This window comes from Kitasatospora sp. NPDC114501, assembly GCF_055633695.1.
In genome coordinates this window covers 254,778-309,901 of sequence record NZ_JBVKDS010000001.1, presented here as the reverse complement: position 1 = coordinate 309,901, position 55,124 = coordinate 254,778, and the positions used below count along the sequence as shown (strand labels likewise).

Annotated in this window: 58 protein-coding genes and 2 pseudogenes; 16 read left to right on the top strand and 44 right to left on the bottom strand. The window is 69.7% G+C overall.

The annotated features are described in order from the left end of the window. Positions 1-37: 37 nt before the first annotated feature. The 13 genes from ACZ7RU_RS01410 to ACZ7RU_RS01350 form a co-directional block, all read right to left on the bottom strand. Positions 38-2,050, bottom strand: coding sequence for a hypothetical protein (locus ACZ7RU_RS01410; protein ID WP_470338914.1), 2,013 nt, complete (start codon positions 2,048-2,050; stop codon positions 38-40). Positions 2,051-2,052: 2 nt separating this feature from the next. Beyond that, complete coding sequence (locus ACZ7RU_RS01405; protein ID WP_470338913.1) at positions 2,053-3,144, bottom strand: hypothetical protein; 1,092 nt, start codon at positions 3,142-3,144, stop codon at positions 2,053-2,055. Further along, positions 3,144-4,070, bottom strand: coding sequence for a hypothetical protein (locus tag ACZ7RU_RS01400; protein WP_470338912.1), 927 nt, complete (start codon positions 4,068-4,070; stop codon positions 3,144-3,146). The genes ACZ7RU_RS01405 and ACZ7RU_RS01400 overlap by 1 nt, the downstream gene beginning before the upstream one ends. A 28-nt stretch (positions 4,071-4,098) precedes the next feature. Next, positions 4,099-5,007, bottom strand: a complete 909-nt coding sequence (locus tag ACZ7RU_RS01395; RefSeq protein ID WP_470338911.1) for a phage tail family protein — start codon at positions 5,005-5,007, stop codon at positions 4,099-4,101. Then, positions 5,007-9,185: a phage tail tape measure protein gene (locus tag ACZ7RU_RS01390; RefSeq protein ID WP_470338910.1), complete on the bottom strand. Its 4,179-nt coding sequence runs from the start codon at positions 9,183-9,185 to the stop codon at positions 5,007-5,009. Before ACZ7RU_RS01390 ends, ACZ7RU_RS01395 begins: the two co-directional genes overlap by 1 nt. 10 nt (positions 9,186-9,195) lie before the next feature. Continuing rightward, positions 9,196-9,495, bottom strand: coding sequence for a hypothetical protein (locus ACZ7RU_RS01385; protein WP_470338909.1), 300 nt, complete (start codon positions 9,493-9,495; stop codon positions 9,196-9,198). Between the two features lie 26 nt (positions 9,496-9,521). Continuing rightward, the gene (locus tag ACZ7RU_RS01380; RefSeq protein ID WP_470338908.1) at positions 9,522-10,130 is read right to left on the bottom strand and encodes a hypothetical protein; all 609 of its coding nucleotides are present in this window, start codon (positions 10,128-10,130) and stop codon (positions 9,522-9,524) included. A gap of 11 nt (positions 10,131-10,141) precedes the next feature. Beyond that, the gene (locus tag ACZ7RU_RS01375) at positions 10,142-10,633 is read right to left on the bottom strand and encodes a phage tail tube protein (RefSeq protein ID WP_470338907.1); all 492 of its coding nucleotides are present in this window, start codon (positions 10,631-10,633) and stop codon (positions 10,142-10,144) included. A 175-nt stretch (positions 10,634-10,808) separates the two neighbouring features. Continuing rightward, positions 10,809-11,246, bottom strand: a complete 438-nt coding sequence (locus ACZ7RU_RS01370) for a hypothetical protein (RefSeq protein WP_470338906.1) — start codon at positions 11,244-11,246, stop codon at positions 10,809-10,811. Continuing rightward, positions 11,247-11,519: a hypothetical protein gene (locus ACZ7RU_RS01365; protein ID WP_470338905.1), complete on the bottom strand. Its 273-nt coding sequence runs from the start codon at positions 11,517-11,519 to the stop codon at positions 11,247-11,249. Continuing rightward, positions 11,516-11,920, bottom strand: a complete 405-nt coding sequence (locus ACZ7RU_RS01360; RefSeq protein WP_470338904.1) for a hypothetical protein — start codon at positions 11,918-11,920, stop codon at positions 11,516-11,518. Before ACZ7RU_RS01360 ends, ACZ7RU_RS01365 begins: the two co-directional genes overlap by 4 nt. Continuing rightward, positions 11,920-12,327 (bottom strand): hypothetical protein, encoded by a 408-nt coding sequence (locus ACZ7RU_RS01355; protein ID WP_470338903.1) that lies wholly within the window; start codon positions 12,325-12,327, stop codon positions 11,920-11,922. Before ACZ7RU_RS01355 ends, ACZ7RU_RS01360 begins: the two co-directional genes overlap by 1 nt. A gap of 167 nt (positions 12,328-12,494) precedes the next feature. Then, positions 12,495-13,760 (bottom strand): trypsin-like serine protease, encoded by a 1,266-nt coding sequence (locus tag ACZ7RU_RS01350; protein WP_470338902.1) that lies wholly within the window; start codon positions 13,758-13,760, stop codon positions 12,495-12,497. A gap of 421 nt (positions 13,761-14,181) precedes the next feature. On the opposite strand from ACZ7RU_RS01350, the gene ACZ7RU_RS01345 reads away from it, so the two are divergent. After that, on the top strand, positions 14,182-14,952 hold the full coding sequence (locus ACZ7RU_RS01345; RefSeq protein ID WP_470338901.1) for a hypothetical protein: 771 nt from the start codon (positions 14,182-14,184) through the stop codon (positions 14,950-14,952). A gap of 70 nt (positions 14,953-15,022) precedes the next feature. Here the strand turns inward: ACZ7RU_RS01345 and ACZ7RU_RS01340 are convergent, their stop codons facing one another. Continuing rightward, positions 15,023-15,445, bottom strand: a complete 423-nt coding sequence (locus ACZ7RU_RS01340; RefSeq protein ID WP_470338900.1) for a DUF6093 family protein — start codon at positions 15,443-15,445, stop codon at positions 15,023-15,025. Then, on the bottom strand, positions 15,442-15,888 hold the full coding sequence (locus tag ACZ7RU_RS01335; protein ID WP_470338899.1) for a DUF6093 family protein: 447 nt from the start codon (positions 15,886-15,888) through the stop codon (positions 15,442-15,444). Before ACZ7RU_RS01335 ends, ACZ7RU_RS01340 begins: the two co-directional genes overlap by 4 nt. A 185-nt stretch (positions 15,889-16,073) precedes the next feature. Between ACZ7RU_RS01335 and ACZ7RU_RS01330 the strand changes: the two genes are divergently transcribed. From ACZ7RU_RS01330 to ACZ7RU_RS01310, 5 genes are read left to right on the top strand one after another with little or no spacing between them, the layout of a single operon-like run. Continuing rightward, a complete protein-coding gene (locus ACZ7RU_RS01330; protein ID WP_470338898.1) occupies positions 16,074-16,763 on the top strand; it encodes a WXG100-like domain-containing protein in 690 nt (229 codons plus the stop codon). Then, the gene (locus tag ACZ7RU_RS01325; protein WP_470338897.1) at positions 16,744-17,535 is read left to right on the top strand and encodes a hypothetical protein; all 792 of its coding nucleotides are present in this window, start codon (positions 16,744-16,746) and stop codon (positions 17,533-17,535) included. Before ACZ7RU_RS01330 ends, ACZ7RU_RS01325 begins: the two co-directional genes overlap by 20 nt. Beyond that, positions 17,532-18,074 carry a hypothetical protein gene (locus ACZ7RU_RS01320; RefSeq protein WP_470338896.1) on the top strand — a complete coding sequence of 181 codons (543 nt, stop codon included), beginning with the start codon at positions 17,532-17,534 and terminating at the stop codon, positions 18,072-18,074. The genes ACZ7RU_RS01325 and ACZ7RU_RS01320 overlap by 4 nt, the downstream gene beginning before the upstream one ends. A 36-nt stretch (positions 18,075-18,110) precedes the next feature. Continuing rightward, complete coding sequence (locus ACZ7RU_RS01315) at positions 18,111-18,656, top strand: SUKH-4 family immunity protein (protein ID WP_470338895.1); 546 nt, start codon at positions 18,111-18,113, stop codon at positions 18,654-18,656. A gap of 44 nt (positions 18,657-18,700) precedes the next feature. Further along, on the top strand, positions 18,701-18,931 hold the full coding sequence (locus ACZ7RU_RS01310) for a hypothetical protein (RefSeq protein WP_470338894.1): 231 nt from the start codon (positions 18,701-18,703) through the stop codon (positions 18,929-18,931). A 19-nt stretch (positions 18,932-18,950) separates the two neighbouring features. Here the strand turns inward: ACZ7RU_RS01310 and ACZ7RU_RS01305 are convergent, their stop codons facing one another. Further along, positions 18,951-19,421, bottom strand: coding sequence for a hypothetical protein (locus ACZ7RU_RS01305; RefSeq protein WP_470338893.1), 471 nt, complete (start codon positions 19,419-19,421; stop codon positions 18,951-18,953). 651 nt (positions 19,422-20,072) lie between these two features. On the opposite strand from ACZ7RU_RS01305, the gene ACZ7RU_RS01300 reads away from it, so the two are divergent. After that, entirely contained in the window at positions 20,073-21,218 is a 1,146-nt protein-coding gene (locus tag ACZ7RU_RS01300; RefSeq protein ID WP_470339299.1) for a UDP-N-acetylglucosamine--N-acetylmuramyl-(pentapeptide) pyrophosphoryl-undecaprenol N-acetylglucosamine transferase, read from the top strand. On the opposite strand, the gene ACZ7RU_RS01295 is transcribed toward ACZ7RU_RS01300, so the two are convergent. The 5 genes from ACZ7RU_RS01295 to rfbC are packed head-to-tail and all read right to left on the bottom strand — an operon-like array spanning position 21,215 to position 25,435. Continuing rightward, complete coding sequence (locus tag ACZ7RU_RS01295; protein WP_470338892.1) at positions 21,215-21,673, bottom strand: low molecular weight protein-tyrosine-phosphatase; 459 nt, start codon at positions 21,671-21,673, stop codon at positions 21,215-21,217. The two genes, ACZ7RU_RS01300 and ACZ7RU_RS01295, sit on opposite strands and share 4 nt — an antisense overlap. Next, positions 21,670-22,803 carry a DegT/DnrJ/EryC1/StrS family aminotransferase gene (locus ACZ7RU_RS01290; RefSeq protein WP_470338891.1) on the bottom strand — a complete coding sequence of 378 codons (1,134 nt, stop codon included), beginning with the start codon at positions 22,801-22,803 and terminating at the stop codon, positions 21,670-21,672. The genes ACZ7RU_RS01295 and ACZ7RU_RS01290 overlap by 4 nt, the downstream gene beginning before the upstream one ends. Before the next feature lie 16 nt (positions 22,804-22,819). Then, complete coding sequence (locus ACZ7RU_RS01285; protein ID WP_470338890.1) at positions 22,820-23,830, bottom strand: ATP-grasp domain-containing protein; 1,011 nt, start codon at positions 23,828-23,830, stop codon at positions 22,820-22,822. Further along, the gene (gene rfbB, locus ACZ7RU_RS01280; RefSeq protein ID WP_470338889.1) at positions 23,827-24,798 is read right to left on the bottom strand and encodes a dTDP-glucose 4,6-dehydratase; all 972 of its coding nucleotides are present in this window, start codon (positions 24,796-24,798) and stop codon (positions 23,827-23,829) included. Before rfbB ends, ACZ7RU_RS01285 begins: the two co-directional genes overlap by 4 nt. Before the next feature lie 49 nt (positions 24,799-24,847). Further along, the gene (gene rfbC / locus ACZ7RU_RS01275; RefSeq protein WP_470338888.1) at positions 24,848-25,435 is read right to left on the bottom strand and encodes a dTDP-4-dehydrorhamnose 3,5-epimerase; all 588 of its coding nucleotides are present in this window, start codon (positions 25,433-25,435) and stop codon (positions 24,848-24,850) included. A gap of 264 nt (positions 25,436-25,699) precedes the next feature. Between rfbC and ACZ7RU_RS01270 the strand changes: the two genes are divergently transcribed. Next, positions 25,700-26,926, top strand: coding sequence for a hypothetical protein (locus ACZ7RU_RS01270; RefSeq protein WP_470338887.1), 1,227 nt, complete (start codon positions 25,700-25,702; stop codon positions 26,924-26,926). Positions 26,927-26,953: 27 nt separating this feature from the next. Here the strand turns inward: ACZ7RU_RS01270 and ACZ7RU_RS01265 are convergent, their stop codons facing one another. From ACZ7RU_RS01265 to ACZ7RU_RS01235, 7 genes are all read right to left on the bottom strand, one after another. Further along, positions 26,954-27,427 carry a helix-turn-helix transcriptional regulator gene (locus tag ACZ7RU_RS01265; protein ID WP_470338886.1) on the bottom strand — a complete coding sequence of 158 codons (474 nt, stop codon included), beginning with the start codon at positions 27,425-27,427 and terminating at the stop codon, positions 26,954-26,956. A 100-nt stretch (positions 27,428-27,527) separates the two neighbouring features. Continuing rightward, positions 27,528-28,190, bottom strand: coding sequence for a phosphotransferase family protein (locus tag ACZ7RU_RS01260; protein WP_470338885.1), 663 nt, complete (start codon positions 28,188-28,190; stop codon positions 27,528-27,530). Positions 28,191-28,549: 359 nt separating this feature from the next. Continuing rightward, positions 28,550-30,610 (bottom strand): hypothetical protein, encoded by a 2,061-nt coding sequence (locus tag ACZ7RU_RS01255; protein ID WP_470338884.1) that lies wholly within the window; start codon positions 30,608-30,610, stop codon positions 28,550-28,552. Further along, on the bottom strand, positions 30,607-32,052 hold the full coding sequence (locus ACZ7RU_RS01250) for a Scr1 family TA system antitoxin-like transcriptional regulator (RefSeq protein ID WP_470338883.1): 1,446 nt from the start codon (positions 32,050-32,052) through the stop codon (positions 30,607-30,609). Before ACZ7RU_RS01250 ends, ACZ7RU_RS01255 begins: the two co-directional genes overlap by 4 nt. A 139-nt stretch (positions 32,053-32,191) precedes the next feature. Next, on the bottom strand, positions 32,192-32,689 hold the full coding sequence (locus tag ACZ7RU_RS01245; protein WP_470338882.1) for a hypothetical protein: 498 nt from the start codon (positions 32,687-32,689) through the stop codon (positions 32,192-32,194). A 197-nt stretch (positions 32,690-32,886) separates the two neighbouring features. Beyond that, positions 32,887-33,225, bottom strand: a complete 339-nt coding sequence (locus ACZ7RU_RS01240; protein ID WP_470338881.1) for a hypothetical protein — start codon at positions 33,223-33,225, stop codon at positions 32,887-32,889. Between the two features lie 462 nt (positions 33,226-33,687). Beyond that, positions 33,688-34,293: an ATP-binding protein gene (locus ACZ7RU_RS01235; RefSeq protein ID WP_470338880.1), complete on the bottom strand. Its 606-nt coding sequence runs from the start codon at positions 34,291-34,293 to the stop codon at positions 33,688-33,690. A gap of 325 nt (positions 34,294-34,618) precedes the next feature. On the opposite strand from ACZ7RU_RS01235, the gene ACZ7RU_RS01230 reads away from it, so the two are divergent. Further along, positions 34,619-35,941 (top strand): helix-turn-helix domain-containing protein, encoded by a 1,323-nt coding sequence (locus ACZ7RU_RS01230; protein WP_470338879.1) that lies wholly within the window; start codon positions 34,619-34,621, stop codon positions 35,939-35,941. Between the two features lie 33 nt (positions 35,942-35,974). Then, positions 35,975-36,874, top strand: coding sequence for a phosphotransferase family protein (locus ACZ7RU_RS01225; RefSeq protein WP_470338878.1), 900 nt, complete (start codon positions 35,975-35,977; stop codon positions 36,872-36,874). 30 nt (positions 36,875-36,904) lie between these two features. Here the strand turns inward: ACZ7RU_RS01225 and ACZ7RU_RS01220 are convergent, their stop codons facing one another. From ACZ7RU_RS01220 to ACZ7RU_RS01180, 9 genes are all read right to left on the bottom strand, one after another. Continuing rightward, positions 36,905-37,357: an ASCH domain-containing protein gene (locus tag ACZ7RU_RS01220; RefSeq protein ID WP_470338877.1), complete on the bottom strand. Its 453-nt coding sequence runs from the start codon at positions 37,355-37,357 to the stop codon at positions 36,905-36,907. A 31-nt stretch (positions 37,358-37,388) separates the two neighbouring features. Beyond that, on the bottom strand, positions 37,389-38,192 hold the full coding sequence (locus tag ACZ7RU_RS01215; RefSeq protein ID WP_470338876.1) for a hypothetical protein: 804 nt from the start codon (positions 38,190-38,192) through the stop codon (positions 37,389-37,391). Then, positions 38,189-38,515 (bottom strand): hypothetical protein, encoded by a 327-nt coding sequence (locus ACZ7RU_RS01210; RefSeq protein WP_470338875.1) that lies wholly within the window; start codon positions 38,513-38,515, stop codon positions 38,189-38,191. Before ACZ7RU_RS01210 ends, ACZ7RU_RS01215 begins: the two co-directional genes overlap by 4 nt. Before the next feature lie 82 nt (positions 38,516-38,597). Continuing rightward, a complete protein-coding gene (locus tag ACZ7RU_RS01205) occupies positions 38,598-38,831 on the bottom strand; it encodes a hypothetical protein (protein WP_470338874.1) in 234 nt (77 codons plus the stop codon). Beyond that, entirely contained in the window at positions 38,831-39,880 is a 1,050-nt protein-coding gene (locus ACZ7RU_RS01200) for a major capsid protein (RefSeq protein ID WP_470338873.1), read from the bottom strand. The genes ACZ7RU_RS01205 and ACZ7RU_RS01200 overlap by 1 nt, the downstream gene beginning before the upstream one ends. Positions 39,881-39,892: 12 nt before the next feature. Then, positions 39,893-40,312 carry a head decoration protein gene (locus tag ACZ7RU_RS01195; RefSeq protein ID WP_470338872.1) on the bottom strand — a complete coding sequence of 140 codons (420 nt, stop codon included), beginning with the start codon at positions 40,310-40,312 and terminating at the stop codon, positions 39,893-39,895. Positions 40,313-40,447: 135 nt separating this feature from the next. After that, positions 40,448-41,071 carry a hypothetical protein gene (locus ACZ7RU_RS01190; RefSeq protein WP_470338871.1) on the bottom strand — a complete coding sequence of 208 codons (624 nt, stop codon included), beginning with the start codon at positions 41,069-41,071 and terminating at the stop codon, positions 40,448-40,450. Positions 41,072-41,163: 92 nt separating this feature from the next. Further along, the gene (locus ACZ7RU_RS01185; protein ID WP_470338870.1) at positions 41,164-41,484 is read right to left on the bottom strand and encodes a helix-turn-helix domain-containing protein; all 321 of its coding nucleotides are present in this window, start codon (positions 41,482-41,484) and stop codon (positions 41,164-41,166) included. Positions 41,485-41,759: 275 nt separating this feature from the next. After that, a complete protein-coding gene (locus ACZ7RU_RS01180) occupies positions 41,760-43,604 on the bottom strand; it encodes a hypothetical protein (protein WP_470338869.1) in 1,845 nt (614 codons plus the stop codon). A gap of 65 nt (positions 43,605-43,669) precedes the next feature. On the opposite strand from ACZ7RU_RS01180, the pseudogene ACZ7RU_RS01175 reads away from it, so the two are divergent. The 3 genes and pseudogenes from ACZ7RU_RS01175 to ACZ7RU_RS01165 all read left to right on the top strand — a co-directional run. Further along, positions 43,670-43,801: pseudogene (locus tag ACZ7RU_RS01175) on the top strand (IS5 family transposase); the annotation flags it as partial. A gap of 86 nt (positions 43,802-43,887) precedes the next feature. Then, positions 43,888-44,681, top strand: a pseudogene (locus ACZ7RU_RS01170) (IS5 family transposase); the annotation flags it as partial. Positions 44,682-44,784: 103 nt separating this feature from the next. Continuing rightward, a complete protein-coding gene (locus ACZ7RU_RS01165; protein WP_470338868.1) occupies positions 44,785-45,384 on the top strand; it encodes a hypothetical protein in 600 nt (199 codons plus the stop codon). Between the two features lie 805 nt (positions 45,385-46,189). On the opposite strand, the gene ACZ7RU_RS01160 is transcribed toward ACZ7RU_RS01165, so the two are convergent. From ACZ7RU_RS01160 to ACZ7RU_RS01150, 3 genes are all read right to left on the bottom strand, one after another. Continuing rightward, on the bottom strand, positions 46,190-46,444 hold the full coding sequence (locus ACZ7RU_RS01160; protein WP_470339298.1) for a DUF6193 family natural product biosynthesis protein: 255 nt from the start codon (positions 46,442-46,444) through the stop codon (positions 46,190-46,192). Positions 46,445-46,535: 91 nt separating this feature from the next. Then, entirely contained in the window at positions 46,536-48,071 is a 1,536-nt protein-coding gene (locus ACZ7RU_RS01155; RefSeq protein WP_470338867.1) for a terminase large subunit domain-containing protein, read from the bottom strand. Further along, on the bottom strand, positions 48,068-48,619 hold the full coding sequence (locus ACZ7RU_RS01150; protein WP_470338866.1) for a hypothetical protein: 552 nt from the start codon (positions 48,617-48,619) through the stop codon (positions 48,068-48,070). Before ACZ7RU_RS01150 ends, ACZ7RU_RS01155 begins: the two co-directional genes overlap by 4 nt. A 748-nt stretch (positions 48,620-49,367) precedes the next feature. On the opposite strand from ACZ7RU_RS01150, the gene ACZ7RU_RS01145 reads away from it, so the two are divergent. Both ACZ7RU_RS01145 and ACZ7RU_RS01140 read left to right on the top strand, forming a co-directional pair. Beyond that, on the top strand, positions 49,368-49,610 hold the full coding sequence (locus ACZ7RU_RS01145; RefSeq protein WP_470338865.1) for a DUF397 domain-containing protein: 243 nt from the start codon (positions 49,368-49,370) through the stop codon (positions 49,608-49,610). Positions 49,611-49,705: 95 nt separating this feature from the next. Continuing rightward, a complete protein-coding gene (locus ACZ7RU_RS01140) occupies positions 49,706-50,653 on the top strand; it encodes a helix-turn-helix domain-containing protein (protein ID WP_470338864.1) in 948 nt (315 codons plus the stop codon). A gap of 15 nt (positions 50,654-50,668) precedes the next feature. Here the strand turns inward: ACZ7RU_RS01140 and ACZ7RU_RS01135 are convergent, their stop codons facing one another. From ACZ7RU_RS01135 to ACZ7RU_RS01125, 3 genes are all read right to left on the bottom strand, one after another. Beyond that, the gene (locus ACZ7RU_RS01135) at positions 50,669-51,481 is read right to left on the bottom strand and encodes an SAM-dependent methyltransferase (protein WP_470338863.1); all 813 of its coding nucleotides are present in this window, start codon (positions 51,479-51,481) and stop codon (positions 50,669-50,671) included. 216 nt (positions 51,482-51,697) lie between these two features. Then, on the bottom strand, positions 51,698-52,123 hold the full coding sequence (locus ACZ7RU_RS01130) for a sigma factor-like helix-turn-helix DNA-binding protein (RefSeq protein ID WP_470338862.1): 426 nt from the start codon (positions 52,121-52,123) through the stop codon (positions 51,698-51,700). An 805-nt stretch (positions 52,124-52,928) separates the two neighbouring features. Then, positions 52,929-53,348 (bottom strand): hypothetical protein, encoded by a 420-nt coding sequence (locus ACZ7RU_RS01125; protein WP_470338861.1) that lies wholly within the window; start codon positions 53,346-53,348, stop codon positions 52,929-52,931. 412 nt (positions 53,349-53,760) lie between these two features. Between ACZ7RU_RS01125 and ACZ7RU_RS01120 the strand changes: the two genes are divergently transcribed. Further along, positions 53,761-54,396 carry a transglycosylase family protein gene (locus ACZ7RU_RS01120; RefSeq protein ID WP_470338860.1) on the top strand — a complete coding sequence of 212 codons (636 nt, stop codon included), beginning with the start codon at positions 53,761-53,763 and terminating at the stop codon, positions 54,394-54,396. Between the two features lie 375 nt (positions 54,397-54,771). On the opposite strand, the gene ACZ7RU_RS01115 is transcribed toward ACZ7RU_RS01120, so the two are convergent. Next, a partial coding sequence (locus tag ACZ7RU_RS01115) for a tetratricopeptide repeat protein (RefSeq protein ID WP_470338859.1) occupies positions 54,772-55,124 on the bottom strand: 353 nt, incomplete at its 5' end.

The following is a 55,124-nucleotide window of genomic DNA, read 5'->3' as shown; positions in this document are numbered from 1 at the left end:
AGGTCGGTCGGGCCCGCCAGTCTCAGCGTGCCACGGTCTAGTCGACGGTTGACCACTCGATGCCGCTGAACGAGATCCAGCCGCCGAAGCTGCCGGTCGGGTTCCAGACCTCCAGGGTGCCGCCTGGCTGGAGGAAGAGCGTCGCGACTGCCGGGTTGGCGGCGGAGACGGTGAAGACTTCGCCCGTCCGGGGGCGCATTGCGGGGTCGTCGATGACGGCGACGACCCCTCCGCTGAACGATGCCGGTACGGCCGCGATTCCGCGCAGCATCACTGTACCGTCGGGCCGCCGCTTGATCCCGACCGAGCGCCAGCCAGTCAGCGAGGTGCAGCCGTTCTGGAAGGACGGGGTCGTCCACGCCGCCGACTCCGCCCTGACGGTGCCGTTGGTGACGACGACGTCTCCGCCCTGTACGCGAAGGCCGGTGTTGCTCTGCAGCAGCATCCCGCCGGCCAGCGCCTTGATGGTGAGGCCGGTCTTGTCGAGGTAGGTGGCGGCGGCCTGGTCGACGAGCTGCACGATGTGCTGGGAGCAGCTGAGCAGCTGGATCGCGGACTTGGCGTTGTCCTGGCGCCGGGCGGTGGCGACGACCGTGGCCTCGGCGGAGCCCGACGTCGTTCCGGCGGTGGTAGTGACGGACGCTCCGCCGGACTGCCAGCCCCCGACAGCTTCCAGCGTGGCGCGGCCCTGGGGCGCGTATCCGGCGTCCGGGCCGCCCGCAGACAGCACGAGACGGCTGGTGTGCGCTCCGTCGGGTGTCACCTGCGGGCTGGACAGGGTGCTGCTCGGCGCACTCCCGTCAGGCGTGTCCTGAACGTTGGCGGTCAGCCGGGCCGGCGCCCGCTCGGCGGAGGCGCCCGAGTAGAGAAGGGTGGACGGGGCGGACGTGCCGTTCACCGGGTCGGTGGGTACCAGCACGACCCTTCGGCCAGTCGTACCGGTCTGAAGGATGCCGCCAGTGACGGTGCCGCCGGTGATGGTGACGCCCTTGATGGTACGCCCGTCGATGGCGTCGGCACTGAGCAGCGACGCCGTGATCGAGCCCGCGGCGATCTTGTCGGCGGTCACGGCGTTGGCGGCGATCTTGTCGGCCGTGACGGCAAGGGCCTTCAGCTCTCGGGCGGTGACGGCGTTGGCGGCGATCTTCCCCGCCGCCACGGCGTCGGCGGCGAGCTGCTCCGCGGTGACCGAGTTGGCGGCGATCTTCGATGCGGTGACGGCGTTGGCGGCAAGCTGCCCGGCCGTGACGGCGCTAGCGGCGAGGTTCGCCGTGGTGACCGCTCCTGCGGCGAGTTCTCCGGTGCTGATGCTTCCGGCGGCGATCTCCCGTGCGGTGATGGCATCGGCGGCGACCGTGCCCGGGGTGACGGAGTCGGCGGCGAGCTTCCCGGCCACGACGGCGGCTTCGCCGAGCTTCCTGGCGGTCACGGCGGCTTCGGTAAGGGCCTTCTCGCCGATCGCCCCGGCGGCGACCTTCGCGGCGGTCACGGCGTCGTCGGCGAGTTGGAGATCGCCGACGATGCCGTCCAGTACCTCCTGGGCGACGACGGGGGCGGGCCTAGCGGTCGCGGTGCCCGACGGCGCCGACGCCTTGCCGGAGGTGCTGCGCGCCACCAAGGAGACCCATACCGGGGCGGTGGTGGGGGCGATGACGGTGCCGCCTTGCGGGGTGTTCATGGTGGTGACGAGCGTGGCGGGCGACGGCTCGAAGACAGCGGTGGGTGAGGCGTGGACTTCGACATGGGCCAGGTCCAGGGGGCTGACCGCCCCGTCGGTGAACGTGCCGTCCCAGGTGACGCGGATGCCGCCGAGGGCCGGTGCCGCGGTCGGCGGGGACGGAGTGGGCGGGACAGGCCCGTTGACGAGGGTGACGGCGGTGGTGCCGTCGGGTTGCTGGCCGATGATGGCGCGCAGTCGGCCGCCGGAGGTCACGGTGAGGGCCCCGTCGTCGATGCTGCTGTGGGAGAGCCTGGAGGACCGGGACAGTTCGAGGAGGGCTGCTTCCAGTGTCGCGATGCGTGTGGCGAGGGCATCCAGGGCGGTGGGCACTATCAGGCTCCGGTCGTGTAGGCGCGGTCGAGGCGCAGTGTGGCGGTTTCGGGTTGGTCGCGTTCGGCTGGGCGCAGGGTCCAGCCGGTGATGCGGCACCAGCCGGCGAAGTCGGCCCACTCGTCGTGCAGGGACACCTGCACGTCGTCGCCGACCCGCCAGGAGCCGATCGGCGCGGCGGGGTGGTCGACGACGGTGATCTCGTCGACGGTGGCGAGCTGTTGGCGGCGGGCGCGTTCGGTGCGGGCGATCTGGGCGAGGGCGGTGGGGTCGGTGACCGAGGGCCGGTCGAGGACGTGCTCCAGGCGCAGCCGCCCGTCGCGGACCGCGTCCACCGCCCGGACTTTCACGCTGCCGTCGCCGGCGCCGAGTGCGACGACGACCTGGGCGTAGTCGTCGGCGCTGCTGGTGATCGGCTCGGGCTTGGTGATGTTGACGCCGCTCGCGAAGTGCAGGTCGGTGCGGCGCGTGCCCAGACGCGGCCAGGCGATGAGGATGCGCCGTCCCGGCCGCTCGCCTTCCCAGGCGACGGTCTCCGTCCACTCCGGGCCGCCGTCGAGGGCGGTGGCGTCCCTGATCACACCCGAGAGCTGCGGCGCTTCCCACTCCTTGGTGGTGTAAGGGTGTTCGGCATCGCCGAGACGGGCGGGGCAGCCGCCGGGCGGCAGGTCGACGTGCACGCCGAGGTCGCCGTCCGGCTGCTCTTGGAGGTAGGCCCAGGTGTCGGCGATGACCTGGCACGGGTCGGCTCCGGTGTAGGGGCCGCGGCCGCCGAGGTTGCCGTGCAGGTCGTGGCGGCGGCTCGGGTAGGCGCCGAACCCGGCGGCCTCCAACGTCAGGGAGGAGCCCTCGGGCCGCGCCGACCAGATCTGGCCGCCCCAGGCGAGCTGCTGGTCGCGTGCCGCCCACAGCAGCACGGTGCCGGCCTCCGCCTGGCTGGGGGCGAGGTGGGCGAGCCGCGGGTCGAGGGTGCCTCGCATCTGGCCGGGCCCGTTGCGTTCGAAGCCGAAGGAGACGCCGCCCAGCGGCAGTTCGTACGCCAGGACCTCGCCGGTGAGGGCATGGGTCGTGAAGTACCGGTACACGGGGGGCATCAGTAGGTGCCTTCGACGAAGTCGACGTCGACGTGCATGGTCGTCGTGTTGTTGAGGTCGACGTTGCCGCTCGTGTCCAGGCGCAGGGCCTGCACGGCAAGGGGCAGGGTGGTGCCGCGCTGGTCCAGGCGGAACGTGTAGTTGTCGACGATGGTGACGGACTCCCGCGACACGACGGTCAGGGCGTCGGTGTCGAGGTAGCTGTCGGAGCCCGGGCCGCCGCCGAGGACCTGTCGCCACGCGATGTTCACCGAGCCGGCGACCCGTAGGCCGTGGAGGCTGGTGACGACGATCGCGCCCGTCGCCCAGTACGGAACGTCGACGGTGACCTTCGCGCCGATGCCTGCCGGCCAGTCCTGCCACGTCGCCGCCGGGGGGATCGACGAGTCGGCGAACCCGCCGATGGTGCGGACGCGGCGCTCCCGCCGGGGGTTGGCTACCTGCCGCAGATCTGTGATCATCGCGTCGGTGATCGTCTGGCAGTTCGGTGGCTGGGTAATCCGGGCCAGGGGTATCGCGGTCATGCCGGGCGGCGGCGTCGAGGTCGTCGCCGAGACGCCCGGGATGACGTGCAGGTAGCCGATGTCGTCGGTCGCGGGGTCGCGCGAGCCCTCGTACTCGGGGTCTTCAACTCGAAGCACCAGCAGGTCGGTTCGGCCGGCGGCGCCGGTCGGGGCGATCGGCACCAGGTGGTCGCCCGAGTTGTACTGGGTGTAGGAGCCTTGGCCCCAGGTGGCGCCGCGGACGATCGCGGAGCCGGTGCCGACTCGCACCCCGGGCCCGGGGGTTGGGGTGGAGCGGACCCGAAGGTCTCCGCCTTCGGTGACTCCCTGGGAGCCGCGGGACAGGTCCCGGATCATCATGCGCAGTGCGCGGGCGGGGTGGATTCCGCCGGTGACCATGAGGGGCGGCTGGATGAGCGTCATTGTGGTGCTGCTTCCGTGCGGTGGGGGGTCAGAGCGAGGAGGAGGCGTCGCGCCAGGTGAGGGCGAGGCGGGAAGTGCCGGTGGCGTCCTGAGCCGTCCAGCGGACTTCGGAGCGGCCCGGGCCGATGACGAAGGCGTCGAAGCGGCTCGCACGGGAAAGGGCCCCGGCGGCGGACCCGAGTCCGCTGCGGATCACGGTGCGGGTGCCGGGCCTGGTCTCGATGTCGAGCGTCTCGCCGTCGCCCAGTGCGACGGCGAGTTCCAGGACCGCGTCCGTGCCCTCGATCCACACCTTCGGGTTGACCACGGGCCCGGTGATGCGGACCGTCGGCCAGGTGGGCCTGTTGCCGGTGTTGAGGGCCCAGCCGGGCCGAGCCTTCGGGTCGGCGGTGCCGGTGGTCATCGGGGCACGCAGCGGCGCACCGAAGCCCTGGCCGCGCTGGGCGGACACGTCGAGCCCCAGGTTCAGGCCGGACGGGGTGTCGGCGTACCAGGCCGGGTCGAGCGCCACGAAGACAACGTGGATGGGGATCCAGCCGTGCGCGGCGTCGGCGAGGCTGACGGCTTCGACGCCGGCCAGGCGCCCGTACTGACGGCGCACCGGCTGGCCGGGCCTGCGGATGCGCAGCACGTCGGTGGCGCCGGGAGTGAGACGCACCCTGGTGTCGGCTGCTCGCTCCAGCTCGGCGAGGCGGTTGAGCGCCGCGCCGGGGTCGCCGGGGGTGCGGATGCCGGCGGTGATGCGCAGGGTGCGCGGCGCGTAGGTGTCCTTCCCCGGGTAGTTGCCGTCTTCGCCGGGGATTGGCCGATCCCCGGCGCGCCTCTCCGGGGTGCCTATGCCGTCGATGTCCTCGATGAGCACGTCGGTGCCGTGGCCAATGAGGACTCCGCCGACGTCGAGCTGCCAGTCGGCCAGCTGGGTGGTGTCGGTGGCCATCAGGCGCGACCTCCCCGCTGGAGGTGGCGCACTCGGCGCATCACGGCGTCGGCGACCTGCTCGCCGCTGACGCTGGCACCGGTGACGCTGATCGTCATGGACCCGACCAGCGGTGCCGGGGCGCTGTCGCGCACCACGACGGCCGTGCCAAAGTTGCGGGCGGGGACGAGCTTCGCCGCGGCGAGCCGGGACGTAGCCGTGGTGCGGGCGGTAGCGATGCCGCCGTCGGCGAAGTGCCGCTGCTCGCCGTACAGCACGGTGCCGCCGAAGCGGCGCGCGGTCTCCTCCAGGATCATCTTGGAGCGGGCGCGCTTGGCCGGTGCCAGGGGTATGTAGCTTTCCCCCAAGGTCTCCGGCTCGCCGAAGACGCGCCAGGTGCCGGCGGGGACGATCTCCGCGATGTGGTTCTCCGCGCCGCGCGGTGCCCGCAGCTTGCCGTCGTGGATGCCGCCGTTGGCGTAGAACTCGACGATGCCGCCGTCGGCCTTGACCGCGGCGAACGGCGAGTCCCAGGCGCCGCCGTTGAAGTTCGCCGCGCCCTTGGGCGAGAGGATCACCGGGATGTCGATTCTCGACGGGGCGCTGACGTTCACCGAGATGGTCTTCGATCCGGGGATCGACTTCACCGACGCGCCGATGCCGTTCAGCTGCGCCTGCACGGCGGCCATGTCGCCGGACAGCAGCGCCGAGGTGAGGGCCTGTGCGGCCGCGGCGCCCTTCTGCTGGCTCACCTGCGCGATCAGGGACAGCATCGACGACCACTCGGCGTTGGCCGCGCCCCCGGCGGACTTGAACGCCCCGATCACGGCGGACAGGTCAGGGGCATCGATCGGCTGCTTCGCGCCCCAGATCGTTTTGATCATGTCCATCGCGGCGTTGATGTCGCCTGCGAGCAGCGCCTGCGCGAACGCCTTCGCGCTGTCGAGGCCCTTGAGCCCGGCGATCTGGGTGACCAGGTCGAGGCCGGTGGACAGTTCGTTGCGGGAGGCCTCCGCGCCGGCCCGCGCGGCGTTCGTCATGTCGGTGACGGCCATCTGCTGCATCAGGCGGCCGAACGCGGCGACGTCGTCGGTCTCCGCCGCGCTGGCCCAGGCCCGTGCCGTGTCCTTGCCGTACTTCTCGGCGATCATCGGGACCTGCTCCAGGCCTGCCCGGTAGGCGTTGGTGGAGCGGGCGGTGCCTTCGGTGACGATCGACTCCAGCTCGTCGGCGACCTGCGTCTGTCCGTTCTTCAGCTGGCCGACGAGTTCGGCGAGCATGCCGGAGCTGGAGACGCCGAGCTTGCTGAAGTGGTCGGCGAGGTCGAGGCGGCCTTGGACGGCGAGCTCGGACAGGTTCTTCTGGAAGTCGCGCTGCGCCTGGAGCTGGCGACGCATCTCCCCCATGTAGTCGTCCAGGCCCGCGCGGGCGACCTGGGTCAGCTCGGTGAGCTGCTGTGCGGCTCCGGTCTTCCCGGCCTTGAGGTTGGCGACGAGTTCGTGCGCCATGCCGGCGCTGGCGTCGCCCAGCTTCGCGAAGTGGTCGGCGAGCGGCCCGAAACCCGCGGAGGTCAGCTCTTCCAGGTCGCGCTGGAAGCCCTTCTGGGCTCCGGCCTGCTCGGAGAGCGCCTTGATGTAGCCGGACACCGACGTCTTGGCGAGGTCGAGCTGCATGGCCCCGGCGCGGCTGGACGAGGCGACGCGGTCCTGCGCGGCCTTGAAGGCGTCCGCCGGTTCGACGATGGAGGCCATGACCTTGGCCATGCTCTTCATCTCGTCTGTCCATTTGGGCGTGCCGTTCTTGTCGGTCGGCAGCGCCATGGACGGCGACCACACGTCGACGTTGGCCTGCACCGACGCCTTGACCTTGGCGTTGACGAGGTCCATCGCGGTGGCCTGCTCGGCATCGGCCTTGATCGCGTCGGACCAGGACTGGCGCCGGTCGCTGAGGATCTTCTTCGCCTTGTCGAAGCTGGCGTCGTACCCGCCGAGGTCGGGGTTCCACGACTTGGCCTTCGCCAGGTCGAGCTTGTCGTTGAGCTGGGCGAGCTTGTCGCCGCCGCTCATGAGGCCGTCGATGACCTCGGTCATCTCAAGCCCGGCGGCCTTCAGCTTCTTCATGTCGTCGCTGTTGGCGAGTGACTGGGCGAGGGCGCGCATGCCCGCGCCGACATCGTGCTGCTCCCGCTCGGCGCGCAGCGCCTGGGTGAGGTCGTCGGTGACGGCCTTGGCCTTCTGCTTGGAGCTGCTGTACGCCGCGTAGCCGAGGACGCCGAGGGCGAGGACGCCGGTGAGACCGGTGACGGCGAGGCTGGTGCCGCGCAGGATCGCGGGCAGCATGGAGCCGCCGGCTTGGGCTTCGGTGACGGCGGCGCGGAACGCCGTGAGGTGGGCGGCGAGTTGGGCGATACCTGCCCGGGTGACCAGGGCGACGGCGCCGAGCGCCACGAGGACACCGATCGTGGACTTCACGCCGGGCGGCAGGGAGTTGAAGGCGTTGGCAACGATCGACGCGTCCTGGGCGAGTTCCTGGAGAACGGGCAGCAGGACTCGGGCGATGTCCATGCCCAGCGCGGCGGCCCGATTCTTGAACAGGTCCCACTGGCCGGCGGTGGTGTTCATCTGGACCGCGTAGGCGCGCTGGGTGGCGTCCGCGCGGTTCACCGCGATGGCAATGCCCTCGTAGGTGTCGGCGTAGTTCTTGCCATCGGCAGCGGCCAAGGACAGCACAGCCCGGACAGCGCGAATGTCCTTGAACAGATTGACCGTTGCCTCGGCTTGTCCTCCGGTCGCGGCGTTGACCTTGTTCATGACGACGTACAGGCCGTCCTGCTCGATGGCGCTGGCCGCGGACTCGTAGCCGAGATCGTGGAAGAGCCCGCCCAGTTCCTTCGTCGGCTTCATGAGCCTGGTCATCAGCATGTTCAGGCTGGTGGCGGACTCGGCCGCCGGGATGCCCGCCAGGGTGATCGCCGCGAGGGCGGCGGACACGTCCTCGAAGGAGACGCCGGCGGCGGCGGCCATCGGGACGACGTCGCCGAGCTGCATGCTCAACTCTTCGAACGAAATGACGCCCTTATTGACAGTCTGGAACATGATGTCCATCACGTCGGCGGCCTTCGACGCGGGCATGCCGTAGGCCTTGAGTACGCCCAGCAGGCCCGTCGCGGCGGTCTCCGTACTGGTCAGACCAGCGGAGGCGCCCATCGCGGAGACCCGCAGGATCCCCATGGCCTCCGCGCCGTCGAAACCCGTGCTGACGATCTGGTAGAGGCCTTGCGCCAACTGACCTGCGGTCTGCGGCAGTTCTGTCGACATGCGGACGATCTCGTCGGTGAACGCCCGTACGTTCCGGCCGTCGATCTGCTCACTGATCGTGAGGACGTTCGCCATCTCCCGCTCAAGGCGGATCGCGCCGACCGCGCCGGCGGCCAGCACCGCGCCGAGGGCGAACCCGCCGGTGACCCAACCGGAGATCCGGGACGCTGTGGCGGCCTGCGCGGCTGCGGCGGCCTCGGTCTGCGCGCGGCTGACCTCGGCGGCGGCCGTCGCGGCGCGCCGTGCGGCCTGTTCCTCGGCGGAGGCGAGCGAGGTACGGGCCTGCGCCGCGGCGGCACCGGCCTGCGCTGCGGTGGTGCTGGTGCGGTCGGCCAGCCCGGCGGCGCGGGCGGCGGCTTCCTGTGCGGCGGCGGCCCGGGCGGCCTGCACCGCCTGCGCTTCGGCGGCGCGGGTCGCCGACGCGGCAGCGGCTTCGGAGGTGCGCTGCGCCGCGAGGATGCCCGCGCCGGTGGTGGCCTGGGCGCGGGCAGCCATCGTCTGCGCGACTTCCTGCGCGCGAGTCGCCCGGGTCGTCGCCTCGATCGCCGCAGCGTGTTCGGCCTCGGCGCGAGCGGCGGCCTGGGAAGCCACCACCTGGGCGCGGCCGGCACGCTCGGCGGCGGCGGTCGCCGCCTGCTGCGCGGCGGCCGAGCGTTCCGCCGCTTCCCGGACGACAGTCTGGGAGACGGCGGCCTGCTGCGCAGCAGCGACCTGGGCGCGGCCGAGCCGGGCCGCAGCCGCCTCGACCCGCTCCAACTCGGATCTCGTGGTCGCGAGTTGGCCGTCGAACTGCCTGAGCTGCTGCGCGCCGCCGCGCAGCCCGGCGGTCAACTGCGGGAATGAGGCCTGCAGTTGGACGTACAGGGTGTAGGCGCCGGACACCCGGCTGCTCCTAACTGGGCTTGATCAGCCCGATGCGCACCCCGCGCCCCTCGGCCCCTTCCGGGACCTGCTCCGACTCCATCTCGATCAGCTCGCAGCCCGGGCAGCGGCTGGCCTGCGCCACGTAGGCGTGCCGGTCACCGCCCTGCTGCTCGTCCCACTCGGCGCTCCGCGTGCCGCACCCACCGCACACGTCGCGCTGCCACGCGGCCCACGCCAGCGCCTTCGCCCGGTCCAGCGCGCTCCACCGGCCGTCACTCGCTCCCAGCAGCTGCGAGTGCGGGATCCGGTAGGCCTCGCACAGCTCCATCTCCGCGCGAAGCTGCGGGTCGGCCTCTAGCCTTTTCCCAGGTCAACGCGGATCTGCTGGTTGACGGCGAGCGCCCCGGTGAACAGCACCTTGGCGTCGGAGTCGGACCACTCGTCCAGCAGGACCTGGGCGTCCTCCACCGTCATCCCGTCGACCTCGGCGCCGGTCTCATCCCGCTCGACGTGGGACGCGGCGACCAACGCAGCCGGGAACGTCTCGACGTTGTACTGCATGCCGTGGTCGGCCTGCTCCTCCGTCGGCGCGTGCGCCTTGAGCAGCACCTCCCATGCCGGCCTCGGCAGCGCCCGGAACGTCAGCGACACGGTGGCGTCGGCGAGGGCCTGCTCGGCGGCCGCCAGGACCGAGCGGGCGATGACGACCTGCGGGTGCGCCTCTATGAAGGCGTCCACCGCGGCGCCGTCGACGCCCTGACCGGCTGCGGCGGTACGGGCCGCCGCGCGGGCCTGCGCCACCTTCATCTGCGCGTCCGTCACGGCGAGCTGCGCCGCGTCGTCGTCGCAGATGGACACCGTGCGCTCCGGTAGGGCACGGGACCGGAGCCGGGCCATCTTGGCTCGCCAGTGCGCGTCCCGGGCGACCGCCTGAACCGGCGGCTCCACCATGGTGGTCGTCATCGCCCGCCCCCTCAGCCTGCGGCGGCGGCCGGAACCGGCGCGTCCAGGGTCGGCAGGTCGCTGATGCTGAAGCTGACCTTGAACTTCGCGGCCTCGGCGCCGGCGCTGTACGACGGCGCGCGGCTGCCCACGCGCACCGGGAAGACGTCGAGGCTCTTGGACTGCGGGACGTCGCCCTTGCGGAGGATGCAGATGTAGCCGACGGTGTCCTTCGAGAGCAGGGTCTCGATGGCGTCACCGCTCAGGTCCTCATAGAAGGTCAGCGAGCTGTTCGCGGCCTTGTCCTCGCCAGGGATGGAGGTCGCGAACTTCGCCCCCAGATCCGGGGTCTCGATCGGGGAGTTCTCCAGGCTCCAGCCCTCGATGTCGGACACCTGCCGGGACAGGTCGGTGCCGGCGGTCAGCTCCTGCCGGGTCGGGATGTTCGTCGCCGCCGCGATCGTCTTGACGAAGACGATCCGGGTGACGCCGCGGCGCATGTACCGCTGCTGCGTGGATGCCACGCTGGACTCGCATTTCCGGGGACGCGATCACCCGGACGGTGCGCCGCCGGAGACCCGTCCCCTCGTCGCACCACCCGCGTCCGGGGCGGTGGAAGGGAGTCGGCCCGTACCGGTGGTCGGGCGTCCGTGCGGGGGTCTCCACGGTGAGATGCCGCCGAAGCCGGCGGCGGCGGGTTCAGCTGTCAGGTGTCGTCACGTGCAGCAGGAACCGCGAAATGTAACTGTATACGCCGTTGGCGACGGACTGCCCGTCTTCCTTGTCGCTCTCCCGGCCGATGACCGTGTGCCCGGCCGGGGTGATGGGCGTCGCGAAGCCGCCCTTCGGGCTCGCGCCGAGGACCGCTGTCCGGACCTTGTCGGCCATCCACTCCGCCTGCTCGCCGGTCGTCGCGACCGAGGTCACCTGGTAGAGGAGCCGGCCGTCACCGGCCTGGTCGCCGAACGGCGGTCCGGAGGCGGTCCCGCCCAGCGGGTACAGCACCGTGTACGGGATCGCGTTCCCGCTGGGCTTGTCGGCCGTCGTCGGCGCCGCCCCGTACCCGCAGCTTCGGCCGGTCGCCGCGGCGATCGCGTCCCGCAGCGCCGTCGACACGACCCTTCCCTGAACGGGCATCTACTCGTCCTCCTCTTCGTCTTCTCCCGCGTCGTCGCCCAGCCGGCACGCCGTGATCTGCCCGGCCAGGTCAAGGTCGGCGTAGTGCAGCATTCCGGCCCGGTCCCACACCGGCATGTCCACCGGCGACGTCTCCAGGTACAAGCCCAGCTCCCCCGTTGTCTCCTCTACGACTTCCAGCATGAACACTGCCCGGGACAGCAGCCCTGCGCCGTGCGCCCGCAGCACCCCGGCCACGGCCTGGTGGATGTCGTCGGTGAGCTGCTGGTTCATCCCGACACCACCGCCTGCGCGACCCGCGCCATCGAGGCGACGAACAGCGGCTCGACACGCTGCACAGCCGGGCCGACGTGCGGGAACGGAGGCTGGTGGTACACGCGGCCGAGGCTGTCGGCCCCGGAGAAGCCGTACTCCAAGCGGGCGGCCTGCGGGCGGGCGGTTCCGACGACGGCTTCCACGCCGGTGGGGGTGGCGTGGACCTCCGTCGTCCATGAGCGCCGGTAGTCGCCGCTCTGAACTCCCGGGCCCGGGCGCCCGGATGCCCCGGCGCGGATCGCGGTCTCCAGAATCATCGCGTGGTGCCGCACCACCGCCATCGCCGCCGGCACCGCGACGGCGACCCGCGCCTCCAGCTGCCCGGCCAGAACTGCGGCGTTGCTGGTCACCTGCGCCATCAGCCGTCCACCATGCCGTGCTCGCCCCGCTGCGGCACTCCGAGCGCCCACTCGGTGAGCTGGGTGAGCAGCGCCCGTACAAACTCGTTAGGGCCACCGTCGAGGAGGTCGTGCCGGGCGAGAACGGCGCGTTCGGTCTCGGCGGGTTCCAGGGCGCGAAGGAACGCGGCGGCCGCAGGGCCCGGGTCCGGGGCTTCGCCGACGACGACGCGCGCGGTGCCCTCCCACTCGGGGGCGGAGGTCGGGCGCAGCAGCAGCTGGAGCTCCGGCAGCTGCCCGGCGGTGTGCCGCAGCTCGTACGAGTGGACCTGGTCGGCAACGTCATGGCCGTCGATCTCCAGGCGAGCGGTCGGGCCGCTCGCCTGGATGCGGACATGCCGCCGCTCAGGGGGGTTGGTGGGGGTCATGGTCACGAGCCTAGGAGCCGCGACGGACACGCGGCTCTGCACTCCACATTCCGCCACATCAGCGGGTGCGGGGCAGCGCCCACCGGCCCTGCCCCGCACCCGCTGCTCACCGACCGCTTCGTCACATCCGTGGACGGCTGGGTTGACCCTCTAAAGGTTCCAGGCCATCAGTTTGTCCGCAGGACCCATCCCGTGTCGGCGAGTGTTTGAGAAATCGGGACGTACCACATCCCGTTGAAGCACCACGGCGTTCGAGTTCCGCCATCCGAGGTGGTTCGGCCGCCGCAGCTGGTCTCCTTCTCAAGTGACGTGATGGTTCCGCGGGCCTGCAACTTGGTTCCGTTGCTTGTTGTCACGATGACGGGTCCGCCGCTGTCTCCGTTAGCGGCTGCAATGTCGTTCGGGTCCGTCTGAACGGCCTCGTCAGCGAATTTGCGCCAGACGCCGTTAGGCCCTTGGATCTGCCGGTCGACTTGCTCCACGCGCATACCGCAGTGTGTCCCTGAGTTGGCGGCAGAGTGACAGATGTAGTCGCCCACGTTGTTGCCACCGTAGCCAGCGACCACCATGACGCTGCCGGTGCTCTCGTTCCATGGGCCGGTGTAGACGTCTCCGCCTGATTTCTGGCCGTCTTTCGGAACGATACCGATGGTGTCATCGGCGGCGTTTCCATCACCCGAATTGGCGTAGCCCATGTACTCCTTGCTGTACCAGGTCTTGTAGGAGCCTGCCCCGCAGTGCCAGGCGGTGGTAACGAAGCTCTTGTAGTTGGCCGAGGGGCTGTAGACCCCGAAGCCAGTGGAGCAGATCGTCCCGCCCGGGGTTTCTACGCCAGCGCCGCCCTCCCACGCTTCGTAGTCTGCGCCTCGCGTCAGGTCCACAACCGTCGCCTGATGGTGGGCGTGGACTTCCACGCCTGCTATGGCAGATGCGATGGTCTCCACCTGCGGCGTCAGTTCGTCGGCGGCGAGTGGCGAGAGGAGCGTCTCGGGTGCCCGCTCGTCGTCCATCTCGTAGCCGAGGTCGAGGCCGCTCCCGTCAAGCGATGGCCCGATGCTGTTGATGTGGCTGGGCCTCTTCGCCGCGAGGGGGATCGGCTTGCCGTTCGACAGCAGTTTCTCGCGGGCTGCGTGCAGCTCTGCCTTGGAGTACTTGGCGGATACGACCTGTAGGCTCACGTCCTTCGGAAGGTCTTGGAGTACTCCACGAACGGAGTCCGAGAGCTCGCCCTTCCAGTGCAAGGTGATGCGGCTGGCCTTTGGGTCGACCACGACTTCGGTGAATCCCGGGATTCGATCCCGGTTCTGTTCGTCGAGTCCTCCAGTGATACGGTCGACGACCTTGTCCAGGGCCTCCTGCTTCTTCAGGAGCTCGACGACCTCGGGCTTGGTGGCTCCCAGTAGGGCAGCCGCATCGGCAGGAGCCGTTGGCAACTTCTTCTTGGAAGCGTTGCCTGGCTGAGCCGGTACTGCAGTAGGCGCGCTACTCCCCGATATGGCGATAGCGGGAGCAATTGCGGAAACCGACGCCAGCAGGGCAGTGGCCAGTATGATCCACTTCCGACTGGATTTTCCCCTCCGAGCCATTCAATCCCCCCAAATTGGACTAAACCAGGGCCTTGGGCATTTTTGCCATCCATCACAATAGTGACAAGTGAATGCGCCGCGCACTGCGAATAAAAGGGCCAGAACCACCCTTCTGGAATCTTTCGGACACAATCGGTGGTCCTTTGCCATTTCTTGGCAATCGATCGACACGAATTCGCGCATTTTGCCCACTAAGTGCCGTTTCCCGCCTCATTTGACTTCACACACGCCATGCCGCAAGCATGGCCGTGACCGCCGGGGAGGGCTCATGACGCAAAGCACCGTCCGTCAGCTGTCGAAGCACCGCCGACGGAATCGCGTGGCCGCCGTAGCCGCCGTAGCCATCCTCGGTGGCGGCTTCGCGATCAACGCATGGGTGAATCAAGGCTCAGAAGCCAAGGTCCATGAAGGCCCCGTGGCCGGCTACCCGCTGTTGGTCAGCTCCGACGGCCACACCCTGACGCTTAACATCGGCTGGAGTTGCGAGAAGCAACCCGAACTCGTAGCACGCGAGACCGCCGGCGCGGTGAAGCTCTCCCTGCGGCACACTGTCGACCCGAGGGGCTGCGGCCTGGGCGGCCTCGGACAGATCACAGCCCACCTGAACGAACCGCTTGGAACCAGAGCGTTGAACGACGCCACCGGCAAGCCAGCCGTCCACTTTGACGAGCGCAACCTCCTACGGCCCGCGTTCCTGCCGGAGAACTACTACCCCTACCCCGCGGGCAGGATGGTCTCCCTGCCCGGCCTGGCGCCGCTCCCGACCGACACCCCGGCCTGGGCCAGCGGGTACCGGCTGGGAACCGAGCCTGAGCAGGGTTCCCTGATCATCAGCCAGACTCTCCGGAACAGCTCACCGCCGACCGGCCGGGCCGTCAGCGTCAAGGGCCACCCTGCGACCATCACGCCACCGGACTCTAACGGCGCGCCCCGTTCGGTGACATGGTCCGACGGGACATATACCTTCGCCGTCACCACCGGCGGTCCCCCACGGCTCACGAACGAGGAACTCATCCACGTCGCAGAGAGCCTCGGATAGCTGTCCCCACCGCGAAGCCTGGTGGGGCCGTTCAGTGAACCGCCCCACCAACGCGACACGGCACACCGGGTCAGAACAGAGCGACCTCGTCGAGGCGGGTGATCCGGGCGACGGCCACGGTGCTGGCCTCGCCTGGGTCGAGGGCTTGCCAGGTCCGGCCGACGGTACCGGCGGTGGGTGCCTTCGTGGCGATGACGGTCACCAGGTCGCCGCGCTGTGGGAGCGGCGCGGACAGCGGGGTGACGAGGCCGTACCAGGAGGCGTTGTCCTCCAGCCACCGGCCGCCGACGAGGTGCTCGACCGCGGCGAGGCCGTGTGCGGACAGCACCGCACCGGCACCTTCCCAGATCGTGGTCGTCGGGGTGGGCCCCACCAGCCCGGTGTCGACGTCCAGGACGGGGGTGCCGGTCGGCCTGCTGAGCCGCACGGTGTCGACCATCACGGTGGCCTCCATGTTCTGGCGGACGGCTTCGAGGTCGACCGGAGTACTCACGCCGCACCCCCGGCCTTCTCGACGCGCATCCACGTCCGGCGGACCACCGACAGGCCACCGGACTCCCCCGGGTCCAGCACCTTGAACACCCGGCCGACGGCGCCCGGGTCCGTGCTCTCCACGATCGTCACGGTGTCGCCCTCCACGGCGACCAGCGAGGACAACGGGCTGAACAGCAGGTATCGGCCGTCGCCGTCGTCCTTGTACGGCTGCCCTTCCAGGCGCAGCACGATTCCCGGCCCGCCGGAGGCGCGGTGCAGGCCGGGGCCTTCGTACTTCACGATGTCGGGGCCGGGCACGTACTGGCCGGTGTTCGGGTCGAAGATCTGCGGGCCGGTCGAGCCGATCCGGATCTTCTCGGTCAGGAGCAACCGCTCGACGATGGCGGCGACGCCGCCGGATTCGGGCATGGCGGTGCCGGGGTCTGTGGTGGGGGTGGTCATGATCCGAGCCTAGGAACCGCGGCGGACACTGCCGGCGGGCCGCCGCTCTCTCCACGGGCCGGGCGCGGTGCTCCCGTGCTGTTCGCTTGCCGACGGCAGGCTGGTAGCCTTCCGTTCGCGTAACTGCCACAGACAGTACTGCGGTGCGGCCCTGGGTCAGGGCCCAGCAACGCACGGGGGATCAGATGGGCGTAGTTCTTCCCGACGAGCTGGCCTGGCTCCTTGACCTCATCGGCGTCCACTGGCCGAACGTGGACGAGGACGAGTTCAACGAGATGGCGACCGCTCTGCGTGCCTTCGCCACCGAGGTCGACAACGGCCGCGCCGGTACGGTCGTCGCCGTCCAACGGATGCTCTCCGAGAACATCGGGCCCGCCACCAAGGCGTTCGAGGCGCACTGGAACAAGCTCAACGGCAAGCACCTGCACAACCTCGCCGAGGGTGCACGGATGCTGGCCACTGCCCTTGATGGTGTCGCCGTCGTGATCGCCGGCGCGAAGGGCGCCGCGATCGTGCAGTTGGGCATCCTCGCTGGCGAGGTGATCGCCGCTCAGGCAGCGGCGCCGCTCACCCTTGGCCTGTCGGAGTTCGGCGCCCTGGGCGCGACGCAGGTCACGCGGATCGCGGTGAAGAAGCTCCTCAAGGAGGCGGAGGAGCAGATCGTGGCCCAGCTCATGGAGATCGCGAAGGCTCCGATCATGAGCGCCCTCACGGGCATGGCGGCAGATCTCGCGATTCAAGCTGTCAGTATTTCCGCCGGCGCCCAGGACGGCGTGAATTGGAAATCTGTGGCCAGCTCAGGTGCCGAGGGCGCCAAGAACACTGATCTCGGCGCGGCAGTGACAGGGGGCGGGAATGACGGACATCCGGCATAACCACGAGGAGACCGCGCAACTCGCGCAGCGCATGGGCGCACACGCGGATCACCTTGAGACCACAGCCGGTGGACACACCCACCGTGTCACGAACAAGCTGAAGAAGGTCCGGGGAAAGGACCCGCTGGCCAACGCGGCAGCTAACGCCGCGGAGCAGATCATGAATGTCATCCGGAAAGCTGAGAAGGACCTTCATCAGCATCTTCGGGTTGTCCAGCAGGGCTTGGAGCACACGTCGAGGAACCACCACCAGAACGACAAGCGGCTCGCCACCATGCTGGCCAACATTCACAACCGATCAGAAGCCCAGGTGGCGGCGCTCAGGGCGGACTCCAGCAGGGCCCAGGGGCCGGATCCGTCCAAGCCCCCGGTCACGGTGCCGATCCAGTGGAAGCCGGCGATGGATCGGTCCGCGTTTGCGTGGAAAGCCCAGAGTCTCGCCGGAGCCAGCCGAAGAGGCGAAACCTACAGGGCCACCTCAAAGGTGATGCGCGACACCGAAATCACGGCGCAATACAAGGGCGCACTGATCCACCTCATCCTGAAGAACAACAAGGATAATCCCGAACTCGCCCAGAAGGCCGCCGACGCTGCACGCAAGATGCAGCCGGATCACGTGATCGACCTGCAAGCGGGTGGACGGGATCACTGGGAAAACCTTAGAATGCTCGAAAAAGAGACCAACTTCGACGTCGGAACTAAACAGCTTTGGCAACGCATCAGGCCTGTCCCCGACGGAACACCGATCAAGATTAAAGTGAAATGGAAATGACAGTGCCGGACATTGCCAGCACAACGACGATACTGCGCAATACCCTCGCCGAACACCAGACAGACCTGGAACTCTGGGACCCCTCCATCCCCGAAGGCGCCGACCCCAACGCCATCCCCCAGGAGACCCCCCGCGGCGTCGCCGAGCTGCTCCGCGCGTCCGACGGCCTCTACCTCGACCACTCCACAAGGCTGTTCGAAGCCAGCGAAATCATGGACCGGCAGTTCCCTGAAGGCCTGGAGGACGCCGAACTGCCCGACGGATCGCCTCTGGAGGACGCGTCCCGGTTCTTCTTCTTCGGCCTGGCCCGCGAGAACCCGCTGCTCGTCGACCTGGACGGGACCGTGTGGCGAGTCCCCGACGACGGCTCCCTCTGGTACACCGGCTGCCGCCTGGAACAGATCGCCGACAACGTCGAGGAGTTCTTCCAGACCTGGGTGGCCTCCCCCCGGTTCCAAGACCTCGCCGGCCTCGGCCCCGACGATCTGAACAACAGCCACTGGTACCAGCTGCTGCGCCTCAGCGGCCTCGCCGCGTAACCTCTGCCTGAACCACCTGACCGCCCGAGGAGCACCGTGGCCACGCACGCAGAACTCGCGAAGCTTTTCAGCCCCCAGGGAGTGATCACGCTCCCCCGCGAGGACGCCGTCCGAAACAACCTGCCGGACGCCGACGTCGACGCCCTCGCAGACGTCGGCCTGCCCGCCCACCTCGACGCCTTCTTCACGATCGACGTCACCGGCGAACCCCGTGCGTTCACCCTGGTCCCGATCGACACCGGCGACGCAGTCGTCAACGTCCTGTGCCTCGGCGGCCCACCCGCCGCCACCGACGGACGCTTCTGCCTCGACCTGGAGGACGGCTACGTCATCCTGCTCCAGCTCGGAGAGCAGCCCGCCGCCGAGATCGTCAACACCACGCTCGCACAGTTCACCGAGTTCCTGTACCGCATCGGCCTGCGCTACGAGCACCTCCACGGCAAGAGCGACGAAGACGCCGACCACTACACCCGCACGCTCCGCGACTATCTCTTCCGCAAGGACCCCCAGGCCTTCGCCGCCGACGACACCTGGTGGAGCATGGTCTTCGACCACCTCCTCGGCAAGGACCTCCAGGCGTGAACCCCCAACCGGCCCGAACGGCGCGCACAGCTAGCATCGGCGCCATGAGCAGCAGCGCCCCTCGCGCGGCAGCCGGCACGTGGCCGGTGTGCGGCCACGAAGACCCGACCAGCCCCCACGGCGGCCCGGGCACAGGCCGCTGCGTTCGCCTGCGCGGGCACCGCGAGCGCGCCGACGGCACCGGACCGCTCATCCACCACGACGGCGCCCGCGAGTGGGAGCAACACCCCGACCAGCCGTGGTGGGCAGAACTCGGCCTCGGCGACGACACCTGACCACCCCAGGCGGGTGGGATCAGGTGAGCGTGTCGGGCCTGGGGTACCCCACCCGCTCGCAAGCGGCTTCTTCCTCGTCAAGATGCGCCAGAGCACCCGCATACCTGCGGGCGTCCAGCAGCATGACCGTGGTGCAGGTCGCAATCACGTGAATCTGGTCCACGAGCCCCAAGTCGGCCACCGCCTCGACGAAGCCCGCTTCCTGCGCAGCAATCCGGCGCACGGCACTCGTCACCGCGAACTCAGACTCCGGCGGCGCCAGAGCCGCCACCGCGTCGAGGTTTCGCACGCTCATCGGCGGCTGCCCGAGAGCGACGAGGAGGTCGTCGTAGGACGAGCCCAGCAGTGCAAGAACAAGCTCCAGCCGCTCCGTGTCCAACCCCTCAAGGCACGTCGCGACCTGGGCCCGGTCCTTCGCCACGTAGGCCCGCACCAGATCGATCCCACACCACTTCGCGTCCACCATCCACGGGTGGCTGGTCTCTGTCACGCCTCCATCCCTACCGGACCTGCGGGCGCTGTGGAGGCATTTCCGGGCTGATTCACCAGTCGGGGCGGCGAGGAAGCTTCAGCGGATCAGAGGCAAAACCAAGGCCTTCACGGGCACCCCGCCCATGCGCAGCCGATGGCCGTTTCGGACAGTTACCTATGGGGACAGTAAGCAGGCCTTCGCGACCGGGTCGGAGGGGAGCACACTGGCGCTCCGACGCGTAGGCGAAGGCCGAGCGGTGGGTGCAGGAGTGGCCGAAGTTAACGAAGCTGCCGTGGGTGGAGCCGACCGGCCGGACCGTCCCGCGCGGATCAGATCGCGGTGAGCAGCAGCGCGGAGTGGTCGCTGAGACGGCTGCTCCACGTGTGGATCTGCGGCGAGGCGAAGACACGGTCGAGCCGCTGACCATCCCTGGGACCGTACCGGTGATCTCCTCGGCCAGGGCGGTGCGCAGGTCGGTGAGTAGGGCGTCGAGCGGGGATCCCTTGCGACAGGTCGGGGCAGGGGTGCACTTGGACGATCTGCTCCCGAACCGGGCAGCGCAACCCCACACTGCGAACCGATGGTCCGTCAGATTCGGCGTCCTCGTGCTGATATCTTTCAAGCGTGAACCGCGACAGCAGCTCGTCTGTGCCTCGCCTCTCCCGGCCTTTGCGTCTCCTGGTCACCGGTGGTGGAACCGGTGGTCATACGTACCCGGCCCTCACGGCAATCCGTGCCCTGCATACGCGGGTCTCCGAGGCTGGCGGGTCCGTGGACGTTCTGTGGATCGGCACCGCCGCTGGGCTCGAAGCCAAGGTCGCCGCCACCGAGGGTATCCCGTTCAAGACCGTCGCCACCGGGAAGATCCGACGCAGTTCCAACCCGCTCAAGCTGGTCTCACCCGCCAACGTCAGGGATATGGGGCGCGTTCCGCTCGGTGTCGCCCAGGCCCGCTCCGCTGTCGCGGACTTCGCGCCGGACGTCGTGCTGGGCACAGGCGGCTACGTCGCTGTGCCCGTTGGCATGGCTGCCCGGATGTGCAACCGACCGCTGGTCGTCCACGAGCAGACCGTCCGGCTGGGGCTCGGCAATCGCGCTCTGGCCCGCATGGCGACCCGCGTCGCGGTGTCCTCCGAGTCCACGTTGCAGTACCTCCCCGAGGCCGCCCGGGCCACCGCCGTCGTCACCGGCAATCCGGTGCGCCCCGAAGTGCTGACCGGGCAGCCGGACAAGGCCGTCCAGGCGCTCGGTCTGTGGGGTTTCGACCGGAACCTGCCGACCGTGTACGTCACCGGCGGCGCCCAGGGCTCGCAGCAGATCAACCAGTTGGTCAGCGATGTCCTGCCGTGGTTGCTCAGCCACTCCAACGTGGTCCATCAGTGCGGCCCCGCCAACGAAGAGATGCTGCGGGGCCGCGCGGCGTCCCTGCCCGAAGAGCTGCGCGGCCGATACCTGCTGACCGGCTTTGTCGGCCCGGAGTTGCCCGACGTCCTGGCACTGGCCGACGTCGTGATTTCTCGTTCCGGCGCCGGCACACTGGCCGAACTCACCGCGCTCGGGCGGGCAGCGGTGTTCATCCCGCTGGCGACGTCCGCGGGGAACGAGCAGGAGCACAACGCCCGGTACCTACAGGACGCTGGCGCGGCGGTCGCCCTGCTCGGGCGGGTGTCCCCCGATGCCCTGCGAGAGGCGATCAGCCCGCTACTGACCGATCCGGCCCGCCGCGCGTCGATCGCGCGACGGGCCGGTGAGCACGGCCGCCCCGATGCCGCAGAGCGGCTGGTGGACGTGCTGCTCTCGGTCGTTGCCCCCTAGACGTCCAAGTCGAGCAGGTGGCGGACGGCACCGGCCTGGATCATGGTCACGCACTGCTGGAACCCCGAGTAGGGGTCCTGCCAGGGGTCGTGGACGTCCTCGCCCCTGATGAACAGGTCGAGCTTCCCGGCGGCCGGGCGTCCGGCCGTCATCTTCTCCAGCTCTGCGAGGATGGCTTGGTCCATCGCGATCACGGAGTCTGCCCAGTCGAGCATGTGGTCGTTGACCTTGACCGCGCGGTGGTCGCGGATGTCGTAACCGGCTTCGGCGGCGGCCCGGATCGCGTTGGTGTGCGCCGGGCTTCCGACGTGGCGTTCGCGCAGCCCGGCCGACCTGACCTCGACCTTGTCGCCGCCCGCCCGGGCGAGAACGGCGGCCGCGATAGGCGACCGGTTGTGGTTGCCCAGGCACACCACCAGGATCCGGTGGCGACGCGGGTGGCGGAAGGTGCTCATGCTGTCTCCTTGACGGCTCGGGCGAGGGCCGCAACAACGAAGCGGACGCTGTCGTACGTCATCGCGGGGTGGAAGGGCAGGCTGAGGATCTGTTCGGCGACACGCTCGGTGACCGGCAGGTCGCGGTACCAGGACGCGAACGCCGGCTGGGTGTGGTTGGGCGGGTAGTGCACGGCCACGCCGATGTTGCCGGCGCGCAGCCGGTGGAACACCTCGTCGCGACGCCGGTCGAGGCGCACGACGCAGTTGAACGGCACGGTGTGGGTCACGTCCATGTCGACCAGGTGCACGCCGTCGAGGCCGGACAGTTCGGCCTGATAGGTACGCCACAGGTGTCGGCGGGTGGCGGCGGCTTCGGCGAAGTGCTCCAGCTGCACGAGGCCGAGCGCAGCGTTCAGCTGGGACATGTCGAAGCGCAGACCGGGGCCCTGGATCTCGTAGGTGGTCAGGCTGGCTCGGGCGTCCTTGGACTGGACGATGCCGAACAGGCGCAGGCTGCGCAGGGTCTCGGCCTCGGCGGGACTGCGGGGGATGATCGCTCCGCCCTGGCCGGTGGTGAGGTTCTTGATCGGGTCGAAGGAGAAGCACGTCACGGTGTCCGGGTCGGCGCCGACCATCGGCCCGTCCGGGATGCGGGAGCCGAAGGCGTGCGCGGCGTCTTCGATGACCTGGATTCCCCGCTGCGCCAGTGTGGTCCGGATCGGGCCGAGGTCGACGGCCCGGCCGCCGTACAGCACGGGCATGACGGCCCTGGTGTCTGGGGTGAGAGCTTCCAGCACGGTGTCCGGGGTGAGGGCCAGGGTCTCGGGGTCGATCTCGGCGAACCGCGGGTGGGCTCCGCCGAAGGTGATCGCCTGGATGCTGGCGGCGAAGGTCAGCGAGGGCACGACCACGTCGTCCCCGGGGCCGATGCCGGCCGCGCGCAGGGCGAGGTGGAGCGCGGACGTGCCGGAGTTCACGGCGACGACGTCCGGGACAGCGAGCAGGTCCGCGACGCCGGCCTCGAATCGGTCGGTTACCTCGCCGTGGCCCCACTGCCCGCCGGGAAGGACGGCCTCCAGCGCGGCGGCCTCGCCGCCGTGGATGAGCGGTGCGGCGTTGCGTTCGACGCCGGGTGGTGTCGTCTCCATCGGGTCCTCCTCTGGGTCAGGCTTGGTCAGGGACGGTGCGCGGCTCAGCGGACATCACGGCGACGTACTTCGTGAGGTACGTGCCGGGCCGGTAGGTGAGCCGGTCGTGTTCGACGGGCAGGCCGAACAGGCCGTTCAGCGTCTGCTCGACGATCGCCGCCCCGGCTTCCTCGGCGAGCAAGAAGCCGGCGGCCAGCCGGGAGTTGATCTCGGTGATGACGATTCGGGGGTCGGCGTCCTCGGTGATGAAGCCCTGGACGTCGACCGGGCCGGTCGCGCGGATCGCGGTGATGGCCTCGCGGACCCGCAGGACGGCTTCCCGGTCCGCGATCGTCACCGCGACCATCGACATGCCACCCTGGACGTGCAGGCGGCGGCGCAGCACGACGGAGGCGTGGCCGGTACGGTCCGCCACGCAGTCGGCGGAGAACTCGTATCCGTCGGCGCGCTGCTGGACGATCGGCTCCGGCACGAGCTGGCACAGCACGCGGGCCTGCTCGGGGGTGCGGCAGAAGTGCACGTTCTTGGAGCCCTGGCCGCGGCGCGGCTTCACAACCAGGTCGGTTCCCGCGGGGATCTGGTCGATCTGTTCCGGGAGCCACGTCTGCGGGGTGGGCACTCCGCTGGACACCATCGCCCGGTAGAAGGCGTGCTTGTCGCCGGCCGCCGTCACGGTGCTCTGGTCGGGCAACCAGGTGTTCACGCCGGCGCGGGCAAGGTGCTGGCGCATCCGGACCAGCAGCGGCAGCTCGTTCTCGACGCAGCAGATCAGCCCCTCGGGCCGCAGCTCGTGGACGAGTTCCATGAGGTCAGCGGCGAACAGCGGGTCGTCCGCACGGTGAATGGTGCGGGTAGTGACGCCCCCGGTCAGCAGTCCGGGGGCCAGTGGGTTGGAGTCGGTCCCGATCACCTCGTGGCCGAGCTTGAGCAGGGTAAGCGCCAGGTCGAGGCCGGGCGCTCCCCCAATGCCGGTCACCAGGATCCGGCGCGGCTTCGTGGGGTTGACCTCCACGGCTTCGCCCTTCACGCGCTGGCCATGTGGGCAGCGGTGTCCCACCAGTTGGGGTTTCGCCGGTACCAGTCCACGGTCTGGGCGAGGCCCTGGTCGAGCGGGTGCTGGGGCCGGTAACCCAACTGCGCCACCTTCGTCCAGTTGATGGAGTACCGGATGTCGTTGGCGGCGCGGTCGGGCACGTAGTCCACCTGGCCCCAAGTCGTGCCGGTCTCCTTCAGGAGAAGGGCGGTGAGTTCGTTGGTCGTCAGGTCGGTCCCACCGCCGAGGTTGTAGATCTCGCCGGGGATGCCCTTACGCAGCACCAGGTCGACGCCCTGGCAGTTGTCCTCGACGTGCAGCCAGTTACGAACGTGCTCGCCGTTGCCGTGGATCGTGACCTGCTCGCCGGCCAGGAGGCGGTTGACGAACAGCGGGATCAGCTTCTCGGGGTACTGGTGCGGTCCGTAGTTGTTCGAGGAACGGGTGATGCACACCGGCACGCCGTAGCTGTGGAAGTAGGACTTGGCGATCAGGTCGCTGCTTGCCTTGGACGCGGAGTAGGGCACGGTGGGACGCAGCTGGTCGCACTCCAGGGCGCTGCCGCTGGGCAGGGAGCCGTAGACCTCGTCGGTGCTGGCGTGGACGAACTTGCGGATGCCGATGCGGCGAGCGGAGTCGAGCAGGGCTTGAGTGCCCAGGACGTTGGTGCGCACGAAGCCGCCGGCATCGGCGAGGGAGCGGTCGACGTGGGACTCGGCGGCGAAGTGGACGACGGCGTCGTGCTCGGCCATGAGGGTGTCGACGAGGCCGCGGTCGAGGATGTCGCCGTGGGCGAAGGTCAGCTTGGGCGAGGAGAGGACCGTGCGCAGGTTGTTGCGGTTGCCCGCGTAGGTGAGCGCGTCCAGGACGGTGACGCCGCTGATGTCGGGGGCCTGGACGAGGCGCTTGACGAAGTGGGAGCCGATGAAGCCGGCTCCGCCGGTGACGAGGATTCGTTCCATGGGTGCGTACCTCTTCTGTGCTGGCAGGTGGGTTTCGGGAGTCGCAGGGCTAGCCGCTGAAGGGCTCCCCGAACACGGGCAGCAGGCCCTGCTGTTGGGCCTCGTGCAGGCCCGGGGCGGCTGCGTCCTTCGACGAGAGGATGTGCCGGATGTCGGTGTTCCAGGCGATCGCGAGGTCGGGGTCAAGCGGGTTGAGACGACGTTCGTGCTGGGGGTCGTACGTCTCGGCGAGCAGATAGAGGACGGTGGCGCCGTCGGTGAGGGCGAGGTAGCCGTGGCCGAGGCCAGGGGGCACCATCAGGGTGCGCTGGTTGTCCTCCGTGAGCTGTTCCAGGTGCCACTGGCCGAAGGTCGGTGATCCCCGGCGCAGATCGACCACGACATCCAGCACCGCACCCGTCACGCAGGTCACGATCTTGGTCTGGGTAGGCCGAAGGTCGTAGCTGATGCCACGCAGCGCGCCGCGGGCCGAGATCGAGCAGTTCGCCTGCCCCAGGAGAAGCGGGCTGCCAGCCCGTGGCGCGCTGCGCGGGGAGTACAGCTCGCGGAACGTGCCGCGATCGTCGAAGTGGACGGCCGGATCGATCAGGAACGCTCCCGAGATCGGGAGTTCGACGGCCTGGGGGCTGAGGTCCACTGCCACCACCTTTCGGTGAGCATGCGCGAAGGGGGGAGCCGGCCTCCGGGGCGCGCGACGCGCGGGTCTGCGCCAAGGCGTCGCACCTTCTCGGGAAGGTCGCCTCACGAGAGCCGGGACAGCTATGAAAGCTCCTTTACGCCTTCCCCAACACCCCATATTGGTCCGCACTTTGGGGCCACGATCGGACGGTTCGCGGGCTCGCCCGGGACTGTTACGCTGGCCGCCCTTCTGCCCTAACCGTTGCCTTCCAGGGGGGCTGGAATGACCAACGAGAAGCTGCGCCGCATCCGGAAGATCAAAGGGCTCACACAGGATCAGCTCGCGGAGAAGACCCAGGAACGCATAATCGATCGGATGTTTCGCCAAAGTCCATCGAACAAAAGCGCGTTGAGGATTCCGGCTTTTGACGCGAAGGCGGTGAGCCGACTAGAAGTGGGAGATGTTACGTGGCCCGGCCGTGCTGTCCGGGACGCCCTGTGCTACGTCCTCGGCGTGGCCGATCCGAGCGAGATCGGGCTCTACTCCAAGAGGTCCCGGCTCATCGACGATGAGGTGAGTACGTCGCACCGCCGCACCCTTCTCGCAGGCTCTCTTGCGAGCCTCGTGCCTGTCCCCGCCCACCTGCCGACTCCGGCCCGGCTCGGCGCGGACGACCTTGTCGCCCTCGAACAGCGGGTCGACGACCTCGCCGCCCTCGACCGCCTCCGCGGTGGCGCGGCAACGCTCCACTTCGCATTCGGCGAGCTGGACCGAGCTCTCGGCCTGCGCAAGTCGTCCATGCAGCCCAAGGTGCGCACCCGACTCGACCTCACCATCGCCAATCTGGCGAACCTGGCCGGCTGGGCCTCCTTCGACGCCGGGCACACCGCCCACTCCCGGCCTCTGTTCCAGCTCGGGATCGACGCGGCCCGCGAGGCCAGGGACGCGGACGCCCTCTGCCACCTCGCCACCAACCTAGCCCGTCAGGAGATCCAGGAGCGCGACGCTGACAGCGCCCTGGCTCGGGCCGACATGGCCACTGGCAATCCCTTGCCGCGCGCCGCGCTGGCCATGATCGACGCGGTCAGGGCCCAGGCGTTCGCCCTCCAGGGCGACGAGGGCCAAGTTCGGCGCTATGTGGATAGCTCCACGGTTGCGCACGCCCGGTGCACCGACCTCTTCGGCGGACCGAAGTGGACATGGTCGATCACCGAGGAGAAGATCAACAGCGACACTGGGTACGCGCTGTACCGGCTGGCAGTCAGGACCGGCCGCCGCTCCCCCGAGCTGGTGGACTCACTCCGGGGGGCTGCGCAGAACACCGACTCGACCCGCGCACGCGTCAAGGCCTTGGTGACCGCGCGTCTGGCCACCGTCCTCTACCAGCAAGGCGCCCGAGAGGAAGCTGACCACCACGCGAAGATGGCCAGCCTCCTCGCCGGGACCGTCAACTCTGCGCGACTCAACCTCGCTCTCAAAGAGATGCGGGACCAGGCCACCCTCCGCTGAGCCAGGTGGCGGTGAACCGGCGGCCTCCTACGGCTGCGAGCAAGCGCAGGGGTGATCCGCCGGCAGCTCCTTCAGGGCGTGCAGCGTGTAGACCGCGTGCGCACCGCTCCCGGCGCCGAGCCTGTCGTAGAGGCGGTGAAGGTTGGACTTCACGGTGAGCGGGCTGCACGTGAGCTGCCGGGCGATCTCCTTGTACGACAGGCCGCTTGCCAACAGCACTGCGGGCCGCCGGAGGTGCGGAGGAATCCCTTGCTCCGGCGGCTTGATCCCTTGCGGCAGGTCCACCAGCCCGAGCCGGCAGCCGATGTCGACCGCGTGGACACGCCCCGAGGCATCGAGGCGATCGAGAATGCCGCCCACGGCCCTGGCCCCCCGGTCCTTGCCTCGGCTACCCGACACCCGTCCGGCCTTTCCTCCCAAGAGACGCCGTCCGATCTGCGGGTTCGACGCCCCAAGCGCCATGAGCCGCAGAACCTCCTGTTGAACCGTCGAGATGGTCACACGGGCACCGCACAACAGGCAGGCCCGACCTTGCACCGTCCTGGATGGGCATCGGGTAACGGTCACGTCGAGTCTCCGTTCGCGGAATCGGTTATCCCGCTCAGCGCGGCCACCAGCGGTCATGCCGTGGCCTTCTCTTGGCTGTGGAGGCTGCCTCCCAGCCCCACGGAAAGGCCGGCTGGGTGAGGACGGTGGCCAGACGTCGGTCGGCCTCGGTCTGGAGTTCGGGCTCGGTGCGGGCGCACTCGGCCAAGTAGAGCCACGCGCTGATCGCGAAGATCGGCGTGAGTATGCGGTAGGTGCGGCCGCCGTCGTGCTTGGTAACGTCGGCGCCGTAGCCGCCGACGAACTCCTCGAACTCCGTTCCTGGCATGCCGAAGGCGTCCCGTCTCCAGGCGAACACGGCTTGGTCCCACAGCGCGGGTCCGACCTCCGTGCGCTCGAAGTCGATCAACGCGAGACCGTGCCGGGTCTGGAGGCAGTTCGTGAATCCGGGGTCGCCGTGGATCACGCTGGGGTCGGGCCAGGGCACGGAGCGCCAGGCCACCCTGGCGTCAGCCAGCAGCCCTCGCACGTACAGCTCCTGGTCGTGGGACAGCGTGCCCGGCGGCAGCTCCGTGATTCGCCGGGCCAACCTCGTCACCGGGTCGAACTTCCGCAGGCCCAGACGGGGCGGCACCTTCAGGCGGTGCAGCCTCCTCATGACGTCGGCGAGGGCGGCCATGCTCGGGCGGCGGTCGCCGAGGTCCTCGGTGTACGTCACCTGGAGGTGATAGCGGCCGCCGGAATACGGGGTCGGGAAGGCCGAGTTGCCGACCGACCGCGGGGCCCCGATGCCGTGGCGCCGCAACCACAGTGCGATCCGTGCCTCACGGAAGGCCGTCTCGGACTCGGTTCCGGGACGCCAAACCTTCGCGACGGCCTCACTCTGGGGCAGGCGCCAGGTATGGTGCGGGCCGTCCTGGAGAAGGACTGCACCGCGCGGGTCAAGGCCTGTGCGCCAGGCCGTCGCGAAGACGGCAGCACGACTTTCTTCGGGGGTCAAAGTGCACCTTCTGACGTGCGTAGATGGCGAGTCTCTGGTCGGATCAGCCGCAGTTTCACCGGCCCGGACGGTGAGGGTCAGAGCGTGACGCCGAGCCGTTGGGCAGCGTCGGCGACGAGCTTCAGGTCGGAGGGGCTGCCCGCGTACATCCGGCGGGAGAAGCGCAGCAGCTCGGCGGCTTGCTCCAGATGGCCCTGCTCGCCGGCCAGTTCGCCGGACCATCGCAGGACCCGACCCTGCCATGGCCGCGCGTTCTCGGTGACGAAGTGGTTCATCGCCTGGGCGAGCGCGGTGTCGGCGGGACCGTACGATCCCCGCAGCGCGTGGATGCGGCCCTCCCACGCCCGGGCACGGCCGGCGTTCAGGCCGTCGCCGGAGGCGGTCAGCTCCTGCTGGGCGTCGCGCAGGTGCGCGAGCGCGGTGCTGTCGTCGTCGAGGTCGTGGAGGGAGATGGCCAGCGCGACCCTGGTGACGCCGGTGTCGCGGGTGGTGCCGAGCGCGGAGCGCCGGTGCAAGGCCTCGGTCAGGTAGACGCGCGCGCGTTCCGGATGGCCGCTGGCGTGGGTCGCGACGCCGAGGTCGTGCAGGTGCTGCGCCTGGGCGACGAGGTCCTCGTCCTCGGTGGCGAGCGTGAGGGCCGCGTTGCAGTCCTCGATGGCTCCGCCGTGTTCGCCGACGGCGCGTCGTACGGTGGCGCGGGCGCCGAGCAGGTCGCGCAGTACGAACCGGCTGCTGGAGGCAGGTGCGGTCCGGGCGAGACGCTGGGCGGCGGGGATCGCGAGGTCGTAGGTCCACAGCCACAGCTGGTAGGGGCGTTGGCGCAGCAGCCAAGGCCACCAGGCGTGGGCGAGGTGCGCGGTGACGTCGTCCAGGCCGTGGGCGTCAGCGGTCTCCAAGACGGGGCGAAGGTAGGTGTCGCAGCGCGCGTACCAGGCCAGGGCCGCCTGCTTGTCGGTGAGGGCGGCGCGATGGGCTGGCGGGTGGAGGAGGTGGGGCTCGGCGGTGCGGCGGTAGGGGTGCAGGACGCGGGAGGCCACGTGGGCTTCGGCTACGAGCCAGTCCAGGGCTCGGCGGCGGACGGTGTCGACCGTGCTGGTGCTGTCCGCCCGTCGGCTTAGGGCGGCGGCGTGGCGGCGGCCGCCCGCGCTGGCGAAGGTGTAGTCGCCGTCGTCCACGGGGCGGAGGAGGCCGGCCGCCGCGAGGTCGGTGAGGTGGCCGATCGTGGCCGAGGGGTCGAGGCCGGTAGCGGCGCCCGTCATCGCGGTGTCGATCCGGGTGCCGGGCAGCGGGAGCGCGCCGAGGGCCCGGTAGAGGCGGGCGGTGTCCGGGGCGAGGGCCTGGTAGGTCTGGGCGACGGCTGCGGTCACGGCGGTCTCCAACGGTGCTGCCGACGGGGTGGTTTGGAGGGGGCGGAGGTGTCCGGCGGCCAGGTCGGCTCCGGCGAGGGCGAGTGCGAGCGGCACGCCGCGGCAGCCCTCTGCGACGGCCGCGAGGTCGCACGCCTCGGCCGCTTTTCCGGCGGTGTCCGCGAGGAGCCGACGGGCGGCGTCGGGTGGCAGCGGGCCGAGCACTTGGTGGCGGGCGCCGTCGGCCAACAGGCCGGTCAGCGGGCGGCGGGCGGTGATGACGACCAGCGACCCGTCGGCGGGCAGCAGCGCCCGCACTTGCTCTTCGTCGGCAGCGTCGTCCAGCAGCATCGCCACCGGCCGGGAGGCGGTGAGGGTGCGTAGCAGGGCCCGGGCTTCTTCAGGGTCGGCTGGGGGCTGGTTGATGCCGAGAGCGCGCAGGTGGCGGGCGGTGACGTCGTCAGGGTGGGCCGGACTGGTGGTGCTGTGGGCGCCGAGGTCGACGTGCAGTTGTCCGCCGGGCAGGGGGCCGTGTTGGTGGAGGAGGTGGAGGGCGAGGGTGGTCTTGCCGATGCCGGCCGGGCCGGTGATTAGGACCGGCGGCGGGTCGTTGCGGCGCAGCACTTCGGCGAGGTCGGCGGTGAGATCGCACCGGTCGACCATGGGTCGGCGGCGCGGGAGTTGACGTGGGACCGGGGGCGGGGGCGGGGTGTGCAGGGTGATGCCGCCGAACACGGTATGCGCTTGTACCGCGGCTCCGTGCACGGTGCCGGTGATCGCGTTGTGGGTCACCACCGCGCACCCCGGGGGAGTTCTCCGGCTGCCGCGCGCTCCAGCAGCCGGATGCTCTCCTCGGGCAGCGTGGCGTGCTCCAGCGCGGCGTGCGGGCGGAGGTCGTCGCCGCCACGCTGGTAGGTGATGTCGAAGAGGCCCCACACCGCGATCAGGGTCCGGCTGTCGCGGAAGGCGAGTTCGGCGGTGTCCGAAGTCAGGGCGACCCCGCTGTCCGGGGTCAGGATGCGCACCCGCAGGCCGGTGGTCCGGGCCAGGTGGGCGAGGTGGAGCATTTGGTCTGCGTGCACCTGCGGGTGGTCGTCGGGGCGGTGGAGCAGATCCGCGTCGAGGAGCAGCGTCGTGGGCGGTGCGTCCGGGGCCCGCAGGCGGCTCGCGAGGGCCTCGGTGCGGGCGGCGGTCACGTGTCGCAGCCAGGCCAGTACCGCGTGCGGGCGAGTGAGCAGGTCCGCGCGGTAGGCCCGGCACAGCTGGCAGCCTCGCTCTGGCGCCGACCCGGGGCGGGCCGCCGCGCCGGCCGGGATCCGCAGCCGGGGCGCCTCCTTCTCCGTGACAGCCTGGTCGTAAGCGGGCACCCGCAAGGCCGCAGGAATGAGCAGGGCTCCGACCAGCAGCACGGACGACGCCCGCTCTTCAAGGAGCTGGTAGCGGTGTGCCCGGGCCGGGCCGCGGTCCATGAAGTAGCTGGGCCTGCTGTGGGCGTTGACCGTGAGGCAGTGCTCGAAGTCAGCTGCGGCGAGCGCCCCCAACCCGTAGGCACGCAGGACTGCGGGCAGGTGCCCGTCCAACATATTCTCTCGCAGCACCGTGCTGTGCCCCGCTTCCAGGGCTTCGACGTCGATGTCCTGGAAGGCGGTGGGAAGGCGCCCGGTGACATCGGCCCGGGCCAGGCCCTGGCACTCGCGCAGGTGTCTCAGGTGACCGCCCAGGACTGCGTCGGCCAGCACCGAGCCGCGCCAAGGCAGTTCTGGGACCGTCTGTGGTGCGGGTGAGCGTGGCACCGGTATCAACGGGACGTGCTCCACGGTGCAAAGGCGCGCTCGTCCGGCGCCCGGCCCGGTAGTGTGGGCGGCGATCTCCTCCAAGCACACGACCGTCACGCACACGCGGCGTACCAGGTCCAGCCCCGCCAGATGCTCGCCCTGCCGCAACGCCGAATCGGCTTCGTGGAGTTCGTCCGCCAGCATGGTCAGCAGCACCGGCCGCGGTCCGTCGCCTTCGGTACGGCGCAGTCGGCAGGCGGTGACCTCCAGCACCTCCGCGAGCCGCTCCACCGACGGATCACCCAGGTACGGACCGCCCAGGCGCGGTACCTCGTCGGCGATCCGGTCGAGCGCGACTCCGAGCGGCAGCAGCGGCACGCCGTCCGCGAACGTCACACCGTCCAACTTCTGCGCGGCCCATAACTGAAGGACCTCGAAGCGGGGACCGTCGGTTGTCACCGGTGCTCTCCTATATCGGCGTGAGAAGGGGGAGGTGGGTCGACCGCCCCGAGGCGGCGCGAGCGGGGCGCGGTGGCATCCCGCTGCCGGCCACGACCGGAGGTCGGCCAGCAGCGGAAGGTTCACAGGGCCGGGTCTGTCACCCGGCCGAGGCGAGCGGGCTGAGGGAGAGAGCCAGGGCCTCGGCAAGACGGTGCGGGTCGGTGAGCACCGCGCAGTGGCCCGGCAGCGACCTCGGCGGACGCAACCACCTGCGCCCGACCGCGCGCCTGCCGGGCGACGGGCACATGACCACCGGTGGCGGGTCCTGGCACCGGCCGATCACCTCGACGTCGGCCCCCTGCCGAATCGGCGGGTCCCCGGGCACGAAGACGTCGACGACGCCGGCCCACTCGTCGACGATCACCGGCCCGACCAGCCCGGGATCGTGCGCGACCAGCACGGCGACGGCGGCTCGGCCCAGCGGTTCCGGTATTCGTACAACCGCGGCGGCAGTACCGAGCGGGACGGGGACTGCGTGACCATGCGCCCAGGCCAGCCAGGTGCCCTCCGGGTCACGGGTGAGTCCGGCAATCCAGCGCATGCCCTCGATCACCTGACGCAGGTGGCTTTGGGGAACGACAGTGGTGGGTGTCATCTCGTTCTCTGTGTCGGTAGTTGGTTGACGGTCCGAGGTGCGGGGCTGGCCTTCCCTGTGGGCGTGCGGGGCGCCCTGCCCCGCCCGTCTATGCGGTGTGACCACGACGGGTCACCGCTGGCGGCGGTCCACGGAGCGGGTGGCGGTGGTTCCCCGTTGCCGACCGCGAGCTGTCCAGCGGTCGACAACGGGGGTCTTCAGGCACCCAGGTAGTTCCGTGCTCGGGCCCGGTCCAGGGCGATGGCCAGGCGGTAGGGGTCGGTCATTACCGGATCGGCGCCGGGCAGTGCCCTCGGCGGACACAGCCAGCGCCGCTGGCCGCACTCGCGGTCCGCCGGCGGGCACTTGACCGTCCGCTTCGAGACGTCGCGGCCGTCGACAAGCTCGGTGCCGGGGCCCAGCCACACGGCTGGGGCGATCGGCAGGAACACCTCGACGGCGGAGCGGCTGACAAGGACCGGGCCGAGCAGCTGCGGCACGGTGCCGGCCAGTTCGGCGACGGCCTCGGCGCCCAGGTCGCTGGGGAGCCGCGCCACGACGAAGCCACTCCCCACGGGAATCGGCGCGCATTCCCCCTTTGTCCACGCCGTCCAGGCCGCCGCCGGGTCGCCGGTGCGTCGGCTGAGCCAGCGCATACCCGAGATCACCTGGTTCAGGGGCCAGGCCGTAACGACGGTCGTTGAGCTCATCTCAACCTCTGTACAGGGGAGTTGTGAATGTCGTGGGCTCGTCCGGACCAGCCGGACGTGGATTGAAGGCACGTTCCGCTCACGACCGCGTCGTACGGACCGGGCATTCGGCTGCGAGCCTTAGACCTCCGGACGCGACGTAGCGCGACGGCCAGGTCCTCGTGGCGGGTCAGCGACCCGGGTGACCATCGTGATGGCCTTTTCGTCAGGGGAGTTCGAGGGGAGTTGACCGGCTACTCCTGGCCGGAGAGGGCGTCAGCGGCCAGGGGCCCCGCAGGTCCGGCACGCACCGGACCTGCGGGCCGCTGACTACGCGGCGGCGCGTCCCTTGGGGCGCCGGCCGGGCCGTCGCCACCTGGCCACGCCCCCGTCGGCGAGCAGGGGCACGGCGCGCAGGGGCGGTATCGCGGGCGGTGCAGCGGCTTCCAGTGGCACTTCCGCCGCATTGGCGGTGACCTCGCCTGAAACCGTCGACTCCAGGGCCACGATGACGTCAAACCAGACCGACCAGCCCGTGGGGCGACCCGCAACGTCTCGGCGCTGGTACCAACCAGCGTCGTCGGCGTAGCCGATCACAACAGTGACCCCTCGGCCGCTGAGTGCGGTCAGGTTCTCGGCCCGGCTGCCCATGTCCGGCACCGTCAGGCGCGGGTCGGTAATGGTGATCCGGAGCCGACTCTGCCGAAGGTCCAGGTCGCCGTCGATGGCCAGCTCGGCGTCGCGGCTAGCATGCGTGGCGTTGAACTTCACCGCATTGTCGATGAACTCCGAGGTGCACAGGCGGACGGCGTACGCCTGGTCGTCGTCGAGGGTGACCCCGTCAAGGCTTTTCACCTGTTCGAGGAGCAGGTTGCGGATGGCACCCGCCGAGGCGGTTCTCAGCGGTGTCGTGATCTGTAAGACACGGCGGTACATGGCAGATCCTCCGGCTGTGCATGGGCAGGTATTCCCGGGCCGTTGGCGAGGGTGTTGGTGAGCGATGGTCATCGCGTTCCACAGAGATTCGCTGCGGCAGGACAGGGAGGCAAACGGAAGAAGTTGCTGGCGCGAGTTGGTATTGCTGGCGCGCACGCGGCGGCGCGTCGAAACAGCAACAACTTGCTGTCACTGACACTCGGTCAATAAATCGTGGGGGCTAGCCTGGTCGTCACAAAGGAGGTGGACTGTGAGCCACAGACCGTCCTGCGCAGCGCGTACTAGGGCCACCGCCACTGCGGCCGGCCGGACGATCGAGGAGACGGTGGCCGTGATCGTTAACTGCTGCGGGGTGACACCCCTTCGCGGTCACCGGCTCGCCCGTGGGTGGACGCGCAAGCAGGCCGTCGACGAGCTGGTCGCCCTGTGCGACAGGCTGACGCTCGACCGCCCGAATTTGGATCCCGAGCAGTTGGGCGCATGGGAGCGGAACGCCCGGATGCCGCGCGCGCAGACCATCGACCTGCTGTGCCGCCTCTACCAGACTGACGCAGAAGGACTTGGGTTCACCGGCGGCTACCGGACAGGTGCACACCTGTCGGTGCCCCCATTTACCCCTCCCACTCCGCCCGGCCTTCTGGCGCCCAGGCGTCCAGTCACGTCTTCGCCCCTTGACGCTGGTGATCCGCTCGATGCTGCGGCCCGTTCCCACCGGCGCGCCATCGAACGCACTCTGGCCAGCACAACGCTCACCACCGGTGAACTGGAGTCGCTGGACGGAAAACTCTTCGCCCTGAGACGGGACTATGTCTTCGATCCCCCCATGACGATGCTGGCCCGGTTGCTGGCCGCCCTGGACGAGGTCCGGCAGTACTCCGAGGAGCGTCAACCGGCGCTCGTTCAGGTCCGCCTGTCCGAGATGATCGCCGTGCTGTCCACTTTGACCGCAGACGCACTGATGAAGCTGGGCCGGCGGGAGCAGGCCCAGGATTGGTATGGAACCGCGAAGTCGGCAGCGGATGACAGCGGCAACCGCGAACTGCGCACAAGGGTGAGAGTGCAAGCCGCGATGCTGCCCTTCTATTACGGACCGCTTACCGAAGCGGCAGCACTGACTCATGAGGCCGTACTCCTCAACCGTGGGCGGCCGTCTGCAACGGGGGCGTTCGCTGCTGCAGCCGATGCGCGAGTCAGAGCACGCCGGGGCGATGCCGAAGGTGCCCGCGCTGCCATCGCGCAGGCCCGCGCAATGTTCGAGCGCGCCCAGCAAACGGCCCCTGAAGACGACGCCTGGGCATTTCCCTACCGCCGGCTCCAGCTGTACCTGTCCGGCGCCTACACCGCGCTCGGAGACACGGTGCACGCCGGCCGGGCTCAGGAGGAGGCGCTGAGCCTGTACCCCGACCACACTGGCATCGACCCGGCGCTGCTGCGTCTGGAGCAGGCCATGTGTCTTGTTCGCCGGCGAAGCGTATCCGAGGCCTGCCAGCTGGCGAGGGACACCTACTTGGCAGTGCCTGAGGACCACCGCACTCAGATCCTGGGCGCCCGTGCGGCAGACATCATCAAGATAACGCCAAGCGCGGTGCGGCCCCGTGCGGCCCGAGAACTCGGCGAACTTCTTGCTCTCCCACTCGGCCGGACGTGACAGACAGTTGCTCTGCCCGGCAGCCTGGCAGGCATGAGTGCTCCGATTGTCCGAATCGGCGGCTTCGCCGAATCCGAAGTTGTCACGGTCCTCAACGCCGCATGCGACCAGGCCGGGCTTGACCCGACCGGCGCCGAGATGCTGCGCGGCCACACTAACGCCGTCTACCTGCTGCCGGCCGCCGGGGCTGTCGCCAAGATCGCGAGGGCGGGCACACCTTTGGAGAGCGTCCGCCGCACGGTCCAGCTCGTTCGGTGGCTTACCAGTATGAACTTCCCGACCGTCGAATTGCTGCGGGTTCCGCAGCCGGTCGTTGTCTCCGGTCATGCCGTGACGTTCTGGCAGCACCTCCCCCAGCACCGAACAGTTCCGGCCGCGCACCTTGCCGCTCCACTGCGTCTCCTTCACGGACTTCCGATGCCTTCCTTCGATGTCCGCCCCGTCGACACCGCCGCGGCCATCAGGCAGTCGATCGCGGCGATCAGCGCGCTGCCGCCGGAGTATCTCGTCTTCCTGGCGGACAGGTTGGACGAACTGGAAGCGGACCTCGCCCAGGTGGAGTACGTCCTGCCGGCTGGGCTATTGCAGGGCGACCCCCAGCACCGGAACGCCCTGCACTGCGGAGACGCTGCGGTCCTGTGCGACTGGGACACCGCCTGCTTCGGGCAGCCCGAACTCGATCTGGTCACAGTCGAGATCCACTGCCGCCGATTCGGCTACGGCCGCTCCCACTACCGCGACTTCGCCGACGCCTACGGATTCGATGTGACATCGTGGCAGGGCTACTCCGCACTATCCGGACTCCGCGAGCTGCGAATGATCACGACCAACGCCAAACGGGCGTCCGTCGGCAGCGCGACGCTCGCCGAGGTGTGTCGCCGGATACAAGGTCTACGCTCCAGCGACGACGAGCTCCGCTGGAACATCCTCTGATCCGACAGCTGGTCATCACTGCGTGATGCGCTACCAGGCCGAGCAGTCGAAAGCCTGCCGTGCGATCTCGATGGCGAGCACACCGCGCTGTTCCTTCTCCGCCGAGTAGATACCCAGCAGGACCGCGAGGATGCCGTTACGGTCGGTGGTCGGGTTGATCGCGATGGGATCTTCGTGGTCGAGGAGGGCGGCGAAGCTCGGGTAGCGGTCAACGCGGACGACGGCGCAGGTAACCGGGCTGGCGTCGTCGGTACGGAAGGTGATGCGGTCGCCGGCCCTGATCGTGGCCTTGGTGGGGCTGGCGGTACGGACTTCGACGGTCTTCTCCCCGGAGGCGACAAGGCGGTGGTACTCGGGTAGGAGGTGCAGGTCGTGCGTCGTGCTGGGGTTGCGCAGATCGGGCAGGGCCCGGCGAGCGACCCGGTCGAGGTGCGCGCGGAAGACCGTCGCCGCCTGCGGGGTACGGCTGCGCAGCGCAACCATGGCGCCCACGGCCAGCCGTGAGCGCCGCGTGTCACTGCTCGGCTGTGAGCCCGAATCGGCGGCTGCACCGGGGGTGGGAGATCGGCCACTCGGCGGCGTCCTCGACTGCTCGCGGGGTCTGCGTGGCCTTGTCCGGGTCGGCGTGGCTGGTCCAGCCGCAGTCGTACCCGTCGAGGACGTGGACGTGCTGGATGCCGTACTCACGGGCGGCGTTGAGGGTGCCGGCGTTATAGGCAACGGCGGAACGGGCGAGGACGGCGGCTTCGGCCCAGGCCCGCACGGGCATGCGGGCGCCGTTGCGGTAGACGACGTGGTCGAGGCGGTAGGCCGCAGCGAGCCGTTCGGCGAGGGTCCGGGCCGCGGCCGAAGACCCGGCGCGGTCGACGGCGAGGAGCGGCAGGTCGTGGCGGGCGGCGGCCCGGGCCGACCGGTAGAAGGCACCCGCCGTCCGGACGGCCTCCTGCGAGCGGTGCAGCAGTTCGCCGTAGGTGTCGGCGGTTAGCTCCCCCACGGCGCCTTGGTGGGCCGGGGTCCAGGCTAAAGTGCGGCCGAGGCTCACGGCGGCGTCCCGGGCGGCCTGTTCGTAGAGCCGGGGGACCTCGTGGTGCGCGTAGTCGCGGATCACCCGGTCCACCGTGTGGTGGAATATGCGGACCGCGTCGGCGAAGTCGGCAATCACGGCGGCCAGTTGGGCGGTGCGGCGGCCCCGGGAGAACGCGGCGAGGACGGCGGCCTGGGCGCCGGCCAGGTACTCCCAGGCGGCCGCGAGTTCGGCGGAAACGCCGTCCTCGTCCTCGTGCTCGGGGCCGTCGGCGTTCGGGTCGGCGTGGTTCACCGGGTGCGGCGTGCGGGCACGAGGGTGGCGGTGTCGAGGTGCGCTGCGGCGTCCTCTCCGGGCGCGGTCTCGTCCGGGCCCAGGACGTTCTGGAGCTGCGCGAGTTGGCGTTCGATGCCGGTGAGGTTCGCGGTGCGGTCGACGGTGACGACGCCGTCCACGACGAGGCGTAGCGGGTCGGCGAGCAGCGCGGCTCGGCGTTCGGCCAGGACCTCGGCGGCGACGACGCGGGCGCTGCCGAGGCGGTTGTACCGGGCGGTGAGGTCGTCGGTGTTGGTGGTGCCGAGTTGGGCGTGCAGCCAGGCGAGGACGGCGGGGTCCACGGTGGGGGTCCGATCGTCGGGTGTGGCGGGACCGGCACCCGGGCGCGTGGCGGGGGTGCCGGTCCTGTCGGTGAGGTGGTGGCTAGTCGGTGTCGGTGCGGGCCTTGCGGGTCCGCGGGGTTCTGGCCGGCGGCTGGCTGCCGTCGGCCTCCGGGCCCGGGGCGTGCTGGTCGTCCGGGTGATCGGAGGGATGCCAGGCGTCCGGGTTGGTGATGAGCTTGGCCAGTTCCGGGGGCGGGATGTGGCCGGGTAGCCGGACGACGTGTTCTCCGGTGCCGGGGTGTTGGAGGTGGACCGCGTAGGCGAGAGGCCGCATCACAGGACCTTGGCCACGACGTGGCAGTCCGGGGTGTGGAGGACCGGCATCGCGACGGCCGCCCCCTTGGTCCAGATGGAGACCGGGTCGTCGGTGACGCCGCGGGTGAGGATGATGCCCGGCGCATCCTCACGGACGATCTCGGGGTTCGTTCCGCGCGCGAGGACCAGGGCCTCAGCGGTGACGCCGTAGAGGGTCTGGCCCCACTTCGCGCGGTCCGGCGGCAGCATGATCCACCGGTCGTCGGGCAGCACCTTGGTGGCGGTCCCGTCGACGTTGACCTGCGCCTTGTAGAGGGTGACCGGCGGCAGGCCGTAGTCGTTGCGCACCGCGTTGACCTCGGACACGGTCAGGGTGCGGGTCGGCGTGCTGGACGGGTTGACGCTGCGGTAGTACGCGGCCCGGTAGGCGTTGTTGCGGGCGAGCTGGGAGAACACCTTCTTGGAGGTGAGGACCATCTCCGGCTCAGGCGCGCCGAGATCGTCCAGGTAGGACAGCCAGCCGAGTTCGTCGGCGAGCGGGTCCGAAGCCGGGTCGCTCCAGGGCTTCGGCGCCACTGGCATGTTGCCGGCGGGCACGCCGAAGTCGATCTCGATGGTGAGACCGGCTTCGTTGTCGAGGGTGAACTTGCCGTCGGTCAGCACGTCGCCGGCGGCGAGTTCGAGCCGGGAGCGGATCGCCTCGATGTGCCGTTCGGCGTCGTCGAACAGCAGCTCCAGCAGCCGGTCCTGGTCGGCGCCGTGGGACTGCTCCAGGAGGATCTGCTGCTGCTCACCCACGGTCAACTTCTGGCCCAGGGCGGGAAGCAGTCCTTCGCGCGTGGTCTCCCACGCGGTGCGGTCGGCGAAGGCCACGCTGGAGTCGTAGGCGCGGTACTTGGCGGTGTTGACCCGGCGGCCGTTGCTCTTGATCCGCCACTTGACCTCGTTGGTGACCAAGGTCGGGAAGACCACGCTGGTCAGCAGGAAGTCGGACGGGGAGGGGATGGCGCGGGCGAAGGTGGTGAGGTCGGCCGCGGACACACCCTTGACGAGGTCCTGAATCGTCATCGCTCAGGCCCCCTACACGAACCGGATCAGGGCGCCGCCAGGCGCCGCCGTGATCTTGGTGGTGTCGATCCCGCCGGGGATCTTGGAGGCGCGGGCAACGCCGTGCCACAGCAGGGCGCACGGGATCCGCGTTTGGCCCGGCGCGAACAGGGCCTCGTCGAAGACCAGGCCGGCCAGGACCTGGCGGCCGTCGGTGGCGGCCGGGTCGTACGGCCCGTACAGGCCGGACGCGGTGATCTTGCCGAGGGGCAGGCCGGACTGCAGGCGGCTGTAGGGCTGGGTGGAGTCGGTGGACGCAACGTAGTGGGTGGTGGCGACGAGCTTGGACGCGTCGACGGTGACCGTCTCGGTCTGGTCGGTGCCGTGGGTGGACGCGAGCCAGGGGCGTCCGGCGGTGTACGTCGCCGAGGTGGTGATCGGCTGGGTGGTCAAGGGAGGTGATCGCCTTCGCGGGAACTGGCGGTCACGCACTCACCTGCTGGTGGTGCCGTCCACGTCGGTGGTGCGGGGCGTGGTCCCCTGGTCCCGGTTCACTGCCGGGTCAGACGAGGGGGTGCGGCCGATTCGTCAGGCCGTGAGGTAGCCGCGGCGCTTGGCCATGTCCAGGCCGAAGGAGCTGGCTGCGGGGGCCTGGCCGCGCGGCGGCGGCCCGCCGGCGGGCGACCCGGTCGGCGCGGGCGGAGCGGTGGTGGGTGAGGCTGGGCCGAACAGCTCCGGGCGGCGGTCGGCCAGCAGCTTCGCCGCGTCGGCGACGGCGTGCTCGTCGGCGTCGGCGGCAACGTCGAGGAGACGGATCGCATCGTCGAGGTTCTGGCCGGTCGCGCCCAAGCGGCTCAGGGCGGAGTGCCGTACGGCCTGGTGGAGTCGGTCGAGGGCCTGCTGCTCGCGCTGAAGGGCCGCCTGTTCCCGCTGCGCGGCGGCCTGCTCACGGCGCTCGACCTCCCCGAGGGCCGCCTGCTCGGCGGCGCGCTGCGCCTCGACCCACGTCTGGAGTCCGGCGATGTCCGGGAAGCCGAGGTCGGTGACGAGCTTTCGCAGAGCGGCACGTTCGCCCTGGGACTTCTCCCGGGCAAGGAGCTTCGACAGGATGTCCTGGGTGATGAGCGTGCTACCCGGGTCAGTGCCAGCTGGGGGCTGCACTACGGCTGGGTCTCCGGCGGGCGGGGTCGCCTGGGACAGGGGTGCAGTCATCGGGTTCCTCCGGCAGAGCGCCCCCGCGCCGGTGTTCAGTCTAACCAGGTGCGTTTCCGACCCCGGCGGTAGACGGCGGGCCAGTGCCCGGGTCAGGCCGTGCCGACCCCCTGAGGTTCCTCGAACTCCCTGCCGTCGGCACTGATGATCTTTGAAACGGCGGCCTGGCTGATCTCGGCAGCATCGGCGAGCTCCTCCTGTGTCCATCCGCCTTCGGCATAGGTCGACCGGATGACCCGACCTCGTTCCCGCCTGGCCCTCTCGCCGTCGGCCATCTTCATCGTCAGTCCTGCGAGATGCGCGCGTGTCATCATCCGCGCGGTCTCGGGGTCATTGATGATCGCCCGGGCCCTGCGGCTGCGCTCTTCCCGGTCGATCTGCTCGCCGTCACCGCTGGTCTCGCGATGGTTCATCGACACTCCCCATGATCAACATAACGAGGTTATACAACCAAGTTATATCAGAGAACAGCCAGCCCCACCCCCGCCACTGCGGGTTCCCCCACGGGAACCCATGCACCAGCGGCCCATTGGGTTCCCCCACGGCAACCCAACAGGTTCCCTGAGGGAAACCCGCTGGGTTCCCCCCGGGGAACCCCTTCCTTCCTTTCTCCTTACCTCCCTCCCTCCTACCCCCCAACCCCCCACGGCTGACGCCGCAGGGGGCCCGGACAACCCCTCAGGAGCGTTCAGGCCGCCTCCTGGGGGATCTTGTGCCCAGGGCCCCTTCCGATGGGCGCAGCGGGCACCGCGGGGCCTTCGGCGGGCAAGCCGAGGAAGTCGCGGACGGCCCCGATGTCACCGGTGGCATCGGCCAGGCGGGCAGCAGCGTCGAAGGCTCGGGCCTGGATGCGGCGGACCTCGTCGGCGATGTCGGTGATCGGGAACCCGGCGTCGGACAGCATTCGCACGCAGGTCTCCAGGCTGAACAGCCCGGCCTCGTAGCCCTTGACCGCGAGGTCCAGGGCCTCTGCCTTGTCGGTGGGTAGGTGCGGGCCCCACACGATCTGGGCGGCCGGCAGCTCCCCGGTGGGCCAGCCGACCTGACCGGCCTGGAAGAGCCGCGCGGCCATCTTCAGCAGCAGCTGGTACTTGTGGGCGCGGGCGAGGCGCATCTCCCCCACCAGGGCGCCCAGCGGGCCCAGCGACAGGGCCAGGGCGTAGCCCGACGGCACCTCCGACGGCTTCACCAGGCCGAGGCCAGCGGCGGTCAGCCGGGAGTTCGCGGCAACTCGGTCAAGGAGGTGGTTGGTGCGCTCCCGCAGCTCCCGCAGCTGCGGGGACGTGTCGAGGGCGCTCATCGAGCCGCCCTCGCCCAGCGACCACACGGTGCCCGCCTCGACCTTCAGCGGCAGCGGAGCGCCGGTGCGGTGGCCCTTCGGCAGCCGCACACCCGACAGCGCGACGATCGGGGTCCCGGTCGTACCGGAGGTCGCCGAGGAGTCCGTGTCCGTCGCGGAGAGGTCGTCGAGAGCCTGCATCACCCGGGAGGTCACCGGCTGCCCCCAGTGCTCCCCGACCTCGACGATGGAGTTCGTGACGTGCACGACCGGTACAAAGTCGATTTGTAGATCCAGTGCCTGGAGGACTTCGCCATCCCCGCGCACCCGGTACCGGGCCTTGTCGGCGGGCAAGTTGTAGACGGTGTGCCTCGCCTTGAGGTCTTCGAGGAGCCACTCGGCGTCGGTCAGGTAGCACGTCACGGTCGACGCCCGGTCCGGCGCCCACGGGTAGGTGCGGAACACCGTCCCGTCGGCGCCGTCCGCTCGGTCCCCGGGTAGCAGAAAGGTCTGCCCGCCCTGGCTCGTCAGCCACTCCCGGTGCGGCCCGCCCTTCTCGGGGACCACCGAGCGGGTAGCGCCGGCAATCGGCCCCAACTCGTAGGTGATCCGGCGGATCCGCGCCTTCTGGCCGGTGGTCGGATCCTCGGGCAGCTCCCACGCGAAGTGCACCGTGGTGGGGAACTGGCCGCCGTCGGCCTCCTCGTCGGTCCACACCGGAAAGAACCAGCCCGGGTCCATCGTGCGCAGCTGCGGCCGCCCTGCCACCGCGTCCCAAGCCAGAGTGTAAACACCGTCGCCGTAACGCACCGCGGACCGCTCGCACTGCTGCATCCGCATCGGCAGCAGCTCCCGCCGCGCCCACTCCCGCAGCCGGTCCTGCACCTCGCGGGCGAGCACGGCCTGCGGCGTCGACTGCACGCCGTCGCCATCGCCTTCGGCGCCCGGCACGACGATGGACTGCGACGGCCCCAGCAGATAACCGAGCGCAGCCGCGACCACCTTCGCCGGGTCACCCAGCTCCCGCCGGTCGAGGGCCTTCTCGTCCCCGGCCGCCGCCGCCAGCTGCCCGGCCTGGTTGTGGTCGTAGGCCGCAAGGATCTTGTACGTCTGGAGTCGACGCAGGTCCTCGGGTGGTATCCAGCCGGAGGCCAGCTCGCCGAACGGCCCGACCCCGCGGCGCGGAGCGGTGGCCATGACCGGCTTGTAGTCCAGCCACGACCACACGTCGATGATCAACTCACGCAGGCCCACGAATGCTGCCCTCCCAGGCAACCAGACCCCACGCCGCAGATCAGCCTAGCCCGCCGGAGGCTAGGAACCACCGCCGCCCGGTCCGCGACTCCGAAGCCCTACCCGCCCGCTCCGAAGCGGAGATTCACCTCACGGTGATCGACAACATGACCCGCCGCCTCACCAACGAATCAACGCCAACTTGGCGAGGCACCTGAACCGGACATCACGGAACCCGCGAGATCAAACGCCCTCAGACCGCGTTTGAGATCTTCCCGCTGCTGAGGCGTTCGTTGAGCTCACTGTGAGCGATGTTGGGGGTGGGTATCCGTCGGACCTGACGGACGAGCAGTGGGCGCTGGTGGAGCCGTTGCTCCCGCCGGCGAGGGTGGGGCCGAAGGGGGGTCGGCGGGAGAAGCATCCGCGGCGGCGGATCGTGGACGCGATCTTCTACGTGGTGCGGACCGGGTGCGCCTGGCGGCAGCTGCCGAAGGACTTCCCGCCCTGGCCGACCGTGTACTGGTACTTCACCTGGTGGCACGACGACGGCACCGTAGAACGCATCCACGACGCCCTGCGCGGCAAGGTGCGTGAAGCCAACGGCCGTGACGCGGAACCGAGCGCCGGGCTGATCGACTCGCAGTCCGTCCGCACCGCCGACACTGTGCCCGCTGCCACCCGGGGCTTCGACGCCGGCAAGAAGATCAAAGGCCGCAAGAGGTTCATCGTCACCGACACCCTCGGCCTGCTACTCGCCGTCCACGTCGTCGCGGCGAGCATCCAGGACCGCGACGGCGCGAAACGGCCTCTGCTGTGGACCAGGCTCGACCACCCCAGCATCCGGAAGGTCTGGGCCGACCGGGCGTCGCCGGCCGCCTGGTCGACTGGGCGGCCACGATCCTCGGCCGCGACCTGGAGATCGTCCACAAGGAACCCGACCAGCGCGGATTCCAGGTCCAGCCCAAGCGGTGGGCGGTAGAGCGCACCTTCCCCTGGCTCACCGCCCACCGCCGCCTCGCCCGGGACTACGAGACCAGCCCGGCCCACTCCGAGACCATGATCCGCTGGGCGATGATCGGCATCATGGTCCGCCGACTCACCGAGGCCGGGCGGCAACCCGCCCCGGTCCGCGCCTGCTTGTCCACTGCAGTCCGATTACCCCCAGCTGATCGTCCGTTCCGGCAAGGGCTACTGTTCCGCCGTGATCGACATCGAGGGAGCCCGTCTCGGGGCCGAAGCCGCCCGCCGCCTGTGGCAGGCCGACTGCTGCACCATGGAACCCGGCCTCAGCGAGGCCGAGTTCGAGCGCATCGAGTCGGAGTACGACATCCAGTTCTCCGATGACCACCGCGCCTTTCTGGCGGCCGGCCTGCCCGTCTGTTCGCCACCCGAAGAAGGCGCCACCTGGGACAAGCCCTGGCCCGACTGGCGCAACGGCAACCCCGACGAACTCCGGTCCCACCTCGCATGGCCGATCGAGGGAGTACTGCAGGCCGTGGAGCACGGCTACTGGCACACATCGTGGGGCAAACGCCCAGCTGAACCAGAAGACGCCCAGGCTGCAGCACAGACGCACCTGACAGCGGTGCCCCAACTGGTGCCGCTGTACGCCCACCGGTTCCTTCCCGCAGGCAGCGGAACCTACGGGCACCCAGTCCTCTCGATCTGGGGCACGGACATCATCTACTACGGCGAAGACCTTGCCGAGTACATCAGCGCCGAGTTCGAAGAGGGGTACGAGCACCCCGAGACCTGGAACCCGCGACCGAACGTCCCCTTCTGGCAGGACTTTATTCAGTAGGCCAGTGGCTTGCTTGAGATCTCAAACACGGTCTCACAGACCCGTCTGGTGTGCTATCTGGGGATCCCAGGAGGTAGACCCGGCCACCCCGGGTAGGGAGCCGGAGGAGGAGGCTGAGGAGGCTGGTAGACGGGCGGGTCGTACCTAACTGGATTGTTCGAATGGCCGGGAGCAGGCCCGCGGACGAAGGCGAAGACGATGATCACCGCGATGAATACGGCTACGAGGGCAAAAGCGACCCAGCTCAAGATGAGCAAGAGTCCACTTAGTCGCTGAAGTGCTGCTCGGCTGCTCCGCATAGCCACCTCTACGCGCAGGTCGATTAGCGTCCGCCTTCATGATGCCCTGGCGCCAACCCAAGCACTCGCCCGTAATTCGCAGACTTTCGTAACGAGTTAATGTCTGCCGTGCTGTCGTCCGTGACTGACGAAGCAGCGGATGCCGCGCCTCACACATGAGTGCCCCAGCGAGCGCCCACGGCGTCGCGGGCATTGTGGCCGCGCTCGCGCGGTTCGTCTGGGCCGGCGCGATGCCGGGATGCAAGACCATCACCTCGGTCCGGTTACCACCGGGGATCATCTGGCCCTCGCGCTTCACCACGGCGTCGACCTGGGCGGCGCGTGCGAGCCGGGCCGCACCGTCCACCCAGGCGCCGGTAGCCCGGTCGTTCTCGCCAATGCGGTCGACCCCCCGGTCCACCAGGCCGCGAGCCTCCCCGCGTCCTCGCGCCCACGGACTGCCGCCTCACCCACCCGCCCAGGCCAGCGCCCGCTCGTAGGCCCCGCATCCCGATAAGTTGTCTGACTCAGCTGAGCGGTTCGACGACATCGGGTGTTCCGTCAATGGCGGGACCGCAGTCCGCAGGAAGGTGCGAGACCACGAGCTCCACGGCCTCATTGGCTGTAAGAGAGCCAAGGATCTGCCCTCCCGGCCCATACAGCCGAATGACGCGGAACCCTCTCTGGTCGGGAAAGATCGAGGGCACGTCTCGCGACCAAGAGAAGCCGGTACATCGGCTGAACTGAAGCGATCCATGACTGACGAGCGGAACAGGGCAGATCTCAAACAGCAGCTCGGGATCCCGTCGGAGTTACGTCGACAGCCTTCCGCCGCGCCGGCAGCCCCGGCAGGCGGAGCCTGGCCGTATGCGATCACCGGCGGCCGCCCAGCCGGTTGTCGTCCATCGCCTGCACGAGCACGTCGAGTTGCCCGGCACCGGCCAGCTCGGTCATCCCGTGCACGGCGGCATCCATTCGGTCGGGGCTGTCCATCCCGGCGACCCAGGTCACCATCTGGCCTTCCAGCTCCGGGTAGTACCCCACGTGGTGCACTCGGCCCTGCTCATACAGCTGCGCCACCGGCTCGGCGCGCAACCTCTTGCCGACCTTGGCGTTGACCTCGACGATCAACGGCATCAGCTGACCGCGAGTCTCCCCTTCGCGGGCGAGCTGGTCCCACGCCTGCGAGACGATCTGGGCGGCCATGTTGCCACCGTAGTTCGCCTCGACCACGATCGCGTCGGCGCGCAGCCGCAGCGCGAGCCGGCAGGCGGTGAGGCCCCAATCGTTCGCGCCGAGGGTGCCGGACTCGTCCGCGACGACGTACAGGTGGTCCTGGTAATCGAGGCCGAGGCCGACGATTCCGGTCTCGTCGTTGACGGAGCTCTCGCCGCCGGACGGGTCGACGACGACGACCACCCGGGCCAGTTCGACACCGGAGAACTCGACGGCCGTGATCCGGGCGGTGTCGATCCACGCCCGCCGCCACACCCCACCTTCGACAGGGCGGGGCCTCTGCTGGAACAGGCTCGCCCACACCCGCTCGCCGACGGCACGACGGATCCCGGCGAGCGCCTTCTTCCCGTACCGGGCGGGCCACAGCGGTTCGCCGGCCTTCCGGCCGAGCGCGTCGTCGGGGCTGTCCGCGATGGCCGGCAGGTCGATGATCGTCCAGTCGGACGCCGTCTCACCGGCGAGAATCCGCCCCGCGAGATCATCCTCGTCCCAGCGGGTTTGGATGACGATCACGCTGCCGCCCGGTTCGACGCGGGTCAGCAGAACGGCCTGCCACCACTCCCACAACCGTCGTCGCATCGTGGGCGATTGGGCGTCTGCGGCGTCCTTGATCGGGTCGTCGATGATCGCCAGGTTCGCACCTTTGCCGGTCAGGCCGCCGCCCACACCGGCCGCGAACAGGCCGCCCTCCCGGCCCGCGATGTCGAACCGGTTCGCGGCCTTGCTGCCCGGGTGCAGGGTGACGCCGAGCTGCTCGCCCCAGGTGGTGATAGCGTCCCTGATCCACCTGCCGTGGTCGTCCGCAAGGTCGGCCGAGTACGACGCGATCATGACCCGGTGGTCCGGGCGCTGGAGCAGGTACCACAGCGGCGCCCACCTGGCGGCCCGCCGGCTCTTGCCGTGCCGCGGCGGCATCGTCAGCAAAAGGCGAATCGTTTCTCCTGCGACGATGCGCCGGAAGGCATCGTCGATCAGGTCCAGGTGCCGGGCCTGCATCTCCCGGCCCTCGGTCAGGACTGCGGCGAGCGAGCCCGGCGAGTGGCGCAGCGCGATGTCGCGTTCCACCGCCGCGAGCCGGGTGCGCAACGCCGGTGAGGCCTGCGCGGCGATGGCCCGGCGCCTTTTGGCGGGCAGGACCCGGTACTGCTCGACCAGGTCGTCGGTCCGGCTCACTCCTCGTCCCGGGCGGCGGCCGGGTCGGTCAGGGCGATCAGCGCGGTCAGCTCGTCGCTGGTCGCGTCAGCCGCAACCTCGATCGGCCCGCCGTCGTGCCCGGTGATCTCAGTGCGCGCCGGCTGATCCAGGCCGAGGAGCCGGGCCCGGCGCTCCATGATCCGCAGCGCCCGGTCGATCGCCTGGAGTTCTCCGTCGCGTACCGCGCGCCGGTAGGCAACGAGGTAAAGCCGGTCGAGGCGGGCGTCCTCCAGTGCGCGCAGCGCCTCGACATCGGCCTGCGCGGCGGCGAGCCGGTGGTCGAGGGCCTCGGTGACGTCGCGGTTGACCGAGCGCACCAGCGTCTCGTCGTCCGGACCGGGCCGCCGCTTGAAGTACAGCTCGTGGCCGTACCCGAACGGGTAGGCGATCCGGTCCGAGTTGACAGCCGGGTCCGCGGCGAGCTTGCGGCCGACGGTCAGCGGGTCAGCGCCAGCGAGACGCAGTTCGACGGCGTCGGCCCGCCGCTGGGCAATCGCGGCGCGCTGGGCCCGGGTGGGGCGGGGCATGGGCACAGGTCCTTCGTGGCACGCCCCCGCACCACCACCCATGATCCACCAAAGAGTGACCCTGCTGATCCGCCCACCGAGCGCGTTTCCCGCAGCGCCGCGCCGAGCCCGGCGAGCGGGCCCTTGCTTGCCTTCCTTCCCCGTTGACGGACGCCAAGGAGGTGGGATCGTCATGCGTGACTGACGTCACGTCAACGGAAGCGGACCGACCTCCGTCCGGCCGCTCCCGGAGCCTTGCTCCTGGCCGACGCCGAGGCAGCCGCTCCCCTGCATCCGTCGCGGCGAGTCGGTGAGCTCCACCGTGCTTCCGCCCGCCGCCGCAGCCCCGGCCGTCGAGGTACGGGTCATCACCCAGGCTCAGCGATCGCCCGGGTCGAAGAACCGGGCCACGAACCGCCGTCGCCACGAGCACGTCCACCCTTCCATCGGCCGAGCTCGCTGCCCGCGCTCGCGCTTGCCGGCCCCCCGGCCGGGCGCAACGGCGTCAGCCCGCCCCTCCGGTTCAGGATGTCCAGGGTCAAGGGGAAGGGCGCCAAGCCCTCGCACCTCCATGACACCCTGGTAGCAGTGATATCAGCACAATATTTTCGTCACCCATTTGGCGGGCCCTCCGTTCGAATATCGAGGACTACTCTTCATTCTCGACCCCGAGGAAATTTCCTCAAGAAATTTCCCGACTCGGCCACCTGCACGACTGCGTGTCCGGTCATATTTTTCGGGGCATCCAGAATTTCGAACACGAGAGGGGATGATCGCTGTGGCGGAACACTGGAACGGGATGCCGGCCGGGTCGATCGACGCGGTCTGGGTCAAGAGCAGTGCAAGCTCCCCGAACGGCCAGTGCGTGGAGGTCGCACCCGCTCAGGGGGAGGTGGCCATTCGGAACTCGCGCGACAAGGATGGTCCCGCACTGTTGTTCACGAAGGCCGAGTGGGCCGCGCACCTGGTAGGTGTCAAGGCAGGCGAATACGACCACATGGTCACCAGCTAGAATCCCTGCGGGAATACAAGCGGCGGACGCGCGGACCCGAATTTGTGAGACCATGAGACCGTTTACCATCCGGTCTCTCTCACACTGGGGCCCGCGTGTCCGTTTTTGACGCTTCCGAGGCATTTGAGGATGGTGTCCCGGCAGGCCGCCCGGACGCCAACCCGGAGAAGAACCCCACAGCGGCGGCCGTACTCTTCCGAGCCGCGCTCCGATCACTGCGGCTGAGCCGCAAGATGAAGCAGTCCGTCGTCGCCGCCGGCAGCAACATGTCGCCCTCGAAGCTTTGCAAGATCGAACTCGGAACCGCGAGCGCACAAGCCCGGGATGCGGAAATCCTCGCCGACTTCTACGGCCTGCCCCCTGCGCAGAAGGCCTGGCTGGTGACGCTCGCCAAGCAGGCCAACAACCCGCCGGCGTGGCAGCAGGCGGGTCTCGTCGCCCCTCCCTTCATGGAACAACTGGTCGGCCTGGAGCCCGCGGCCGTCAGGCTGTGGACGTACGAGGCAGACCTCATCTCCGGACTGCTACAGACCGAGGCCTACATGCGGGCGGTCATGGCCAGCAGCCAGCCGCCACTCGGCGCCGAGGAAGTCGAGGAGCGGGTGAAACTGCGCCTCTACCGACAGGTCAAGGTCCTCCCCGACCCTCCGGAGTGCATCTTCCTCTTCGACGAGAGCATGCTGCTCCGTCGCATCGGCAGCCGGGACACCATGGTCGAGCAGATCGACTACCTGATCGACGTCGCTGGCGAGCCGGCGATCCAGATCCGCATCGTCCCCCTGGACGGCAGGCAGGTCCTGTCGGGAGTGTGCTCCATGACGCTTCTCGACTTCGGCAGGGAGACCACCGGCCTGCCCTCCGTGATCTACCTGGAGGTCGGCGACACCGGCAAGTACTTCGTCAAGGGCATCGAGCCGGACGAGAAGGGCGCGCCGTCGTTCGACCGTCACAGCACTACCCTGACGATGCTCCTTGGGCAGGCCGCCGACCGTGACGAGAGCCTGGAGATACTGAAGACGGCCCGGCAGCGGTTCCTCCGCTGACGGGCCTTCTCTGCCTCATGGGATACGGGCGACTCCGCCGAACTCGACCCACTCGTGTGTCGCCTGCGGCCTGCGCAGATCGGAGTTCGGCCGCCAGTCAGTGACGTCCACCAGGTAGGGATGGAGGACGGCCAGGCCGCTGAAGTAGCGGCGAACATCGTGCTTCTCCCGCACGCGCCCCCAGTGGCCGCCCGTGCCGCGGTCCATCAGGTCGGTGGCCTCGCGCCGGACCCGCTCGTCGTCGCTCACCAGCTGGCAAATCACCAGATAGCTTCCGGGAGCAAGGTGCTGCTGCATGCGCCGGATCATCGCCTCGGGTTCTTCCGCGTCCTTCAGACAGTGGATCACGGATACCCACAAGGCAGCCACAGGCCGGGCGAAGTCGATGAACCCGCCTCTGGAGGCCTGCTCGACGATCCGCTCGGTGTCGGTCATGCTCGCTTCGATGAACCTGGTGCCGCTGTTCACGTCCAGCGAAGTGCGACCGTGCGCGATCACGATCGGGTCGATGTCTATGTAGGCGACCCGCGCATCCGCGCATACTTCCTGGGCCACCTGGTGCACGTTGGGCCTGGTCGGCAGGCCCGATCCGTGATCGAGGAACTGGGTGATCCCGCGTTCGTGCGCGAGGAAGCGTACGACTCTCTCTAAGAACCACCGGTTGTTCAAGGCTAGTTCGCGACTGCTCGGAGCGATCTTTAGGAGGTCTTGGCAGGCCTTCCGATCCGCTTCGAAATTCAGCTCGCCGCCGAGCAGCCAGTCGTACATGCGCGCTGCGCTCGGGATGGAGGTGTTGATGGCATGCTCGCGCCCACTCTCGGTGCCCACGGCGCCCCTTCCGTGGCCGGATCAACCCAGGGTGCTCCCCGGGCAGTTGGGGACCAATCGTAGGGGCGGGCAGACGGATTCACCACGACGCCGGGCGGGTGGCCGAAGCACCGAGTAGCGCGCCCCGGCGGACGGGGGCGTATTTACGCAGGTCGCGCGCCACCCCGCTTCGCCAGACGGGTGTTCAACGAGCAAGTGGAGGCTCGACATTGAGTGTCATGAGCGCGCGAGGATTCGAAGTGCAGCACGCAGTTCCACTTCCACGACCCCTTCGCTGACCCCCATCAGCCGGGCAGCAACTGGAAGATCGAGCCCCAGCCGGTAGCGCAGGAGAACCACGTCGGCAGCAATCGCTGGAAGCACCTCGTGCAGCCAGTCCGCTGCAGGACGGCTACCCTCGGTGCGCTGCGAGACGGCGCCCCGCAGCAGGGCCCAGCACACCGCGGTCGGTTCGGGGCACCCCAGCACCGTCTCCCAGCCGGCCTCGACGTAGCCGAAGGTCCACGCAACCACCTCGGCCGCGGGCCCTGCATCCCGCAGTCGCGCCCGCGCGTACATGCCGTATTGCTCCCGGTACAGCTCGACGAAGCCCTCGAAGCCACTGCGCGCCTGGGAACTCCTGCTCCTCGTCGCCGCTTCCAAAAGCCCTCCTGGGGGCCGACCTCGCGAGTACCAGCGCATGCCTCCTCCTGCCGTTGATAGACCCGATCCACACAAAGGACGGGGCGGTTCTCCCCGGCCGGGGAGAACCGCCCCTCAGCGGTCAGACCACACGCACTCGCCGAACGCGGACAACGATCTCCCTGGTGAAGTGGAGCAGGCACATGAGCATCGCTGCCCGGGAAGCGGCGATGGGGCCGTCGCCCAACGCGACCCACATGATGAGCGGGACCGCGAGTAGGCCACTTAAACGTCCGACGACGTCGATTACTCCGAACGAGCACAATGCCCAATCGGGAGGGAAATCGCTGCTAGCTTGTGCGGAATCGGAGCGCGGGAGAATCCGCTGCCGCGCTCCGCGGAATCGGTCGAGCATGCCTTCATCTCTTTGTACTTGGTCGGTTTCGTGTTCGACCCCCGGGCGCGGTGGGGCGTTACCGCGCCCGGGGTTGAGCCGGGTTGACCGGCATGGACTCAACCTACCGGCAGTTCTGCCCCGCAAGGGGTTTGAAGCCGAACCTCGCAATTTCCGCTTGAGCGAACCAGGATCTTCGAACCGGGGTTCGCCTGAACAGTTCAGAAGGCGACACACCGCATCCGTCTCCGAACATGTTCTCCTCACGTCCGAAGTTCCGGACCCGCCCATTCCAGATATTCTCAGGGACTACGGGGCCTACGGACGGACGCCTTCACCTGCTCGCCGGTGAAGGCGCACGGATCGACTCCCTCGCGGTCGGCCATGAGTTAGACGCCGAATCCCACCGGGCAGTATCGCGTCGGAGCCGCGTCAGGCGGTCTGGCTCATGCGAGCGAGCATGGCTGTGAGGCGGCGGACGGCGGCTTCGGCGTCGGCGAGTTCATCGAGGCTGGGCAGGACGGCGCCGAAGGTCCGGCCTTCCGGTGCGTCGAGGGCGCGCCAGCGCAGGACCGGGGTGAGGACGCTGGCACACCGGGCGAGGAACCAGGCGAGCTGGCCGTGGGTGCGGGAGACAGTCAGTGCGAGGGTAGCGACGGCTTCGCGCAGAGCGGCGAGTCGATCGATTCGCGGCAACCGCTGCTGCACGTCGGCGGGGCCGACGGCCTCCTGTAGGGCTTCGGCGGTCCGCGCCGCGAGCTCCGAGTCCCTCGGGCTGAGCTTCCAAGTGCCGTCCGTGAGCTGACTCTCCGCTTCATGGACGACCACGTTGACTGCCCCGAACGTGCCCATGGCGGGCAGCCTACCGGCGAAGCGCGTCGCGTGACTGCCCGCAGGGCTTCGCATGGCGCTCGACTACACCGTCGGCTCGTGAGTTGCAGACACTGATCACAGTCCCGTTCCCGTGCCATCCGGCCCGATCGGTCCGACGAGGCGGCAGCGTCATCCTCAATCAACTCACCGCACTCCGGAATACCATCTCGTGCCCCCTGGGCAGGCAATGTCGAGGTTGCCCCAGTTGGCATTGCCGCCGCCGTATCCGTCTCACCGGCGAGTCACCCTCTGCTGGTCGGCATTGGAGTGGTGTCAGGCCGCCGCTCGGAGGAGGAACGGTCCGGCCAGCGGGTAGGCAGTCTTCACGTGGGACGGATTGGGGACCGGCGCTTCGGCGTCCGGGTCCTTGTCCCCGAGCTGTGGAGCTTCCATGTCCTTCGTGCCCGCGTCCGTGCGCCGTCTGTTCGCCGTCCTCCTGCCCGCCCTCCTCCTCCTCGCCACGGTGTTCGGCGCCCTGGGGGCGCCGCCCGCGGCCGGAGCGCCGGCGGGCGGGAGCACGGGCACGGGTACGGACTGGGACGCGCTGGCCCGCTGCGAAAGCGGCGGCCGGTGGGGCGCCAACACGGGGAACGGCTACTACGGGGGCCTGCAGTTCGACGCGGCGACATGGCGTGCCAACGGCGGGCTCGCCTACGCGCCGCGCGCGGACCGGGCGACGCGGGAACAGCAGATCGCCGTGGCCGAGCACCTCGCCGAGCGGCGGAGCCTGGCACCGTGGCCGGCGTGCGGCGCCCGGGTGGCCCGGGGCGCCGACCGGCCCACCACTCATCAACGAGCCGACAGGCACGGCCACCACCCGGTGCCGGTCCGCCAGCACGCCACCGTCCCGGCGGCCGCGAACCCTTCGGACACCTGGACGGTGGAGGAGGGGGACACGCTCAGCGGCATCGCCCAAGAGCTCGGCTTCCCCGGCGGGTGGCCCGCCCTCCACGACCTCAACCGCGACACCGTCGGCAGCGACCCCGACCTGCTGTTCCCCGGCCAAGTGCTCGCCCTCAAGTCCTGACCCGCCGTCGGCCATCCACCGAGACCGCTGCCGGACTCACCGACGCGGACCCACGAGCACCCGGGCGGCACACCGACGCCATCGCCCGTACGTCCACGACAGCGGAAGCTCCGCGCTCCGGCGAGACACAGTTCAACAGCGTCGGCTTCCCCCTTCCCCGCTGGTCGTGGTCTCGTCCCGCGCGCAGAGTCGCGTCCGCCGCCAGGTCGCCGGAGCGCCTGGTCCACCAAGCCGCGAGGGCACTAATCGGGACGGCCAGCACGGCGGCGAGAACGCTGCCGAGATCCACCAAAGTCATGAGCTGATCCTGCCCACGCCGCGGTGCGGCGTCGATGTCCCCCGCCGGGAGCGTGCGGCTGTAGTCGGCTCACCCGCCTACGGGTCGAGCCCTTCGAGCCAGACGGCCACGTTCAGGGACTGCTGTAGCTCTCGTTCGAAGGCGTTGGGGTACGCCTCTGTGAGGGCGCGATAGTGGCCGACGGCTTCCTGGGCCGCGGCCAGGCTTTCCTCCCGCCGACCAGCGGCGCGAAGGTCGATGGAGAGGTTGTTGAGGGCGCTGGCGAGGTGGGGTAGGTGGGCGTCCGGGCTCGCCTCCGCCAGGGCCCGGTGGATGGTGACGGCTTCCTGGACCGCGGCCAGGCCCTCCTCCCGACGACCGGCGTCGGCGAGCCGGTTGGAGAGGTTGTTGAGGGCGCTGGCGAGGTGGGGCAGGTAGGCGTCCGGATTCG

Excerpts from the sequence above, each read along its gene's own strand:
- ACZ7RU_RS01225 (WP_470338878.1), top strand. The coding sequence starts at position 35,975 with ATGAGTGCTCCGATTGTCCGAATCGGCGGCTTCGCCGAATCCGAAGTT.
- ACZ7RU_RS01295 (WP_470338892.1), bottom strand. The coding sequence starts at position 21,673 with ATGAGCACCTTCCGCCACCCGCGTCGCCACCGGATCCTGGTGGTGTGC.
- ACZ7RU_RS01405 (WP_470338913.1), bottom strand. The coding sequence starts at position 3,144 with ATGCCCCCCGTGTACCGGTACTTCACGACCCATGCCCTCACCGGCGAG.
- ACZ7RU_RS01310 (WP_470338894.1), top strand. The coding sequence starts at position 18,701 with ATGAGCAGCAGCGCCCCTCGCGCGGCAGCCGGCACGTGGCCGGTGTGC.
- ACZ7RU_RS01385 (WP_470338909.1), bottom strand. The coding sequence starts at position 9,495 with ATGGAGCTGTGCGAGGCCTACCGGATCCCGCACTCGCAGCTGCTGGGA.
- ACZ7RU_RS01365 (WP_470338905.1), bottom strand. The coding sequence starts at position 11,519 with ATGAACCAGCAGCTCACCGACGACATCCACCAGGCCGTGGCCGGGGTG.
- ACZ7RU_RS01345 (WP_470338901.1), top strand. The coding sequence starts at position 14,182 with ATGACGCAAAGCACCGTCCGTCAGCTGTCGAAGCACCGCCGACGGAAT.
- ACZ7RU_RS01330 (WP_470338898.1), top strand. The coding sequence starts at position 16,074 with ATGGGCGTAGTTCTTCCCGACGAGCTGGCCTGGCTCCTTGACCTCATC.
- ACZ7RU_RS01360 (WP_470338904.1), bottom strand. The coding sequence starts at position 11,920 with ATGGCGCAGGTGACCAGCAACGCCGCAGTTCTGGCCGGGCAGCTGGAG.
- ACZ7RU_RS01220 (WP_470338877.1), bottom strand. The coding sequence starts at position 37,357 with ATGGTTGCGCTGCGCAGCCGTACCCCGCAGGCGGCGACGGTCTTCCGC.
- ACZ7RU_RS01270 (WP_470338887.1), top strand. The coding sequence starts at position 25,700 with ATGACCAACGAGAAGCTGCGCCGCATCCGGAAGATCAAAGGGCTCACA.
- ACZ7RU_RS01320 (WP_470338896.1), top strand. The coding sequence starts at position 17,532 with ATGACAGTGCCGGACATTGCCAGCACAACGACGATACTGCGCAATACC.
- ACZ7RU_RS01335 (WP_470338899.1), bottom strand. The coding sequence starts at position 15,888 with ATGACCACCCCCACCACAGACCCCGGCACCGCCATGCCCGAATCCGGC.
- ACZ7RU_RS01290 (WP_470338891.1), bottom strand. The coding sequence starts at position 22,803 with ATGGAGACGACACCACCCGGCGTCGAACGCAACGCCGCACCGCTCATC.
- ACZ7RU_RS01120 (WP_470338860.1), top strand. The coding sequence starts at position 53,761 with ATGTCCTTCGTGCCCGCGTCCGTGCGCCGTCTGTTCGCCGTCCTCCTG.
- ACZ7RU_RS01145 (WP_470338865.1), top strand. The coding sequence starts at position 49,368 with ATGATCGCTGTGGCGGAACACTGGAACGGGATGCCGGCCGGGTCGATC.
- ACZ7RU_RS01355 (WP_470338903.1), bottom strand. The coding sequence starts at position 12,327 with ATGACCCCCACCAACCCCCCTGAGCGGCGGCATGTCCGCATCCAGGCG.
- ACZ7RU_RS01370 (WP_470338906.1), bottom strand. The coding sequence starts at position 11,246 with ATGCCCGTTCAGGGAAGGGTCGTGTCGACGGCGCTGCGGGACGCGATC.
- ACZ7RU_RS01395 (WP_470338911.1), bottom strand. The coding sequence starts at position 5,007 with ATGGCCACCGACACCACCCAGCTGGCCGACTGGCAGCTCGACGTCGGC.
- ACZ7RU_RS01205 (WP_470338874.1), bottom strand. The coding sequence starts at position 38,831 with ATGCGGCCTCTCGCCTACGCGGTCCACCTCCAACACCCCGGCACCGGA.
- ACZ7RU_RS01245 (WP_470338882.1), bottom strand. The coding sequence starts at position 32,689 with ATGACACCCACCACTGTCGTTCCCCAAAGCCACCTGCGTCAGGTGATC.
- ACZ7RU_RS01235 (WP_470338880.1), bottom strand. The coding sequence starts at position 34,293 with ATGTACCGCCGTGTCTTACAGATCACGACACCGCTGAGAACCGCCTCG.
- ACZ7RU_RS01200 (WP_470338873.1), bottom strand. The coding sequence starts at position 39,880 with ATGACGATTCAGGACCTCGTCAAGGGTGTGTCCGCGGCCGACCTCACC.
- ACZ7RU_RS01400 (WP_470338912.1), bottom strand. The coding sequence starts at position 4,070 with ATGACGCTCATCCAGCCGCCCCTCATGGTCACCGGCGGAATCCACCCC.
- ACZ7RU_RS01125 (WP_470338861.1), bottom strand. The coding sequence starts at position 53,348 with ATGGGCACGTTCGGGGCAGTCAACGTGGTCGTCCATGAAGCGGAGAGT.
- ACZ7RU_RS01190 (WP_470338871.1), bottom strand. The coding sequence starts at position 41,071 with ATGACTGCACCCCTGTCCCAGGCGACCCCGCCCGCCGGAGACCCAGCC.
- ACZ7RU_RS01325 (WP_470338897.1), top strand. The coding sequence starts at position 16,744 with ATGACGGACATCCGGCATAACCACGAGGAGACCGCGCAACTCGCGCAG.
- ACZ7RU_RS01150 (WP_470338866.1), bottom strand. The coding sequence starts at position 48,619 with ATGCCCCGCCCCACCCGGGCCCAGCGCGCCGCGATTGCCCAGCGGCGG.
- rfbB (WP_470338889.1), bottom strand. The coding sequence starts at position 24,798 with ATGGAACGAATCCTCGTCACCGGCGGAGCCGGCTTCATCGGCTCCCAC.
- ACZ7RU_RS01380 (WP_470338908.1), bottom strand. The coding sequence starts at position 10,130 with ATGACGACCACCATGGTGGAGCCGCCGGTTCAGGCGGTCGCCCGGGAC.
- ACZ7RU_RS01185 (WP_470338870.1), bottom strand. The coding sequence starts at position 41,484 with ATGAACCATCGCGAGACCAGCGGTGACGGCGAGCAGATCGACCGGGAA.